Here is a 57,671-nt window from a genome sequence, read left to right as displayed (position 1 = left end):
TGCCAGCTTTGACGCTAAGCTTGTGACAACATCGTTTGATGAATCGTTCGCCAACTGCATTGCCTGATTGTAGCTGAGTTGTCCTCCAGCACCGACCTGACGAATAGAGGAATCATCACTGCGGATATAGCCATCAATAATGGATTCGGGCAATAACCACGCATCTTTATAAAGCTCCTGAATGATCATATCCCAATCTCTTTTCGCCAGAGTCATGACGATATCCAGAGGGAGATTTTCACGTAGCGCAAGATTCAACGGACCGACACCATCAGGTAGATGACTCATTCGCGTCATTATTTCGACAGAGAGCGGTTCACGGTCGAGCAACCCCAGAACAACAGGCTGGTAACCCAATTGCTGATCGGTCAACTCCAGAATCTCATTGTCAGGCATATATCTCGCCATACTTTCAATCGTTTGTTCATCATTGCTATTAATAAGTTGTTTGCGTAGGTTAGCTGAAATTCCTTTAAGCCTTGGGAGAGTTCGCATTATGGCAAGATCAAATGTCGCAATGTCTCGCCCTTCAAATGCAGCAACTTTGCCTTCATCCAGCATTTGCAATTCCTGCACTAATTCAGGTGAAGGCTTAGGGCGAAACAGCGCTTCTTTTTTCATCTGATTACAGACATTCCCTGCTATGCGAATATTGCTTCGCTTAAAAATTTCTTTCAGAGCATCTTCATCATTTATTAGGCCCCAATAATATGCATCAGGATTTATTATCGTCAGCGCTTTTTTGACATTTTCAGTGTCATTTTTGTCTCCCGCACGGACCATGAATTCACTATTTGTCGAAGACACAACAACAGGTGCAATTATGTCATTGATAAATATCCCGCGCGCATTAATACTTCCCTTAATCGTAGACGGATTATCGTAATATGAGTCGATAAATACCAGTCCACTTGCATTTATCGAACCGGTAATTAACAGTGGTGAATCCGTAACTATATTCGTTGCCGTCACGTTACCGAGAATAACCCATGGATTAGAAAGAGAGAAAGTGGAAATATTACCTTTGACTGTCAAATTGCCAAGAACAATCAATTTTTGATTACTCTCTATATTACCTTCTACCACTAAATCGCCACGATGCACTTTCCAGTCCGATGCAGATAAACCGAAGGGGACAAGATTCACGCTACTGTTGATAGCTTGTTCAACTTGTTGTTTATCTTCAGCGGTAGCCGCAGAAAAAAATGGTTCAATATCAACTGCATTTGCAACACATCGAAGTTCCGCCTGTACTGGAAGACTCAGCATAAACAGGGGAAGTAAACCTATCCAGCTGCAAATCCTGGGCTTAAACATATGCACTCCATGCCATTAAAAAAGAAACAAAAGGGAAATGCATCTTTCCCTTTTGTATATTCGTTATTCTCGCGATATACCATCCAACGTAGACAACACTTCCTCAGAAAGATGCAATTTTTCAGCAGCCATATTCTCCCGTAAATGCGCAACAGAAGACGTCCCTGGGATCAGCAAAATATTCGGTGAACGTTGTAACAGCCACGCCAGCGCCACCTGCATGGGTGTTGCACCCAGGCTCGCAGCAACATCCGACAGCGTAGAGGATTGCAGCGGTGTAAAGCCCCCGAGCGGGAAGAACGGCACGTAAGCAATGCCATCGTGGGCCAAAGCATCAATCATTGCATCATCAGCACGGTGCGCGATGTTGTATTCGTTTTGCACACAGACAATTTCGGCAATCTTGCGCGCCTCTGCAACCTGCGTCGGTGTGACGTTGCTCAGGCCAATATGTTTTACCAGGCCTTGTTGTTGCATCTCTGCCAGCACGGTCAGGCTGGCCTCAATCGATCCTTCCGCTGGGCCATGACCATCCCCCATCATAACGCGCAGGTTAACCACATCCAGTACGTCCAGGCCGAGATTACGTAGATTATCGTGCACCGCTTTTTGCAACTCTGCCGGAGAAAAGGCGGGCAACCAGGAAGCGTCCTCTCCACGCCGCGCACCAATTTTAGTGACAATTGTCAGGTCGTCAGAGTAAGGATAAAGCGCTTCGCGGATAATCTGATTGGTGACGTGCGGACCATAAAAGTCGCTGGTATCAATGTGATTGACGCCCAATGCCAGCGCCTCGCGCAGTACAGTTATAGCGACGTGGCGATCTCTTGGGGGGCCAAAAACCCCAGGACCTGCCAGTTGCATCGCGCCATAACCAAGACGGTTAACGGATTTTGTACCGAGAGTAAATGTGTTGCTGCTCATCGCACCCTGCCCTGTAATAAAACGGATTAAGAAAAATCAGTATAGAAACGAAAAGAGATAAATAATGCGAAGGCGTAAACAAGATTACTGGATGAGTTGCTCTATTGTCCTTGAAGACACCAAAACAAAACGCCTAAAGCATCGCATCCGGCAATAAAAAACCGCAACCTGTATCAGCATTGCGGTTTAGGTATCACATGCTAAAAATTAGAACGTTTTCTTGAAGTTCAGCATCACGCCTTTATCGCTGATGCCGTCCTCTTTCCAGTGGTAAGCATCCAGATTCAGCGAACTTTCTTTGCTGCTGTACTTCACGCCGACGCTTGCCAGGCTGTTGATGCCGCCGCCCTTCTGACCGTCATCGACATTAAAGTGCTGACTGCCTGCGCCTGCCAGGCTTGCCGTACGCTGGCTCTTCGCGTAGCTCAGGTTCGGCCCGCCTTCCAGCGTAGCGCTAGCGCTCCAGCCGTCTTTACCTGCGTAATCCAGTTTCAACCCGACGATGCTGTCCACCGCCGTTTCGCTGCCACTGTTCATATTCAGGTTAAAGTCTCCGGCATTGCGCTCTTGATAGCCACCTTCCAGTGTGTGACGCAGTTTAACACCCGCATATGGCGTAACCTTCAGTCCTTCGCTCGGTTCGAAAGTCTTCGCCCCTTCGCTGCGGAACTCCAGGTACTGCTGCTTCACGTCGGTATCAGCCGTTTTGTTTGTGTTGCTAAATGCAATCGAACGGCTGCTGTCAAGGTTGTGAACGTCATAACGCAATGCGTTATTCCAGTTCATGCCGTTGTCGAAGGACATCTGATGTTTCAGGCCAAAGAACTGGCTATAACCGCCTGTAACGCCATTATCACCCGCTTTCTGCGCACCGTCGCCATCGAGGCGCGCGATACCGTACTCCAGACTCATCGTCTGGCTTTCGCTCAGGTCGATGGTTTTACGCAATGCCAGCATGTCGTACTCGGTATTGTTCCCCAGCTCCGCGCGCGGATCGCCTTTCGCAACAACGTTGAACGCCAGACCGTTACCCACTTTCGGTGCGGCATCCGCCAGCATGCTAAAGCGGTTGCTTAGCACGCGCGCTTCGCGGAATACCGTGGTCGCCTGGCTACCGCTGACCTGTTTCAGGGCACTGTTCAGTTCGGCAGTCGTGCCGACGTTCAGGCTGGTATACAGCTCGTTGTTGGTGTAACCCGCATCCAGTGCTTTCGCGACGTCATTCACCGAAGCATCGGTCGCCACATCGGTATAAGCATTTTTGCTCATAGTGACGTCAACGTTACCGTTGGCATCGGTGCTGCCTTTGGCGTTCCATACCACGGTCGTTGAGGTGATAGCATCCGCGTCGGTCAGGTTGCTGCCCTCCACCACGTTATCAAAACTAACGGTGGTGTCTGCCGTACCGGCGGTAAACCCGGTGTTGATCCCTACGCCGTTCATGCTGGCATTGTTGACCTTGAGCTTACCGGCGCTGCCATCGGCACTCGTACCCACCACGTAACCGTTGAGATTGTTCATGCCGCCATCAGTTGCATCACTTCCCGGCGTTACGCTAACCGTATTGGGACTCGGCACATCCGGCAATGTATAGTCGCCATAATGCACTTCCGTGTTATTACCGTTGTTACCGTTCACGCCTTCAACATTAATGCTGTCACCCTGCTTGATCAGGCCAGAACCCGTAACCCCATCGGCGATCACCACCGTGCCGTTGTTAACCACGTGACCTTCTGTACCCAGCACGCTGAATGCAAACGAGTCATTGGCGAAGATATTGATGGTGCCGTTGTTCTCGATCACCGCATCCGCCGTGGCGTTGGCATCGAGTTGCATACCGATCATGCCCGTATCGGTAGTGCCCTCTGTGCCGAGGTTGATGGTGCCGTTGTTAACCAGTTGCGCGTTCTTATCACCTTCCATAGCCACAGCACCGGTACCGCTGATATTCATAGTGCCGTCATTCTGCGCGATGAAGTTACTGTGGGTTAATTTCACAGCGCTGGCGCTGTCGTGGTCAAAGTTGATGACCCCGTTATCCTGGTTCCAGAAGAAAGCATTCTGATCCCCAGCATTACTGGCGCTAACCACCAGCGACTTAGCAGAGACATCAATCGTTCCATCGTTGATAAAGCGACCATTCCCACCCCACATATTGACAGCACCGTTGTGGGAGGAATTACTGATGTCCATGTGACCAGTGTTATAAAGCGTACCGGACTGATCAATATGTACAGCATTCTTGTTGTTATCGAGGATAAACTCACCGCTGTTATTGAAGACGGCGTTGTTATTAACTTCCAGCATACCTGCGTTATTGCCGCCACTGCTACTACCGAGGCGCCAGGTTCCTTCGTTATTGACCCAGGCATCACCGGTTAATGCAGAACCATTGTCCACTTTGCCATCTTGTAAGTTATTAAAGATGCCACTGGTCTGAATAATACGTTTACTCACTGTACCACTGTTATTAAAGACGCCGGATTTTTGCACAACATTGCTAATAGTACCGGAGTTGTTCACCAGATTAGTGCTAGCCCCAGCATACATTGTCACATTACCGTTGATGGTACCCTCATTATTGAGGGTACCTCCCTGAGCATCAATATTGCCCATCGAACCCGCATTATCTATTACAGCATCTGGTGCCAATTTCACCAGGGTGTTAATAATGCCCGTGGAGGTATTTTCGAGCGTACCGCTTTGAACGTTGATATTGCTACCAGATACCGTTCCTGCATTAATCGTGCTTCCTGGCGTTGCATCAGTTATCAGGACTGGGTTAATGAAGTTTGTCGACTCTCCTTCAGCCACCAGAATATCACCCCCGGTGTACTGTACTGACACATAACTATCAGTCGGGTTATATTGTTCCGGGCTCTGACAAATGCCAAAAGAACAGATTGTGCCATAGTTAACGATCGTCCCCGTTCCATCGCCGTAAAATGCTTGGCCGATGTCAGTATCGATATTAATAACGCCCGTTACGTCATTAATTGCTGTACCACTACGGATAGCTCCCATCGCGAACAACTGACCTTCATGTTGCTGCGTCAGTCCCTCATCTGAGAGCAGATTTATTTCGCCCTGGTTGATGACCGTGCCACCCTCCATCGCCAGCATGCCAAAGCCCTGGTTCTTAACATTAATAATCCCAGTATTGACTATATCGGCATCGCCATGACCCGCATCGGTCGAACCCGCTAACGCGCCGCCAGCCATCAGGAAGTAAGCGTTAAAATCCCAATAGGCTTCATCAGTAATATCACCATTTTCATCTACTGAAGGAATAAAACCATCAACATTGATCACACCTGCGTTAGTCGCAGTACCACGAGAAGCGGCAACACCATAGACCCCAGGACCATGAATATTAATTGTTGCGCCGGACTCATTCGTCACATCACCGTAATTGCTGGCTAACAGCGCAAAGTTGGTGCCGTGATACCATACAACAGGGAACTCATACGAACCGGAGGAACCCGTTGGTACTGTTGTTGATACCAGATTAATAATACCACCAGCCCCATTGACTGCACGAGAGCCCTCATCTATAGCGCGCATAACGCCAGCTCTTGCGTACGCTTCAGTGCCAGGTTTCACGTTAATGGTGCCCGTATTTTTTATCTCTGCACCAGCACGCGCCATCATCAAGTCCTGCGCATCGGTAGTATTGATAATGCCGTGGTTTTCTATTTCAGAGCCGATACCCGTTGCGGTAATTAGGGCATCATCCAGATACCAATTGGTATCTCTCGCCCTGACGTCAAAATCAGTGACTGAATTTTCATCAAAAATGGCATGTCCGCCATCCGCTACGCTCACTAATGTGAAGGCTCCTCTGACTTGCCGCGAGTTCATTTGTGAATGACCACTGATATTCATCACGTTGTTTCCGGTAACAGAAACTCCCTTGATTGAATGACCACCGCTATCACCAGTGATATTTATACCGCCCTCTAAATTGATTGTGTTATTTTCACCTGTAACATCCACTCCAACCAGCACAGCTTGGTCATTCAAATAGCCAGAACCAACATTGATATTAATGTTACCACTCAAATCGACCGTATTGTTATCACCGCCAACGGATAACCCAGTTAAACTATCCCCAGATATTGTCGGAGAGTCTCCCATAAGGGATACAAGATTGATATTACCATCCAATGAGATATGACTATCGTCCCCGGACATATCAACGCCGGTTCCTCCTACAAAAACCCCATTACTGTCACGTTGCTGAGTTACATTAATATCCCCGCTCAAACTGACGTCTTCACGGTCGCCTGAAATCGCTGCTCCCTGGCCATCAAGTGAAACATTGATTTCCCCAGTAGACTTAAATACTGCATCATCACCTTCAATAATAATGCCTACAGAGTTAGCATCTTCTACCGTGATTTTACCAGTATTACCGAGTGTAACCCGGTCACCACTGATATCAATACCACGTCCGGCATCACTAACAAAAAGGTCACCTTTCTGACTTACTTTTCCGCCATTCCCGGTAACAAGTGTCCCAACGGAATCACCATCAACGACCATCGAACCCGTAATTTCGAGATTGTTATTATCGCCAGATACAATAACCCCCGCTGACTGTTCACCGATAACATTCAGCGCATATGTTGACATCGTCAGGGTATTATTGTCACCGGTGATTTCCAGTCCGGTCGAAAAACCACCGGTTTCAACAAGCCCGGCAAGGGCGATACTGGAATTATCACCAACAATTTTAATTGCAGTTGCCGCATTTTGCGCACTCACATCGCCCACGTTAATTAACGTTGAGCCATCACCCTCGATGAGTACGCCGATTGCGTTTTCACTGGCTGAGCCATCACTGACGCTGATGTCCCCCATATTGATGAATGCGCTATCGTTACCGTCCAACGGTATACCAATGGATTTTTCATCAACTACGGTAATATTACCTTTATTGCTGATAATGGTACTATTACCAGTGACATCAATACCCTTCGCACCACCGCTGACAAAGAGGTCACCCTCTTGTTTCACCAGTGCATCATTACCATTAATTTTCGAGCCAGTCGAATTTTCACCATCAACGTTCATTGTACCTTTATTATCGACTTTGGCGTCATCGCCATTAATCAGACTACCGGTACCGCCATTGGTGAATGTCGAATCACCTGCGACATTCAATGTCGTACGATCGCCATTGACAATAACGGCCGTCCCACCATCAACTTCCGTCTCACCATTATTAGTAATGGTGATATCATCACCGGTAAGAATACCTACCACCGAACCTTCACCAATCGCGGTAGTTTTGCCGTCGTTGTTCAGGGTGATGTCGTTACCGTCAACGTTTATCACAACGCCGCCATTCAGGGCGATGTTGCCGCCATGGTCGGTAATAGTGGCATCGTTAATATGGAAATGTTCGCCAGTTGTACCGTCTGCGGTGGTGAGTGACTCTATGATTATTTCGATTTTTCCCGCTTCGTCATAGCGCCAGGTGGAGGTTCCGCCAGGATTGACGCCATTGAACGAAGCCGTGTTAGCAGCCTCGTCGACTAACCAATCCTTCACGATTGTGGTAGTGCCGCCAGGTCCGGTAAGCGTATAGCTGCCATCGTCATTTTTGGCGTAGGTAAAGGTGGTATCACGTAATTTTAGGGTCTTCGCGTCCTGATCCCAGGTGACATCGTTTTTATAGACCACAGGATCGTGTTTGACTGGCGTGTCATCGCCACCGTCGTCCGGGGTATCATCGCCGCCATCATCTGGCGTGTCACCGCCGTCGTCTGGCGGGACTGGTGTATCGCCGCCATCATCCGGCGGGACGGGTGTATCGCCGCCATCATCCGGCGGGACAGGTGTGTCGCCGCCATCATCTGGCGGGACGGGTGTATCACCGCCATCATCCGGCGGGACGGGTGTATCGCCGCCATCGTCCGGCGGGACTGGCGTGTCACCGCCATCATCCGGCGGGACGGGTGTATCACCGCCATCATCCGGCACCGGAGACGGATCGTCATGATGATTATTATTATCGTGGAGTGCATATACTGCGACGCCTGTGACTGCCGCTGCCAGCCCCACTGCAGCCCAGGGTAATAACTCATTATCTTCAACTGATTTACACTCTGCCGGCAGCTTTTCTAGCTGTTCTTTACTTAGTGATTTAATATTAGCCGGGCAGCTAATCTTGCTGGATTTACGAGATTCATCCGATGTTTCCGCTATCGACGTATCTGCCGCCCATGTCTGACTGCTTAACGCCATTGCAACACAGACACTGAGCAATTTTTTCCTTTGCATATGAAATTCCTCATAAATAGATGATTACGCAGCCCAGATAAACTGCACAGGGTTAAATAGTTACAAATATTCGAAATCTGGATATTGTTTTTAACAGAATAAATATATTGATTTAGCGAATATATTTATTCATTAAGTCAATGCATCTTTTCTTTAATTTATATTTTTAACGCATTTATTTCAACTTAAAATATGGCGCAATTGAGATTGAATCCGATAACACCGATGAATTAAATAATGCAATTAATTCATGAAATAAATTATCATGTGAATGAAGCATTCATCATCGGCATCTATATGAAATTAAATGAAAAATAATTCTCAATAGCATTGCAGTTAATATTGAATATTTCAGGAGGTACAACCAGGGAGATTTTTTTCGACGAATACCGACTTATTATTTTTGCAACCACATCCCGTTTATCCCGCGAATGTATTCTCCAGGCTTAGCTTTTGCTACCAGTTTCTGCCCCGCCAATTTTTCCACTTCCGCAACCGGCAGATTATTTTTCATGGCGAGTTGTTGATAGCTCTTATTACGCGATTCATTAATCCTTTTGACTAACATCTGTGTTTCGGTATCCGCCTTTAATGCAACCAGATAACCATTATACGTTTCGCCAACACGCCCCTGAGTTCGAGCGTCATTCAGCGTCAGAGCCATCGCACTGGTGCTAAATAAGGCATTAATGACAAAACACAGCATTAAATTTCTCTTCATCATCGCCTCAGAAAAGATCGCTACGAGTCTCAAGCAGCTCTTCGACATCTTTGTCTGCCTTGATGATGATCTCATGCTCAATTTTAACGTTCATATTGATAGTGATCGGTTCCTTAGGCGCAGCGACTTCAATGCGAGGCGTACAGCCAACCAGCATAAAAGATGACGTCAACGCAGCCAGTAAAATTTTCATTGTTTTTCCTCACACTCTTTTCCTTGCGGACAGTCATTTCCCGGCAGACGTGCGTTCTGCTCCAACCATGCCTGGAGATTATCGCCAAAGCGTAAACTGCGCCACAGCGTAAAAATATTCTCTTCATGATGGTAATTAAGGTTTACCGTACCGCTTTTACCATCAACGCGACTGGTACCTGTAATGTTGGCCTGCATGGTTAATAAACCGAGATTATCTAAATTAATATTTGTCGATGAACGGCTAATTTCCATATAGCGCAACCAGTTAATTGCTGAACCCGCAGTCATATTGTCTTTCACCACCGCATCTGCGGTGTCTTTATCCAGCCGCAAGGTCATTGGCCCGCTATTTGCCAGCCAACCATCTTTCACTATCCATTTTTCGTTGTTTAGCCATAACGGCAATGCACCAATAAATGCCCCGGACATGGCGAATTGTTTCGGATTGACGGCGCTAACCAGTTCGCTGGATGAGAGATTATTCAGCCGCAACAGCGCCGGGTCATGTTGCGGCATACGTAATTGTTTCATCAGCACGTTACCGCCTAACACATCGACGCTAACATCAGTCAACAGCAATGGTTCTTCTTCAGTCCACGGATAGCGCCCTTGCAAATCAGCCGTAATATTTTTCGCTGTCACCAGATTAATCACTTCGGCAATTCGCAACGTAACGGGGCCGCGAGTCCCCAGATGCCAGGCTCCATCGGCAAAACGGAAAGGCAGGACAAAATCGACACCGTTAACCTGATTATCTGGCATCCAGGCACTACCGCCTTTCAACACGCCGTGCCCTCCCGCGCGGAATCCTTGTTCAGGCGCAGCAGAAAATGCAACCTGAGCATACAGTTCACCATCGCGTAAGTTCATCTTCCAGTCGGGTGGCACCAGCGGCTGGAATACAGTCAGTGATTGTTTAGGCCACCAGGCGTTACCGCGCAGACGAATACCGTCCCAGCGACCATTTACCCGAACCGGGCCAATCTCACCAGCATGTAAATCGCCTTTAAAGAGGAAATACGTCGGATCGCGCCCATCGACGCTAAATTTTAAGGTTGATGGCGGTAACACACTGCCGCCAGTGAACAGCGTTTGCCCGGCGTCCAGTGACAGCGCGCCACTGAAGGAGGGATGCTGTGCGTCACGTACCCAGACGACGGGCTTGTCGAGAATTAATCGCGGCTTTTCTACCGTCATCGTACCGTATTGTAACTGGTCGAAACCGGTGGAGAGATCGGTCAGCGTAATCGTGCTGTCATGCCACTCACCCTTTCCTGCGACATCCCAGGTGGCATTCATCGGTGTAAAACTGCCTTTTCCCCAGTAGCGCCACTGCCAGCGGCCAGCGTCAGGGAGAAAATCATTCGCCAGTCCATCCATATGCAGCACGAAATCGCCCAGTTCATTTTCATGCGCCTGCAAAATGGCCTGCAAACGTCCGTCAATACCACGTTGGGTGACTTTTACACCCGCTAAAGGCCAGCGGATTTCATCGATGTCCAGCGAATCAATGACTCTTCCCTTTGAACGAAGTAACGCGCCAGGCTCAAAGGCCAGCGTTGGGTCAGTCAGACTTCCGCTTAGCTGCGCAGGTAAACGGGCATATAAAATGAGGTCCGCCTGTTTCGCTTCACCGGTCAGTTGCATAGGCAGCTGGTTGTTATCCATGCTTAATTTTCCTGGGCCAAAATTAAGCACCGCGTTGCCTTTACCCGCTTGCCCCTGGGTCAGCACACTCAGTCGTCCGCTGACCAGAGCGTTCTCGAGCCCTGCCTGCCAGTTGTCGACTTTGACACCCAGTCGGCCACTCAAAGGAAAACCTGCATACGGCCAACTCCAGCGACCATCGCTTACGGTCAATTGTTGACGAGTAATTTGCCACGGCAAATCGAGCAACGGATCGCCGTTATCCCGTGCCAGCACAATCAATTGCCCGCTATTTTCCAACCAGTCCAGCTCGGCATCCACCAGTGACGGTTCCTGCGGCAAGTTTAACGTCGCAGTAGCATGACCACTTACAGGAAGTCCATCCGGCACTAGCGGCATAGTAAATTCCCCCACCAGTTTTACCGGCGGCTGATTTTCAAACGCGACGACATCCAGTTCGCTGACTGTAAGTTGTTGCCCTTTCAGCTGGCCTTGAAATTTAACTTTTTCGCCCTGATAACGCAGTTGCTGGATATCGGAGTTTAATGCGAGAGAGAGTTTTCCCTGCCATTCCTGCCAGGGAGAAAAAATTAGTTTATCGATATTGATCCAGGTGTTAGGCAACATGGCCTGCCACTGCGCGAGGGTTTTTGGAGCGGCAGGCGATTGCTCCGTCTGCGGCAATTTCGCCAGACAAGCAGAATCAAGTTCTACCGTGCCGACGTTCAATAACCAGCGGCTCGGATGTGAAAGGCTGGCGTTGGTGATATGCGCAAGCTGACAATCTCCCACCAGATAACGGAGATCGGGAATGATTAAACCTTTACGCGTAATGCGTGGGCTTTCATCTAATGCAATACGTGTCCCGAGCGGTAGCCAGATGCCCGCCAGTGTGGGAACCCACAAGCCGAGCGTCATCAGCAGCGTCAACGGCACAAGAATAATCAGTAATAACAGCGCGAGAACGGCTTTATATTTACCCAGCATGGGTAGTTAATATCCTGATTTAGCGAAAAATTAAGCATTCAATACGGGTATTGTGGCATGTTTAACCGTTCAGTTGAAGGTTGCGCCTACACTAAGCATAGTTGTTGATGAATTTTTCAATATCGCCATAGCTTTCAATTATATTTGAAATTTTGTAAAATATTTTTAGTAGCTTAAATGTGATTCAACATCACTGGAGAAAGTCTTATGAAACTCGCCGTTTATAGCACAAAACAGTACGACAAGAAGTACCTGCAACAGGTGAACGAGTCCTTTGGCTTTGAGCTGGAATTTTTTGACTTTCTGCTGACGGAAAAAACCGCTAAAACCGCCAATGGCTGCGAAGCGGTATGTATTTTCGTAAACGATGACGGCAGCCGCCCGGTGCTGGAAGAGCTGAAAAAGCACGGCGTTAAATATATCGCCCTGCGCTGTGCCGGTTTCAATAACGTCGACCTTGACGCGGCAAAAGAACTGGGGCTGAAAGTAGTCCGTGTTCCAGCCTATGATCCAGAAGCCGTTGCTGAACACGCCATCGGTATGATGATGACGCTGAACCGCCGTATTCATCGAGCGTATCAGCGTACTCGTGACGCCAACTTCTCTCTGGAAGGTCTGACCGGCTTTACTATGTATGGCAAAACGGCAGGCGTTATCGGTACCGGTAAAATCGGTGTGGCGATGCTGCGCATTCTGAAAGGTTTTGGTATGCGTCTGCTGGCGTTCGATCCGTATCCAAGTGCGGCGGCACTGGAACTCGGTGTGGAGTATGTCGATCTGCCAACCCTGTTCTCTGAATCAGACGTTATCTCTCTGCACTGCCCGCTGACACCGGAAAACTACCATCTGTTGAACGAAGCCGCCTTCGATCAGATGAAAAATGGCGTGATGATCGTCAATACCAGTCGCGGTGCATTGATTGATTCTCAGGCGGCAATTGAAGCGCTGAAAAATCAGAAAATTGGTTCGTTGGGTATGGACGTGTATGAGAACGAACGCGATCTGTTCTTTGAAGACAAATCCAACGACGTGATCCAGGATGACGTGTTCCGTCGTCTGTCTGCCTGCCACAACGTGCTGTTTACCGGGCACCAGGCATTCCTGACAGCAGAAGCACTGACCAGTATTTCTCAGACTACGCTGCAAAACTTAAGCAATCTGGAAAAAGGCGAAACCTGCCCGAACGAACTGGTTTAATCTTGCCGCTCCCCTGCATTCCAGGGGAGCTGATTCAGATAATCCCCAATGACCTTTCATCCTCTATTCTTAAAATAGTCCTGAGTCAGAAACTGTAATTGAGAACCACAATGAAGAAAGTAGCCGCGTTTGTTGCGCTAAGCCTGCTGATGGCGGGATGTGTAAGTAATGACAAAATTGCTGTAACCCCAGAACAGCTACAGCATCATCGCTTTGTGCTGGAAAGCGTAAACGGTAAGCCCGTGACCAGCGATAAAAATCCGCCAGAAATCAGCTTTGGTGAAAAAATGATGATTTCCGGCAGCATGTGTAACCGCTTTAGCGGTGAAGGCAAACTGTCTAATGGTAAACTGACAGCCAAAGGGCTGGCAATGACCCGTATGATGTGCGCTAACCCGCAGCTTAATGAACTCGATAACACCATTAGCGAAATGCTGAAAGAAGGTGCACAAGTGGATCTGACCGCGAACCAGTTAACGCTGGCGACCGCGAAACAGACATTAACTTATAAGCTAGCGGATTTAATGAATTAATAGCTGCCACAGCTCCCGGCGGCAAGTGACTGTTCGCTACAGCGTTTGCCGTTGGGTAATGCACACATCCCAATCGCCGTACCATCCAGTTGACGGGCAACAGAAAGCGAACCGCCGATCATTGCACAATTTGCTTCTCCACTACTGGACATCGACGCTTTTAAACCTGGCGCTACGTGCGCCGCAGTCGCCTGCTGAACAGGTTCACTACTACACGCCGACAACAATAAAGCGGCACACCCTACCCAAAACGCTGCTCGCATCTTTTCTTCCTCTGATCTTCAAGCCAAACGACACCGCCATAAATAATAGGCAGCACAGAGGGCGGCGTCGAGAGCTGTCCTGCGCGTTGCCCCGCATTTTTACTTTTTTATGGCTATTTTTTTGCCCTCTGTTTGATCAAAACATTCATTACGCTGATGAGGGGGACACAAAAGCGAAAATGCAGAAGAAAGCCATTTGCTAAAATTGAAGGATTACTACTGGGCGCGCAGCAATTTCGTGCGCCCCTCATTTGCGCAATGTAAGGGTGTCATATGATTACTATTGACGGTAATGGCGCGGTTGCTTCGGTGGCGTTTCGCACCAGTGAAGTTATCGCCATCTACCCTATTACCCCCAGTTCCACGATGGCAGAACAGGCTGATGCATGGGCCGGAAACGGCTTGAAGAACGTTTGGGGAGACACACCACGCGTGGTTGAAATGCAGTCGGAAGCGGGGGCTATCGCTACCGTGCATGGCGCTTTGCAGACGGGTGCCCTTTCAACATCGTTTACGTCATCGCAGGGTTTGCTGCTGATGATCCCGACGCTGTACAAACTGGCAGGCGAACTGACGCCATTTGTCCTGCATGTAGCGGCACGTACCGTTGCCACACATGCACTCTCTATTTTTGGCGATCATTCCGACGTTATGGCGGTGCGCCAGACGGGTTGCGCGATGTTGTGTGCGGCAAACGTCCAGGAAGCGCAAGACTTTGCTCTTATTTCGCACATCGCGACGCTGAAGAGTCGCGTGCCATTTATTCATTTCTTTGATGGTTTCCGCACGTCCCACGAAATCAATAAAATTGTCCCGCTGGCCGATGACACGATTCTTGAACTGATACCGCAGGCCGAAATTGATGCCCACCGCGCCCGCGCGCTGAATCCGGAGCATCCGGTGATTCGTGGTACCTCGGCTAACCCGGACACCTATTTCCAGTCACGTGAAGCCACCAACCCGTGGTACAACGCAGTTTACGACCATGTTGAACAGGCGATGAATGATTTCTCTGCCGCGACAGGTCGTCAGTATCAGCCGTTTGAGTATTACGGGCATCCGCAAGCGGAACGGGTGATTATCCTGATGGGCTCTGCCATTGGCACCTGTGAAGAAGTGGTTGATGAATTGCTAACCCGTGGCGAAAAAGTCGGCGTGCTGAAAGTTCGCCTGTACCGTCCCTTCTCCGCCAAACACTTGCTACAAGCTCTGCCGGGATCCGTACGCAGCGTGGCGGTACTGGACAGAACCAAAGAACCCGGTGCCCAGGCTGAACCGCTCTATCTGGATGTGATGACCGCACTGGCAGAAGCCTTTAATAATGGCGAGCGCGAAACCCTGCCCCGTGTCATTGGTGGGCGCTATGGTCTTTCATCCAAAGAATTTGGCCCGGACTGTGTACTGGCGGTATTTGCCGAGCTCAACGCGGCTAAACCGAAAGCGCGCTTTACGGTTGGTATTTACGATGATGTGACCAATCTGTCACTGCCGTTGCCGGAAAACACCCTGCCAAACTCGGCGAAACTTGAAGCCTTGTTTTATGGCCTTGGTAGCGATGGCAGCGTTTCCGCGACCAAAAACAATATCAAGATTATCGGTAATTCCACGCCGTGGTACGCACAGGGCTATTTTGTTTACGACTCCAAAAAGGCGGGCGGCCTGACGGTTTCTCACCTTCGCGTGAGCGAACAGCCGATTCGTTCCGCTTATCTCATTTCCCAGGCTGATTTTGTTGGCTGCCACCAGTTGCAGTTTATCGATAAATATCAGATGGCTGAGCGTTTAAAACCTTGCGGCATTTTCCTGCTCAACACGCCGTACAGCGCAGATGAAGTGTGGTCGCGCTTGCCGCAAGAAGTTCAGGCCGTGTTAAACCAGAAAAAAGCGCGCTTCTATGTGATTAACGCGGCGAAAATCGCCCGCGAATGTGGCCTGGCGGCCCGTATTAATACCGTCATGCAGATGGCTTTTTTCCATCTTACGCAAATTCTGCCTGGCGATAGCGCCCTCGCAGAATTGCAGGGTGCGATTGCCAAAAGTTACAGTAGCAAAGGTCAGGATCTGGTGGAACGCAACTGGCAGGCTCTGGCGCTGGCACGTGAATCCGTAGAAGAAGTTCCGCTGCAGCCGGTTAATCCGCACAGCGCCAATCGACCGCCAGTGGTTTCCGATGCCGCCCCTGATTTCGTGAAAACCGTAACCGCGGCGATGCTCGCCGGGCTTGGTGATGCCCTCCCCGTTTCGGCGCTGCCGCCAGACGGCACCTGGCCGATGGGCACCACGCGCTGGGAAAAACGCAATATCGCCGAAGAGATCCCCATCTGGAAAGAGGAACTCTGTACCCAATGTAACCACTGCGTCGCCGCTTGCCCACACTCAGCTATTCGCGCAAAAGTGGTGCCGCCTGAAGCGATGGAAAACGCCCCTGCCAGCCTGCATTCGCTGGATGTGAAATCGCGTGATATGCGCGGGCAGAAATATGTCTTGCAGGTGGCTCCGGAAGATTGCACCGGTTGTAACCTGTGCGTCGAAGTTTGCCCGGCGAAAGACCGTCAGAATCCAGAGATTAAAGCCATCAATATGATGTCGCGGCTGGAACATGTCGAAGAAGAGAAAATCAATTACGATTTCTTCCTCAACCTGCCAGAAATCGACCGTAGCAAACTGGAACGTATTGATATTCGTACATCGCAGCTGATTACACCGCTGTTTGAATATTCCGGTGCTTGCTCCGGTTGTGGCGAGACGCCGTATATTAAATTGCTGACTCAGCTCTATGGCGACCGGATGTTGATCGCTAACGCCACCGGCTGTTCTTCAATTTATGGCGGTAACCTGCCCTCTACACCGTATACCACCGATACCAACGGTCGCGGGCCGGCATGGGCGAACTCTCTATTTGAAGATAATGCCGAATTTGGCCTTGGTTTCCGCCTGACGGTCGATCAACACCGTGTCCGCGTGCTGCGTCTGCTGGATCAATTTGCCGATAAAATCCCGGCGGAATTACTGACTGCGTTGAAATCAGACGCCACGCCAGAGGTTCGTCGAGAACAGGTCGCAGCTTTACGCCAGCAACTCAACGATGTTGCCGAAGCACATGAACTGCTACGTGACGCAGATGCACTGGTGGAAAAATCAATCTGGCTGATTGGTGGCGACGGCTGGGCTTACGATATCGGCTTTGGCGGTCTGGATCATGTATTGAGTTTGACGGAAAACGTCAACATTCTGGTGCTGGATACGCAATGCTATTCCAATACCGGTGGTCAGGCGTCAAAAGCCACGCCGCTTGGCGCGGTGACTAAGTTTGGCGAGCACGGCAAACGTAAAGCGCGTAAAGATCTTGGCGTCAGTATGATGATGTACGGTCATGTTTATGTGGCGCAGATTTCTCTCGGCGCGCAGCTGAACCAGACGGTGAAAGCGATTCAGGAAGCGGAAGCGTATCCGGGGCCATCGCTGATCATTGCTTATAGCCCGTGTGAAGAGCATGGTTACGATCTGGCACTCAGCCACGACCAGATGCGCCAACTCACTGCCACCGGCTTCTGGCCGCTATATCGCTTCGATCCACGTCGAGCCGATGAAGGCAAACTGCCGCTGGCACTGGATTCACGCCCGCCGTCAGAAGCACTGGAAGAAACGTTACTTCACGAGCAGCGTTTCCGTCGTCTGAATTCGCAGCAGCCAGAAGTGGCAGAACAGTTATGGAAAGATGCTGCAGCTGATTTGCAAAAACGCTATGACTTCCTGGCACAAATGGCCGGAAAAGCGGAAAAAAGCAACACCGATTAAATGCACTGGATAAGGATTATCCAATTCTAAAAAAAAGCCCGGACGACTGTTCGGGCTTGTCTCATTATTTGTTGGAAAATCAGTAGCAACGCAATGGCCCAACAGAAAATAAAATCTGTGACAATAAAGGCATATAACCCGCGCAGAATAACGTATAGCAAATTAAAAGTATAATTTTTATTTTGTATGTATTATCTTCAATACATTCACCAGACTTATTATCATTTCAGAAGAATTATTTGATTAAGGTTTTACTTAAGGCGTAACAAATGATATTTATCGGCTAACTGAACTTCTCCTTTAGGATGCTTTCACTCCCCAAAATGGGGATGAAAAGGCAAATAAAATAACTAAAGGATTTATTCAATGAAAAGCAAAGTACTGGCACTTTTAATTCCTGCCCTGCTCGCCGCAGGTGCTGCACATGCAGCCGAAGTTTATAATAAAGACGGCAACAAATTAGATCTGTATGGCAAAGTTGATGGCCTGCATTATTTTTCTGATAATTCAGCGAAAGATGGCGACCAGAGCTATGCGCGTCTGGGTTTTAAAGGCGAAACCCAAATTAACGATCAACTTACTGGCTACGGTCAATGGGAATACAATATTCAGGCAAACAACACTGAATCTTCAAAAAACCAGTCATGGACCCGTCTAGCATTTGCCGGACTGAAATTTGCAGATTACGGTTCTTTCGATTACGGACGTAATTATGGCGTTATGTACGACATCGAAGGCTGGACCGATATGCTGCCTGAATTTGGCGGTGACTCTTATACCAATGCAGACAACTTTATGACTGGTCGAGCCAATGGCGTCGCGACTTATCGTAATACTGATTTCTTCGGTCTGGTAAATGGTCTGAACTTCGCGGTGCAGTATCAAGGTAACAACGAAGGTGCCAGTAATGGTCAGGAAGGCACCAACAACGGACGTGATGTTCGCCATGAAAACGGTGACGGCTGGGGTCTTTCCACAACATATGATTTAGGCATGGGCTTTAGCGCTGGTGCGGCATACACCTCTTCTGACCGCACCAATGACCAGGTTAACCATACTGCGGCGGGTGGTGATAAAGCAGACGCGTGGACTGCTGGGCTAAAATACGATGCTAACAATATTTACCTGGCAACCATGTATTCAGAAACGCGTAATATGACCCCGTTTGGCGACAGCGATTATGCTGTTGCAAACAAAACCCAGAACTTTGAAGTTACTGCACAGTACCAGTTTGATTTTGGTCTGCGTCCGGCAGTCTCTTTCCTGATGTCTAAAGGCCGTGACCTGCACGCTGCCGGTGGTGCAGACAACCCAGCAGGTGTTGATGATAAAGATCTGGTTAAATACGCCGATGTTGGCGCGACTTACTATTTCAACAAAAATATGTCCACCTACGTTGACTATAAAATCAACCTGTTGGATGAAGATGACAGCTTCTACGCTGCCAACGGCATCTCTACCGATGATATTGTCGCTTTAGGTCTGGTTTATCAGTTCTAAATCCTCCTGCCCGCTGTTATGGCGGGCTTTTTCTGCTTATTCTTCCTCCTTTGATCTAAATTAAAAATGTGAACTCCGTCATTACACAAAAAGTGTCATCTGGCGTTACACTTTATGCGGATACTAAAACAGGAGGTTTTATGAACAGAACGATTCTTGTCCCTATCGATATTTCCGATTCAGAATTAACTCAACGCGTGATTAGCCACGTTGAGGCAGAGGCAAAGATTGATGATGCAGAGGTTCATTTCCTGACGGTAATACCTTCACTGCCCTACTATGCCTCTCTGGGTTTAGCGTATTCCGCAGAATTACCGGCAATGGATGACCTGAAAGCGGAAGCCAAATCGCAACTGGAAGAGATCATTAAAAAATTTAAACTGCCAACCGACAGAGTGCATGTCCATGTTGAGGAAGGCTCGCCCAAAGACCGCATTCTGGAATTGGCGAAGAAGATCCCCGCTCATATGATCATCATTGCTTCCCATCGACCGGATATCACCACTTATCTGCTCGGTTCCAACGCCGCAGCTGTCGTGCGTCACGCAGAGTGCTCCGTGCTGGTTGTGCGCTGACACTAACGCCCGCACATTGCTGCGGGCTTTTTGATTCATTTCGCAAATGTGCTGACATTTTCCCCTCTAATCCGTACCATACACGCCACAGTTTTTATATCAGATTTCTTATGCTGGGCGTTCCGGCATGACGCATACTCTTCTGATGCCATATAACGAATTGAGTCGCTTTTAAATGTCGCAAAATCAAGAAATTAGTAAGAAAGAACAATACAACCTGAACAAGTAAGGGCAAAAATCACAACTATCTGACTCATAAGTGTTTTACTTATTTTTCAATGTGTTAAACATCATCAGCGAGAACAATAAACTACGATAATCCACTCTTTTTTTGCCCCTTTTTTGCCCCTTTTGCAGCGCTTTGCCCCATTTTTGCCATCAACAATTCTCCTCATAAAGTCATTTCAAAGCCTAATAGCTGCCCTAATTTTTTCCTCAATACCACATCGCCAGCAGGAAACAACCTAATCCCTGTGTTGGGCCCACAACCGCTAATGATAATCATTTTCATTTTGCATGGCTTATGCTATAAAACATAGCTGTTGCTATGTTTGTTCTAATTTTGCTCACTATAGGTACTAAATTATGCACTCAATAAAAAAAGTAACCATGCTCTTGGGGTGCCTCGCCCTCACCTGCTCGATCGCATTTCAGGCAAGTGCAACTGAAAAATTCAAGGTCATTACAACATTTACCATCATCGCGGATATGGCCAAAAACGTGGCTGGAGATGCTGCAGAAGTCTCATCCATAACCAAGCCTGGTGCAGAAATTCATGAGTATCAGCCTACCCCTGGAGATATTAAACGTGCGCAGGGGGCACAACTGATTCTCGCCAATGGTATGAATCTGGAATTGTGGTTCCAACGCTTTTACCAACATCTCAATGGGGTTCCAGAAGTAATTGTCTCTTCGGGTGTGACGCCAGTAGGGATCACCGAAGGACCCTATGAGGGCAAACCTAACCCCCATGCCTGGATGTCGCCAGATAATGCTCTGATTTATGTCGATAATATTCGTGATGCGTTGATAAAATACGATCCGGCAAATGCACAAACCTACCAACGTAATGCCGATACTTATAAAGCCAAGATTACCCAAACCCTTGCCCCCCTGCGTAAGCAGATTGCTGAACTCCCTGAGAATCAGCGATGGATGGTCACCAGTGAAGGGGCTTTTTCTTATCTCGCACGCGATTTGGGGCTAAAAGAGCTTTATCTGTGGCCGATTAATGCCGATCAACAAGGCACGCCGCAGCAGGTACGTAAGGTTGTTGATATGGTGAAGAAAAATCATATCCCGGCAGTCTTTAGCGAGAGTACGATTTCCGATAAACCAGCGCGTCAGGTTGCGCGTGAAACCGGCGCGCACTACGGCGGTGTACTCTATGTCGATTCCCTGAGCACAGAAAACGGCCCGGTACCTACGTATATCGACCTTCTGAAGGTTACTACCAGTACGCTGGTACAGGGAATTAAAGCCGGGAAAAGGGAGAAATAATGATGCAATCTGCGGGCATTGTCGTTAATGATGTTACTGTCACCTGGCGTAACGGGCACACAGCACTGCGCGATGCATCCTTCACAGTACCAAGTGGATCTATTGCCGCTCTGGTTGGGGTAAACGGTTCCGGAAAATCGACGTTGTTTAAAGCGATTATGGGATTTGTGCGTCTGACCAGCGGAAAGATATCTGTTCTGGGTATTCCCACGCGACAGGCGCTACAGAAAAACCTGGTTGCCTACGTCCCTCAGTCAGAAGAGGTTGACTGGTCATTTCCTGTACTAGTGGAAGATGTGGTGATGATGGGCCGCTATGGGCACATGGGTATGTTGCGTATAGCCAAAAAGAGGGATCGTCAGATTGTCACCGATGCGCTGGAACGTGTCGATATGGTGGATTTTCGCCATCGACAAATCGGCGAGCTTTCCGGTGGACAAAAGAAACGCGTCTTTCTGGCGAGAGCGATTGCACAGCAGGGTGATGTGATCCTGCTGGATGAACCTTTTACCGGCGTTGATGTGAAAACCGAAGCGAAAATCATCAGCCTGTTGAGGGAGTTACGCGCGGAAGGCAAGACGATGCTTGTCTCAACGCACAATCTCGGCTCAGTCACGACATTTTGCGATTATACGGTCATGGTCAAAGGCACCGTCCTGGCAAGCGGGCCGACAGACACCACTTTTACAGCCGAGAACCTGGAGCTGGCTTTTAGCGGCGTACTGCGCCATGTCACACTTAACGGCTCGGAAGAAAGCATTATTACTGACGATGAACACCCTTTTGTGGCACATCGACCGTCAGCGGTGCAGGGGGAAGCAAGATGAACGTGCTACTGGAACCCTTCAGCTATGAATATATGCTCAATGCGATGTGGGTCTCGGCGATGGTCGGCGGTCTCTGCGCTTTCCTGTCATGCTATCTGATGCTAAAAGGCTGGTCGCTGATTGGCGATGCGCTGTCGCACTCTATTGTCCCGGGTGTTGCGGGGGCATATATGCTGGGGCTTCCGTTTTCTCTGGGAGCCTTCTTTTCCGGCGGACTGGCAGCGGGCAGCATGCTGTTTCTTAACCAACGCACTCGCTTAAAAGAAGATGCCATCATCGGCCTGATCTTCTCCTCCTTTTTTGGCCTGGGGCTGTTTATGGTGTCATTGAACCCGACATCCGTGAACATTCAGACCATCGTCCTGGGCAATATTCTGGCAATCGATCCGGCGGATATCCTGCAACTCACTATCATTGGCATTCTCTCGATCATCGTGCTTTTTTTCAAATGGAAAGATCTTATGGTGACCTTTTTCGACGAGAATCACGCTCGTGCTATTGGATTGCATCCGGGCAGATTAAAAATCCTCTTCTTCACCCTGCTGTCGGTTTCGACCGTTGCGGCGCTGCAAACGGTTGGTGCCTTTCTGGTGATCTGTCTGGTGGTGACTCCCGGTGCAACAGCATGGTTGTTAACCGATCGTTTTCCCCGCCTGCTCATAATTGCTGTAACTATTGGCAGTGTAACCAGTTTCCTCGGCGCGTGGGTCAGTTACTTTCTGGACGGCGCGACAGGTGGAATCATCGTGGTGGCGCAGACACTGCTGTTTCTTTTAGCATTTGTATTTGCGCCCACCCATGGGCTTTTGGCAAATCGTCGGCGTGCGCATAAAGCGCTGGAGGATCGCTCATGATGGCATTATTACTGGAGCCACTGCAGTTCACCTTTATGAGTCACGCACTGCTGATTTCACTGGTAGTTTCCATACCCTGTGCGCTGCTGTCGGTCTTTCTGGTCCTGAAAGGTTGGGCACTGATGGGTGACGCGATGAGTCATGCGGTTTTTCCTGGCATCGTGCTTGCCTGGATTCTGGGGTTACCTCTGGCTACAGGGGCATTCATCGCCGGAGTATTCTGCGCGGTGGCGACGGGATACCTGAAAGACAACAGCCGAATCAAGCAAGATACAGTGATGGGGATTGTTTTTTCTGGCATGTTTGCCGCAGGTCTGATCTTGTATATTGCAGTCAAACCAGACGTACATCTTGACCATATTCTTTTCGGCGACATGCTCGGGGTAACCATCGGCGATATAATCCAGACGGTGATTATTGCCGGGCTGGTTACACTTGTTATTAGCGTAAAATGGCGGGATTTTTTGCTGTTCAGCTTTGATTATCAACAGGCGCAGGTAAGCGGTTTGCATACGAGATGTCTGCATTATGGGCTGCTGTGCATGGTCTCTCTGACCATTGTGGCGACGCTGAAAGCGGTAGGTATCATTCTCTCCATTTCTCTGCTCATTGCGCCTGGCGCCATTGCGGTACTCCTGACACAACGCTTTCATATTGCGCTCCTACTGGCGATTGGCATATCGGTAATAGTGTCAATGACTGGTGTCTGGTTGTCCTTTTTTATCGACAGTGCACCAGCTCCGACGATTGTCGTCTTATTCGCGGTTGTGTTCATCATGACGTTCACCGTTACCAGCATCAACGCACGCACAAAGGGAAACACCCATACACAGGATTTGTCATCACCCAATTAGCACAACATCCGAGGGCAGCATCGTCCGCTGGCCCACAGAAGTCCGGAAAGTCATGGAAGGTCGTTGTTGGGAGGAGGTACAAATTCTCTCATGCAAAAAATACGTAAAATCGATAATAGCTGGAAATAATTCAATACATGCACTCTCGAAAGTGCATCAGCCAACCGCAGAACGTTATTGCATACAACGTTTCTGCGGCATAATCCCAATGATTACTCCCTGACAGGGTTCGTAGGCCACTCAATATCAGGTGCAGTTGATGTATCAACACGGTTCAGCAGCATCCGATACTTTTTCCAGGCTTCCAGCAACGGGGTTTCTTCCTCCGTTGCATATACAGCTCACCTTTTTTCACCCACGATTAACCAACAGCCAGACCAGCAGACACGCCACCACCGGCACAGCAAAATCCATCAGGCTTGCCACATCCCATGCACGTGTATCAAAACCGCCCCACCACGGCATATTCATTCGCTTGCCATGCCCGAACATTTCGATCCAGCGATATTCTGCCTGGGTGTGTTCACGCGCAATGAAGAACGTACAACCGGCTATCGCCCCGTAAGCCCAGTTCCCGGTAAAAAGACCAATCAGTAGCTGCGCAGCCACAGCACAAAGCGCATGAAGGAAAGGTGTTATATCCATTTTCATCCTACCCAATAAAACGGGGCGCTCGGCCCCTTAATATTATTTAGACGCAAGCGCCGCCTCAATTGCAGATAATCTTTGTCTTAATTCTGCGTTTTCTTCTTCCAGTGCTGTTATTCTGTCGTCTGACTCTCTGGCTACCTGAACAAGCAAGCCAGTAACACCAGAATAATCTACTGTGTAATAACGTTCACCTTCTTCACCTTCCGATCCGCTCGCACCGTCCTGATATTTCATTGCGGAACCTACAACTTCTGGGATTGCTTCCAGAGCTTCCTGTGCAATGACACCAGCATAGGGCATACCGTTTTCTTTAAGCGTGTATGTATAGCCGTTCATTTTACGGATGCGGTCGGTTGCATTATCGATCACCTGAATGTTGTCTTTCAGATCCCGGTCGGAATGCTGGTTAAATGCGGTGGCATGACATGCACCATTAACGCTTAACATATAGGTGTTATCGGTATTTTTCTGCGCATAGAACATATAAGCGCCACCATCAACACCGACTTCATAAACAACAGGACGGCTGGAGTTGCCCCACAATTGAGCAGTAACACCAGCATAAGCGGTTCCCTGTGTGTTTAATGTCATGGTTGACCCATGATTGGCATATTTGATCTGTAATGTGTCGGTGTAATCAAATTTAATAAGCGCGTTACTTCCACGCTTGCTGTATGACATAAGGCAGTTACCCATTTTGAGGTATCCGCTGTCACCGGGAAAAATCATCGTACCGCCATAAAGGTTGGTAAAGTCCCAGCAAATGTTTGTCCCGTTATCGTTCAGGTTAAGGCGCGCCATTGCGTTACCTGGACTGTCTATCCATTTTTTGAGGTATAGTTCGCAATACGCATCCTCAACACCTGCCGTCCTGTGAGTTGAGCGGAGTTTTCTCCCAAATATAGCTCCGCTAGTTGGCAATACCTGCTGATACCATGAAGCAGACCAGTCACCAACGATTTCATCTTTGCTGTCTACATATAATTTTGTTGCGTAGCTTCCTTGATCGTTTTTTAATTTGCTAACGTCGGATTTTAGCGTTTTGATGTCATCAGGAATTACTGTCGATGTAGCCATTTTTCTTCCTCACATCCAGCCACGAAGTTGATGCTCAACAGCAACCACGTATTCATCGAATAATGACGATATTTGCGAATCATTAATGATGCGCACGTTTACAAAATATCCGTCTTCCTTAACACATACCGGTTCGCCATCTTCAGTCAGTTCTCCGGTTTCTTTGTACACGTTACCTATCACGTCGATAAGAATATCATCCTGCATCGACTCGTCATCATAATAGCCAATACTCTCCATAAAGGCCGAAAAGTCGGCACTGTCTTCAAATTTGAGTGTTAAATCTTTCATTAGATTGACTCCCCCACCTGAGCATCAGTCAATGCCTTGTGCCATATTCTGAAATTCCTGACATGACCAAATAAATGACGTAACCCGGCTGTAGTCTGGCCTCCAATACGGATAATTGCGGTGTTCTGAATACAGGACCATGTGGTTTTTGTTTCGCTGGATATATGCCCGTTACTTACTGAGCACGTAGACTGCTCTGACTTTACACGCATCCCCATAACCATTTTTTCAAGCGATGCGTTTTCGTTTACCCGTCTGTTAGCTCCTCCAATATCGCAATAAGGAAATCCGTCGTAATCTGTTGAACGACCGAAGCCAAGAATAATAGCCGCTCCGGTTTGATGACCGCCGGTATCAAAAACACGTGGCGCTGCATTTGGCGTTTTATACCAGTTCTTATGTACCTCACAAAGAACCGTAAAAGGAAGATTATAAAGATTATTCTTAATTGGAACTGTAACTATATCGCTTGCGCGGGTCGCCGCCGTCGCTCCTGATATAATAAAAGATGATACACAAGGCCCATCTTCTACTTGTGGGGTGGCCAGATAAATATAGTCACCAGATACGGTTGCCCCGCTCTGCTTAGGAGAATACTGTATCTGAGAGCCTATTTTTAACTCCCCATCAATTGCCTGAATTGTTGCCTCTGCAAAAATCCATCCGGTAGCTTCGTCCTTTCTGACTCTCGCTGTAATCCTTGAGGCAGCACCGCCTGTCATATTAATTTCAAGCGTTTGTGTATCAATATACGCATCACCAAGAAAAGTTGTTGCGCTACCGTCATATTTATCAAACCGGATACGCAACCTTACCTGCAGTTCTGTTTTAAAACGACATGAGGTTGTCACGTGTTTATTATCGCCTGAGACATCAACTGACTTTGTTGCAGCAATTGATGCCATATTAATGGCTGAGGTTTGCCCAATCAGAGAATCGTTGCAGACAAACTTTCCATAGGTAAAACCAAAATTATCCGTCCCTGTTTCGGGCACATCCATATTTGACGATCGCCCCCAACTGGCAGGGCTTTCCGAATTGAGCATGTAGTTTGTTCTTTGCCCCTCAATAAGCAGGCCATCACGTTCAAATCGTGGCTCGTCAATGGCAGCCTCTGTCAGCACACCAGATTTGTTAATATAGGTTGCTTTCGATGCACGTTTAAACTTAACAATCTTGTCGCCAGGCATCGTTATTTCATCGTCACCAATAACAATTTTTTTATATGATGGCGAAAAGCCCGTAATCATATCCAGCGAATCGTTAAATGGTATCCACACATCAGGCAGCGGCTGTAAGACATATTTATACGGCTCCGCAGCCTGGCTTGCGTACTCTCTGGCTGCATCTTCGCTTGCTTTAGCTGCCGTCTGGCTTGCTGCCGATGCTTTCGCTGAGTTCGCAGCCGCTGTTTCGCTCACCTTTGCGTTGGTTTCACTGGTTTTTGCTGCTTTTTGACTGTTAGCTGATGCAGTGGCAGAAGCAGCCGCCGCGCTTGCAGAACTGGCTGCGGCACTCTCGCTTTGGGCCGCTGCATCCTGACTGCTTTTCGCCGCAGTTTCACTGGCTTTGGCATTCGTTTCGCTGGTCTTCGCTGCCGTCTGGCTGGACTTTGCGTTAGTTTCACTCGTCTTCGCAGCTTTCTGGCTGTTAGCCGCAGCAGTTGCTGATCCAGCTGCTGAAGTCGCAGAACCGGCTGCCGCGCTCTCGCTTTGGGCTGCTGCAACCTGGCTGTTTTTTGCCGCAGTTTCACTGGCTTTAGCATTCGTTTCGCTGGTTTTCGCTGCCGTCTGGCTGGACTTTGCGTTGGTTTCGCTCGTCTTTGCGGCTGTCTCACTGTTTTTCGCGTTGGTTTCTGATTTTTTGGCTGCTGTCGCGGAGTTTGCCGATGCAGTCTGTGAGGTCGCTGCCGCCTGTGCGCTGTTAGCTGCATTCGTTTCTGAGGTTTTCGCCGCGTTCTTCGATGATGCCGCTGCAGTTTCGGATTTCTTTGCCGCCGCTGCGCTCTGAGAGGCGGCTTCAGCGTTGCGTGCCGCTTCTTCCACCATTTCCTCAAAACGACGCAATGCCTCCGGCATGACATCATCTTCCGTCATGGCACCGAGAAAATCATTCAGCGTACCTGGTCTGGAACCTTCATAGACGGTAATGGTCCCGGCATGTGAAGGCGGAAAACCTTCAACCAGCAGGGTGACGCTGTACTGGCCATACTCAACATCCATGCTGTAACGCCCGGCTTCATCCGGATTTTCAGAGGCCACCGTGTTCACCAGTACCGTGGTGCTGTTACGCTTTGCCTTCAGTTGAATAGTGCAGTTCTGTATTGGTTTTCCCGCACCATCTTTCAGCACACCTGAGATTTTTACTGCTGCCATATCCACTCCACAAAAAAGCCCGCCTGAACCGGCGGGCTGTCATAACACTGTGTTACCTGGCTAATCAGAACTTATAACCGACACCCACGATGAAACCGTCAGTGCGCCAGTCACCACTGCCAGAACCTTCATAAGCAATATCAATGGCCACGGATTCGGTCGGGTTAAACTGCACGCCAGCCCCCCACGCCAGAGACGTGTTGCTGTGGCGACCGTCATCACTTCCGGTCAGCACATCGTGCGTTTTCCCCTTGTTGTCAGTTACGCGGAGGTAATCCCCGGAAAAAGTCGAAACACGGCTGTAAGCCATACCCGCCATCGCATACGCGCTGAACCATTCATTCACGCGCACAGACGGCCCCGCCATCACGCTGGACCAGCGGTTACGCACGGAATCTTTATGCCAGCGGGTATCGCTGTAACGGGTCAGCTGACGATTCTTGTATCCTGCATAACTGAATGACGTCACCAGCCCCAGCGTGTCCGTAAATTCATAACGGTATTTCACGTTAATGCCCTTCAGGTCATCACTGCCTGGCATATCAGTATGGGTCTGAAGATACCCGGCGCTTAGTGTGGACTGATGCTCTGCTGCGCTCGCTGGCGTACCAGCGGCAACCAGCCAGACTACTGCGGACAGAATAACAGCACATAATTTACGCATAATTACCTCTCGCTTTTCTGCAATAAAAAAGGCGTCATTTCTGACGCCCGTATTGGGGTTATAAAATTCAGCTGATACTGATGCCTGCAGTGGCTTTCTTCATCACAACAACCAGCAAATCGCTGATACTTGCTGTGGGATACCAACCATTTACCCACCATGCTGATACAGAAAACTCCAGTGTCATTACACCACTGCCTGCAGGCATATCAATAACACCCGTGTAAATCAGAGTATTATCCAGAGCCGTTCGGTTATAAATTTCAGCCCCGTTTTTCTTCACTATCAGGCGGCATGACGAATAAGTATCGCTATTCTCCCGCTCATGTCTGGCACCGCAGAAAGCCACCGCTGGAATAACAATTTGCCGGTCAAACGACTGATCGTCATAAACCCTGACGGTAATAGTCCCTGATGGCCACCGCTCCGGTGCACGGGAGTCCCGGGGGAAAGCTTTGCCCACTGTTTTAACGAGATCGCCTTCAATCTGGTTCGCGGACAGTTTTCCCAGAACCCGACAGTTCTCGTTAATCGTGACATTATTGAGCGTCCCGGAGTTCGCATTCACGTTACCGCTGATATCGGCATTTTTCGCCGTCAGCCGCCCGTCCGGTGTCAGGGAAAATACCGGAGGATTGCCGCCACTGGTAATGGTGGGAGCCGTCAGATACTTCAGGAACACTTCGTTCATGAATATCTGGTTGCCCTGCGCCACAAACATCGGCGTTTCATTCCCGTTTGCCGGGTCAATAAACGCGATACGGTTAGCGGCAACCAGGAACTGGCTCAGTTTGCCTTCCTCCGTATCCTCCATACTAAGGCCAAGCCCCGCGACATAATGCCTGCCGTCTTCGGTCTGCTCAATTTTGACGCCCCACATGGCATTCCATTTATCGTTGGCGTCCTTCCACTCTTTCGAAAACTCCTCCAGTTTGCTGGCGTTATCCTCCGTCAGCTCGACTTTTTCCAGCAGCTCCTTGCCGAGATGGGATTCGGTTATCTGGCCTTTGAAAAAATCCAGGTAACCTTCCGCATCATCGCTCGCCCGACCGACAGCCTCCACGAATGTCGATTTGCCGACGGTGTTCACACTGCGAACGTAAAAATAATAATCATGGCCCGGTTTGATATTGATACTGGCGGCTATCCAGTACAGCGCCGTGCCAAGATAACGCGCGCTGGTTTCAACCTGCCTGATATCCGCAATCCGATTTTCCGAGAACCAGAACTCAAACTGTACAGTCGGATCATAAACCGCAAGATGCGGCGTGGCGGTTATCTGAAAATAGCCCGGCGTCAGCTCAATCCGCGATGGTGCTGCCGGTGCGGCAATCCGGAACGATACCGACGCCGGATCGCCCTGCTGCCCCCACGCATTTACCGCCCGGACTGTCAGACTGTAATTTCCCAGAGCCAGCTGCCTGAAGCGGTATGTGGTTTCCGTCGTCCGGGCCGTGCTGACCAGCCGCTCACTGCCGTCATCCGCTGCCACGGTCAGGCGAAGCATAAAGCTCACGCCCTTCACCACCTTCGGCGTATCCCAGCGCGCCAGCACCTGGTATTCCCCGCTGTCTGCGGTGACTTCGGCGGTCAGGTGCTGCACCGCTGGCGGCGTGACACCATTCACCGTGCCGCTCTGGTCGCCGTCAAAGTGCGCCCCGTTATCCACGATGGCTTCTTTTTCCGGTACATGCTGCACGGCAGTGATGGCATACGTGCCGTCATCGTTCTCACGGATACTCACACAGCGGAACAGGCGCTGACGCAACGTCGGCAACTTCAGCCCCCACACACTGTATTCTGCAACGCCGTCAGGAACCCGATTCACTTTCACCTTAAGTCCGTCGGTGACGGACTGAACCTCCACGCTGACCGGATTACCACTTCCGTCAACCAGGCTTATCAGCGTGGTACCGGAGGATGGCAGCGTGATTTCACGGTCGAGCGTCAGCGTCCGGGTCTGGCTGTTCACCGCCAGCACGCGACCACCGGTGCTGATACCGGCATAGTCATCATCGCAGATTTCAATGACATCGCCCGGTACATGGCGAAGCCCTTCAGCACCCACGCTGAAATCCACGGTCTGCGTCTCCAGCAGTTCCGTTTTAATCAGCCACAGCCCGGCGCGGTGTGCCTGCCCCCGGCTGGTACAGCCAAAGGCATCCATCTTCGTGACATTACGACCGTAACGGGCAATGGCCTGCGTATCTTCAACAAGCTCTGTCGCCGTCTCCCAGCCGTTGTTCGGGTCAATCCAGTTCACCTCAACGGCATTATGGCGGTCCTTCAGGGCGCTGAAGCTGTAGCGGAACGGCGCGCCATCATCCGGCATCACCACATTACTGCGGTTATAGGTCCACACCTTATCTGATGGTCGGTCCTGCACGAACGTCAGCGTCTGCCCGTTCCATACCGGCATACAGCGCATCGCCGAGCAGAAATCACTGAGCACATCCCACGCCTTACGCTGCGTGGTCAGCCAGGCATTACAGGTGATGCGCGGCTCCGTGCCGCCAAAGCCGTCCGGCACCGACTGGTCGCAGTACTGGCCGATGACATACAGCGCCCATTTATCCACATCCGACGCACCAAGACGTTTTCCCATGCCGTAGCGCGGATGGGTCAGCATATCCCACAGACACCAGGCCATGTTGTTGCTGTATGCTGGCTTAAACGTTCCGTCCCAGATACCGCTGTATTGTCGCGTCTGCGGGTTATAGTTCGACGGCACCTGCAGAATGCGCCCGCGAAGATGATAATTACGACTCACCTGCTGGCTGCCGAACTGCTCCGAGTCCACCTGTACGCCGACCAGTGCCGTGTTCGGGTAGCACTGTTTCACATCGATGATTTCGGTGTATGACGACCAGAGCGTTTTGTTCTGCAGCTGGTCTGTGGTGCTGTCCGGCGTCATCCTGCGCATCCGGATATTAAACGGGCGCGGCGGCAGGTTATCCACCACCACCGAGGCCAGATACTGCGAGGTGGTTTTGCCTTTAATGGTGATGTCTTTTTCCGTCACCCAGCCACCGTTACGCTGTATCTGAACCAGCAGGCGGACTTCCGACGGATTCCGGTCCCCCTTTGAGGTGGTTTCCACCAGTGCCTGCACACCGAAGGTAAAGCGCAGACGGTCGATGTTTGCAGACGTGATGGTCCGGGTAATCGGCGTGTCGTACTTCACTTCCGTACCCAGCACCGTCTCGGAGCCGGAGGATTCAAATCCCTCCGGCGGTGTCTGCTCCTGCTCACCTGCCCGGAACACCACCGTGACACCGGAGATATTGGTATTCCCCTCACTGTCCAGCACCGGCGTACTGTTCAGCAGCACACTTTTTAATCCGTCCACCGGACCTTCAATCGGCCCTTCACTGATGGCGTCTATCACGCTCAGCATCTGGGATGATTTCAGGTTGTCCTTCGCTTCGCGCGGGGTATGCCCCTTACTGCTGCCTTTACCCATTCCTCACGCTCCAGAAACGACAAAACCGCCCTGAGGCGGTTTCACACAAAACATTCTGCATCAACGACCAATCACCACAACCTGACCACCATCTCCTTCATCTGCCGTGCTGATCTCCTGCGAAATCACCCGTGACCCCACGCGCATTTCACCGTACAGAACCGGCAGAACATTGCCCTGGGCAACCATGTTATCCAGTGAGGAGAAATAGGTGTTCTGTTTGCCGTTATCCGTTGTCTGTGTACGGGGAGTTCTGGCTTTCGGTGCCAGCATCTGCGCCACACCACCGAGCACCATACTGGCCCCCGCACCATACATTCCTGTAATTGCGGCAGCCCCCAACCAACCTGCAGGGTTCCACCATGCCACCGCAATCAGCGCCGCCCCCAGCACAGCCTGAAAAAGACCGCCACTTTTGGCTCCCGCCAGACGCGGCACAATGTGGATCACGGCACCATTTGCCAGCGGTTCATTAAGACGGGCTGATAATTCAGTTTCACCTGCATCACGCCCGGCAATGCGTACCTGATACCAGCCGTCGCTCAGTTTCTGACGAAACGCCGGAAGCTGTGTGGTCAGCGCCCGGACTGCTTCGGCCCCCGTTTTCACACGCAGGTCGATGCGGCGGCCAAATCGTTGTAAATCCCCGTAAAGGCAGATTCGCGCCATGCCCGGTGACGCCAGAGGGAGTGTGTGCGTCGCTGCCATTTGTCGGTATACCTCTCTCGTTTACTCAGTTGTTCAGGAATATGGTGCAGCAGCTCGCCGTCACCACAGTAAATGGCGGCATGATTCGGCACCGATGAACCAAAACAGCACAGCAGCACATCACCCGGTTGTGCTGATGACAACGGCACCTGATACAGCCCTGTGGCCTCCAGATTATCCAGATAGAGATTCTGGCCGTTACGCCACCAGTCATCCTCACGATGAAAATCCGGCATCTCAATCCCCGCCAGATGGTAAGCGTCCCGGAACAGCGTGTAACAATCCGTCACCCCGTGCTCAAAGCGCCGCCCGGTAAGATGCGGCACACAGCGGAATTTATGAATCGCCCCCCGGCAGACCAGCCACCATGGCAAATCACTCTGCACCTGCAGCCGCCGGTCAGCCTCACTCAGCCAGGGCAGGCCACCGGGGTGGCTGTGGACCAGCGCCACAATCTCACCCTGCATCTCTGCCCGCAGCCAGTCCTCCGGCGACATCCGGAAATAATCCTCCGGCTCACCGGAGATATTCACGCAGGGAAAATATCTTTCCCCTTCCGACGTTCTCACCACGAAGCCGCACGACTCCGCTGGCGCACATCGCCGGGCGTGCGCCAGAATCGCTGATTCTGTCTCTGTCATGGGATTTACTGCGAAAGTTTGTTAATGGAAAGGAAGCCGCCAAAGTTGCCGACATTATTGCGGAACTTACAGCCACTCAGGCATTTGCTGCATTTATCCTTCGTGATTTCGGATGTCGGCTGGTCATATTCATCCGCGACCGCCGGACCGTGATAACCGCACTCATCACCGCGATAGGTCCAGGTGCAGGTATTAGCAAGCATGATGCGCCCCGGAAAAACAGCGCCGTCCGTTTCCGTCGGCGTGGACAGTACAAAGGAGGCACTGACCGCGCTCAGTTCGCTGCACTGCTCAATACGCCAGCGGCTGATCACCTCCTGCTCCGGATCGGCGTCACTGTTTCCGTTGACGAAGTTCACCGCATCCAGAAAACGGGCGTAAACCTTACGCCTGACCACCGTTCCGCCGACCAGACTCTGCAGGTCTTCCGCCATCCCGGTGACCATGCCGTGCAGATTAGAGACTTTCAGCGTTGGCCTTGCACTGGCACCTTTGCCGTTCATCTCAAATCCACTCCCCTGAATGGGATAGGCCTGATACTGCCGACTCTGCCAGGTGACAGACTCTCCTTTCTCGTTCTGCTCATTGCAGAAAAAGTAGCGATCCCCGCCTACCTCGGTCAGGTCGATTTCCCAGAGCACCACGCTGGCCGACTGCTCCGCACGAATGCATTCATTCAGCGTTTCCTGTTGTATGTCCTGCATCAGATCACCACTTCGTCAAACTGACACGAAAAATCGGTATAGGTGATATGTTCTGTCGCTGACCACGTTCGACACACCACTCTGATTTTTCTGTTAATACCAGGCGGGCGCCAAAAAAAAGATTTATAGCCTTCATGCCGGGCTAAAAATTTTTCAAATGAATCACGTTCATTCGCCTCAACTTTGAAATCACAGGTGAAAACGCGCAGAGAATGATTAAGTCCATTTGGACTTCGTTGCTCATAACCATCGCCAAATCTTACAGTTTTTATCGATGGTTTATTTTCTGTTTTCATTCCATCCTCTGGTAACCAGTGAAATTCTTCCGTATTAGCCACTTAACATTCCCCCATCACGTCGCATATTTAACAGATTGCCCTGCACCCGCTGATCAACCATCCCCATAAGTGCTTTTATTGCCTGAGGGCCAATCTCTCCATTCTGGCCGTCATTTTGAATAGTGATTTGGTATACAGGGGCATAGGTAATATCTCCGCCTCCATTACCACTTTTACTATTAATAGCTCTGACACCAAGAGAACCATCGGATGTTCGTGTTAATGGCATAATGGCTTCCGGACCAGCCTCACCAAAAACACCAGCCCCTTTTGCAAAAGCAAAAAATTGCGGGGAATCATAAATACCGTTCGAATACGTGTTCAATGACGGAGACTCATAAACACCGCCCTTTGCATTCGGAATAAATTTACTAATAGCACTCCCGATAGTTCCTAAAATCCCCCCCGAAGAACTGTTACTAATGCTGTCGAAAATCCCAGTAATTGAAGCCTTTAATGCTATTCGACTAAGATCCGAAATCACGGAAGTAGCGAAAGAACGAAAATTTGCCTTGCCTGTCGTGACAAAATCACCCAGCGCATCGGTCATTCCATCAAACATCTGAGTCGTGGTTGATTTTATCTGCTCACTGATATCCTTAGTGTCATCCAGCCAGTTATTGAATCCCTGGGAGGCACCACTAACCCAGTCTCCTACCTGAATATCGAGCTGCTCGTTTTTCTGTCTGACAATTTCTTTTTCTCGTTCCAGAGCATCATTCAGAGCCTGCATTTTCTCCTGAAAAACATGATTTGACATCCCACGGGATTTATCTGCATAGTCACGTTCAAGTTGCAGACGCTGATTGTTATATTCACGTTCAATCCGCAGTAATTCCTGCTGGCGCTGCTGATTTTTATCGCCAACCCCATAACCAGCAATCTGAATATCATACCCCTGTTGACGATTATCAATCGAAGCCTGCAATGAATCACGCCATGCAGCTATTTCGGCGGATTCCTTGATTAGCCTGTTATTTTTTTCAATCGCAACATTTTTCTCCATCAACGCGGTTATTTCTTCCCGGTGTAAGAGAAGCGATTTCTGATCCTTGGTTAATTTCGATGACGGTCGTGACTCCAGGTCGGCAATCTGCTGACGCCACTTAACCAGTTCCTGTTCAGAGGAACTTAATTTAACGGTTAATTCAGTTTGTGAACTTAGTAACGCATTCTGTTGATTCAGATGATCAATCATTCGTTGGGCAGCATCATCCGAATAACCTTTCGCCTTTGGTTGCTTTGGATCTTTATAACGCTCATTTATTTGAGCGATAAGATTATTATATTCTTCCTTTGAATACTGACTCTTTAGTTTTTCCAGTTTTGCAAGTTCACTAGCTCTCTGCTGCTCCCAGGTCTGATATTGTTTTGAAAAGGCATCTGCTCTCTGTCTGAGTTCAATTCCTTCCTGTTGTCGCTTGTTGTAATCGTTTATTGATGAATTTAGTACGTCCTGAGCAATTTTTTCTGCTTGAAGTACGCCCAATTGCTGCTTTAATCGTGCCAGCCTTTTATTTTGAGCTCCGCCATCTCCAATGCCACCTAACCCGAAAACTCCGGGTCGGGTATTTTTTTCTATTTCATCAATTTGACGGAGAACATCTGAGATTTTTTGATCAAGGGAGGCCTCACAGCCAATATCCAGCATGGAATCCCATGCCCATTTTGCGGAGTCTGCGACAGCTTTCCATGCAGTCTCAAGATAACCAAGATTTTCTTTAATCTGGTTGGTGCGCTGGATCATTGAGGATGAGTATGCTTCTGTCGCAATGCGGGCGGCCTCCTGCTGGTTCCCTTCATCCTGTAGCGCCTTAATATGGTTATAAGTCGCAATTGTCAGAAAATGGTACTGATCATTAAGTTTTGATATGGCACTGACAGGATCCTTTGCAATTTCATTGAAGTCATTAACCAGTTGTTCGGTTGATATTCCTGTTACTTCGCTCGTTTTTACTATCGCTGTCGTCACTTGCTCCAGCGAACTGCTCGCTACCTTTCCCGAACGCACAAGCTGGTTTAATACTGCCGCCGCAGCGCCAGTTGTCGAATCAGCCGCATTCCCGGCACGTTGAACTATATCGGCCAATTGCCCGCTGGTTGTCCCCAACTGATTTCCGGTAAGAATAAGAGATTTATTAAATTCGTCCTGCTCCTGAGAGCCTTTATAGTAAGCCAGCCCTAAGACGCCAACGGCTGCTGCGGCCAGGGTAAAAGGATTAATTAATCCCAGCACATAAGAACCAACACCTTTGATCGCCGGGCCAATCCCACCGAACATATCTTTTAGCTGGCCGCCCTGCTGCATTAACACCATAAAAGGCGACTGACCAGTGGACAACCCAACAACAATATCCGTCATTTGTGCAGGCAACATGCGCATAGCAAAAGCCGTTTGTTTTGCCGACATTCCGGTTTTGCTTAATTGAGATTGAGTAACCTCAAGCTCACTCCGCATAGCACGAAGTTTTCCAGAAAGCTCCTCATACATTTCAGGAGAAAGCATCCCCTTGGCTTTTGCTTCGCTGAGTTGCTTTTGCTGCTCTGTCAGGCGGTTAAAAGCAGTTCCGACAGGGTCAAGTTGAGCAATCAGACGTTGCAAAGCAACAACCTGTTCATCATGCGCTTTTGCTGCTTCTCGCTCTGCCTGAGCCTCTCCGGTAAGCTCTCGCCGTGTTTCCTGTATTTTTCGGCTATAATTCTCAAACTGAGAACCATTTATTTTCCCGGATGCAAACGCAGCATTAAGTTCATCCTGCTGTTGTTCAAGATTTCTTAGCGCCGCAGCCAGAGGGTCGATCTTGTCCAGCATTCTTTGAAAGGCCTGAGCCTGCGCTTCCTGCTGGGCGGCAGCAAGTTTTCCGGCCTTCTCGGCTTCTCTCTGCGCTTGCGCAACCCCGCTCAATTCCTCTGTGGTTTCATTAAGTTTACGGACAAGAAATTCATATTCTTCTTTATCAATAAGCCCTTTATCGAAAAATTTCTTTAATTCAGAATAGCGTCGACCGACAGTATCAATTGCGGCACCAACTGGATCAATAGCTGCTTTTAATTTTGCGAGCGCGTTCTTCTCATCTTCTGTTGCCTTAGTCACTTTCCCTGCGCTATTTGCAGCAGTTTTCCCAGCCTGCGTCATTTTGACTAATGAGGAGGTCAGATTGTCAGCATTATTTTTCGCTCCAGTGCTATCAATAATTATTGCGAGACGCGAGGTTTGCTCTGCCATTTATTAAAACTCCTGACAACAAAAAACCCACCGAAGTGGGTTTCAGGCGACATAATAGTAGATATAGCGATTACGAGGTCACGCAATGCTTTTCTCCAGGAGCATCATCGATTTAATTAAAGACACCATCACATCTCTGTAACAGAGTGTACGTAATTAACAACTACACACACTGCTCCTGAAAATACTGGTCATCCAGTGCAAAGATCACTGCTTCAAATTCATCGCGCTCAATCAATACCGGATGAGTGGCTAAATATTCATTTATCTCTGTCAGAGATAAAGGCAAAGGCACCCCAGTCATTCCAGCATAACGTCGGGCACGGGATATTACCGAATAGGCGTACAACAATTCCTTAAGCACCGGGTCTATTTCTGGTTCCGGTATCGGTGGCAACCTGAGTTTTTCTCGCTTCCATCTTGCCTTTTCCCCCCTTTCTCCCCCGAACTCCGATAACCACCGTTGGGCGGCTATGGCTTTTTTATCGTATCCTGCTTCTGCTGCTCTTTACCCTGGGCGATGCTGGCTGCTTCTGCAAGGATCTGCCAGTACAACTCTGGATTCTGCCTAAGCAGCGCGATCCCTCGTTCTGGCGTATATTCCAGTGCAACCTCAACACCATTAACCAGTTCACCAACCCCTTTCCAGTCTTTCAGCAGATAACGAGCGGCATTATCAATGAGTAAATCATCAACAGAATCCACCTCGGAAACCTTTGAAATATCAAACTCCTTCGTTCCGACGTGCAAACTGGCATCCATTTTCTCAATGTGGCGACGGATTAATGCATTACGGGAGCGATACTGATCGTTATCGCTGCTTGCCACCAACAGTTTTAACCCGTCTACAGGTTTTAAGTCCTTCATTGGCGTAAACCAGCGTTCTCCACCGATGATAATTTTCTGATTAAGAATAAACATCCATAACCTCATTCAATGCGTCCCCCTGTAGTGCAGTACCACAGGGGGAATAACGGAAAATCAACTAATCGCCTCAGCACTGGCTTTTGCGATCACGGCAGCCGGAGAGTTTTTTTTTCTGGTTATCGTAGGTGCTTCATCTGCTGCGGTAATGCTCAATTGAACCTGGATAATGTCGGTATTACCCCCATCAGGCCATTCACCTGACACCTGAACCTTCGGGAAACTGAAAGTGTATGCCCCCTCTCCATTCGAAAGCGTGAAGCTGAACGGAACTGTTTCTCCAGTCAGTGTTTTACTCCAGATTTCCCATGCAGCTTTAGACCATGAAAGCGTCACCGTACCGGACGGTGTAAAAGTAGTCGGAATATTTGCTCCTGCATAAGGCGAGCCAGTCCCGATACAACGCTGTGTCTGGAGTTTGTTATCGAACTGAATATCAAAACTGTCGATACAAAAACCGTTACCTCCGGCAACACCATTCAGGCTTACTGCTGAAACCTCCTTAAACGAATAACGTAGCTTTCCTGCACTATCCACAGGTTCGCCTTTGATAAAATTCGTATCATCGGCCTTTGATTCCCAGTCCAGTCCGGCAAAGGTTACGGTCGCTGTAATATCGCCGTCGTTAGGGATCTGCATTTTCCATGAGCCAACCTGCGCTCCTCTGACGACAGAGGCAATTCCGACATCGGACGCATAGGTCGCCAGAGAAAATGTTATTCGCTCATTCCCCATTGTCAGAGAATCGCCTGACCATTCCGCGCCGAAACAGGATGCAAGAAAATCATCATGTTGACCCCAGCGAAATTTGGTACCAACATCACCGCCGACATCCACAGTGCCAGGCGTCGCCCCCTGAGCCATCCGGGAGCCACCAATCTCATTATTTTCGCCTTTATTCTGGGTGGGTTTTACTCCCCAGCTTGTGCGTTTTAATAAACTCCAGTCACCACTTGCTGGCGTAGTGCCTGCAACCGTCTCCCGGATAAATGCCGAGATAACCTTTGCACCTGAACTCACAGGAGCCTCCTATGTCATTAATTGCGCTAGAGCGCGCGATATGGAATTTGAAGATTAAGCTGGAACCAGCCATTCTTTTCACCAACGGCTATTGAGGAAACAGCCTGGTAACTGAGACGATCGTCATCCTGAAACTCAAACAGTCCCCGCAATTTATCGGCTGTCTCAGTAATGAGTTTTGAACCAGAACCTGCGGGGACAAATAACTGAATAATGATTATCCCCGTGCGATAAACAATCGGCCCCGCGCCAATTTCATTAACTCCAGCCTGCCCGGGAATATTACTTAACCGCGCCCAGATTAACTTACCGGAAGGATCGAACGTTGGCGCGTTCGGATACAATACGTCTTTTCCATCAATAATCGTCTGTGCCGTCATTCTGGAAATAACCGTATTTCTGATTTCAGTAAATGTCATTTGTAAGCCTGTAAAACACCATGAAAAGCGTTGGCATACACGCCAGTTGGCGCTTGTTGTGAATGACCGTTTTCAAGAGCCTCTGCATAAGGAAGGTTATTCTGGATATAAATAACTCCGTAATTTGCAGCTTTCGAAATAACCCCGATCCCACGCTGAACCGCAATCGTACCGTTCGGATCCACGTTATCAGATATACCAAAATCGGGATGCTGTAACGACACCAGGTTGTTATTTCTGAAACGTCCGGTATCAACCGGAGCAGCAATATCAATAGCAGTAAGAATCTGCATAGCGATGTAGCGAATCTTCAGCCCCACATCTTCCTCAATCATCCCGGCAAATATTGACGGTTCTATATCCCATGCCTTTGCCATTTACGCTCTCCTTAACTGGATAGAGTAAACTGATGCGGAAGGATCTACACTCGCTGTAATTACCTCGTATCGTTGTAACTGCCTTGATACAGGATCATAAATCTCAATAATATGGTCGACAGCGGGTTTATCCGTAACCTCGCATACCAGAGCGGTTAATTTAAGGTCACCATGCAAAATATTAATCCCATCAATTCTGCCCAGCTTATAACGTGTCAACACGCCTCGCCCGGTATAGATTGCGGTGGATTCGCCGCCAGTTTCCGTCACAGGATCCCAGTGCCGGTGCGTAACGTAAGAACCAGAAAAATCACTCACGGCGTCCGCTAAATCCTCATCAAAAGCAGCGGCAACCTCTGACTGAATCTCTTCACGAAGCCCCATTATCCCCCCCTCACAACCCTGACTTGTGAGCGACTAAGTCCGTACGGTTTCAGCAGTGCTATCGCAAGCTGTAAATCGGGTTCAAGCAATGCAGTGCTGTTTGCTGGCAACTCAGCAAATGATTTCGATACACTGACCCCGTCAGCCGACACGGCTTTACTGATAACAACGCCAGAATCATTTTTCTGCTGAAACAACTTACCGAATGAGGCAATTCTGGCTGCATATGCTCCCGCAAGTTTTACCTCTTCCGGAATACGGGATGGGTTAATTTTCAGGTTGAAGCCATTAAGCCAGGCATTAGCCATTAAAACAGCTTTATTTTTAGCGTTCTCACTCGTCCAGGCGTTCCCAAACGCATTATCAACGTCATCACAGGTCACGTAAGTGATCATGTGTTACTCCTGAGTTTTCCAGCCCATAGCCTTCCAGTTGTCAACTTCATCAGGATGAACATTAGCGATAGTTGGTGCGCCGGGAAACATCTGATAATCGGTCACCATAACCACTAACTCAATTTGCGTTTTTTGTGCGGCTTCACGCTGTGCTCTTTGCTCTTTAGTTAATCCGGCCATATGCCCTCCATTAAAAATGGGGCCGAAGCCCCGTTTGAATGTTTAACCAAGAATCAGACAACCATGTGCCGGCTTCACTGATGAAACACCCCATGCCAGTCCAACTTCATAGCGCACCTGGCGATACTGACGATACAGTGCAATCTGGAACGTAATCCCTGAAATCGGGTCCGTAACATTCATTACATCATCAGCATTATCGCCACCTTCCGGCATTGCCGGAGTACGGGATGCCAGCAGAAACGCGTTGCGATCAAACGCCATATTTGCAGTAAAGGAGCCAACAACTGTGATTGCAGTATCATCGGCCAGATCCTGACGCAGTCCGGGCGCTGCAAGAGTAATCAGATTGCTGGTCGCTGCTGCCACAACATACTGATTCGGATCGCCAGCGAACGTAACAATCTGACCTGCAGAAATACTCCCCGAACCAGTATCAATGGAAATAAGAACATCGCCTTCTTTTTTCTCGCCATTCACGAGATAACCAGTTGCAGCAACCTTTGGCGCTCGTTTTACACCTGCCGAACTGTGAATATTGAATCCCTCCAGACGCCCCAACACGCCCTCACGCAGTAGCTGTTCAGTGCCGGATTCATTCACTTTAAACAGTACAGACTGTTTTCCGCGCAAATTAGCAATGGCAGTGGAGCCAAGCACCATCTGCAGATCGGTTGTCGGTGCGCCGTTATCCTCCAGAACCTGACGAGCCAGAGCAGCATCAGAAAGATCATCTTTAACACCAAACGGCGTTGTCCCTGCGGTTCCCACGGCGCGGGAAGCACCGAAATACAACGCACCAAGATCAGCCTCAACCTCGTTTGCAAGGGCGCGAAAAGCCTGCTTGAACTGATCAGCCAGAATGGTGTTGTAAGTCCCTGAAGGGCCAAGAGCCAGTTGTTCTTCACCATTCCATTTAACCGGTGCCATTTTGGATTTAGTAATTTTCACATCAACAGTGCCAATATTTTGATCACCGGTATTCGGAGCTGACGGCCCCGGTACGATATCTTCGGTTTTCGCCTCAGGCGCAACTGGCGCGGTTACCGTCTGATCTTTTGCTGCGGCGTCAGCTTTTGCGTTTTTTGCTACCGCAGGGATAAAACCTACCTGCTCACGGGATACAACATCCAGGGCGGTATAAATAGTCGGGATCAACCCGGTCAGGGTATTTCCAGCCATAATTAAATATTCCTTAAAAATTTGCGTAATTGTGAATAGATGGAGTAATGAGCTATCCAGCCCTGACACCAGCTCCCATCCGGAAGCTGACAAATGTGTTAATCAACAATTGTGATACCGTCTTTCAATGCGTTTTGCTTACCTGCAACATCCAGTGCATCAAAAGCAGAGCGTTTCATCGTTTTCTGACCAATATCATGCTGTGTCGGACGGGAGCCGCCGCCATTGTTGCCACTGGCTTTCAGGATGTAGTCTTTCTGAGGGTAATTTTCGACGAGGAACTCCAGCGCCTCATCAAACTGCGCCAGTTCGCCAGGCTTCGCGCGGGAATAAATTTTGTTGCCGGAAGCGTCATAAGCAACGATCTTCCCTTCTTCCACTTTGAATGCCTGCCCGAAGCGGGCTTGTAATAAATCTGCCGGGATCGCAATTTTATCGACAATATATTTTGAACCCGCAAAACTACCGCCAATCATAGAATCGTAAAGCTGCTTCTCCAGCATCTGAGAGCGTTGCTTTTCTTCATCTAATTGCTGCTGAAAATTTTTCGTAATTTCAGCCTTAACCTGGTCAACCTGTCCCGCATCGATCAGCTTTTTCTGGTCGATTTTTGACAGCATTTCCAGTGCCTCGATCGCCTTCTTCGGGTCTTCGATAGCGGCAAACTTAGCCAGTTTTTCCTCTGCAGCTTCTTTAGCCAGGCGATGATTTTTTGCCTCGCCATTAAGTTCTGTAATTTTTTTTGTCGCCAGCGGTGCATCGAAGCCGATTTCTTTACCATCGTCGTGCACATAAACTGGCAGGCCAGCAGTATCAATTTCTGCGTATTGTTTTCCGTTAATCTCGACCGTTTTCAGTTTCATATTAGTACCTGGTTTAAGTCTTCCGACAGTTACGCTGCTCACCATCCGGATAGCAGCAATAAAAAAGGCCACCCGAAGGTAGCCTGTTGTAATAAATGATTTATTTAAATCCCTGCTTTTCTGAATACCTGTGCATCACGCTCACGGAGTTGCTTCAGCGTCAGCCATTCGCCTTTATCGGTGTAAAATTCATCTGGCGACATACCACCATCCCGAATCAGCTTTGCCCGGGTTTCCCCCACAATCTGTTTTTGTCTGGTGTAAGGCTGACGCAAAAACCATTCCCTGTAGGTTGTATCTCCGGCCACCACGCCATCCATGCTGGCCCGCTCAGCCGGGGAAATATCACGAACATCAATACCCAGTTCCTTCGCTGATTTCAGAATGAACGTTTCCGTTGAGCGGCAGCAGAAATGAATTTTTCCCGGCCCCTGCAAATAAGGCACGCTGTGACCTACAGGTTTATTATCCAGCGTATATTTGAGGCGATCCCTGATTCGACATTGTGGCGTAGTACGATTATCAAGCGTTGATAACCATTGCTTACCCTTAATCAAATCATTATTCGCGCGTGCAAAACTCTCACGAGCAGTAGCAGCAAGATGTCCAACCGCTGTTTTTGCAATGCTGGCCGCATTAGCCCGGCTCATCTGCAATGCACCATCCTGAAATCCCTTACTGACATGTCCCCGAATTTTTCTTGCGATCTGCTCATTGGTATCCCCCAGCAAAAAACCCTGACGCACCGTATTTGTTATGCGTCTGAGCCGATCCGCCTCAAGATCTGAGGCCCACTCACTGAGCAGTCGTCCCTGGAATGGTCGCGCCATTGCAGCGGCGTAAAGTGCATCAGAAGAGATACCAACCAGAGGGTGAACATCAGCAACAAAATCAGGTAGCAGAGAATCAAACAGACTTAACTGATAACCAACCTCATAAATTGCCAGCTCGTTCAGCTCTCCGGAGAGACTGGTAAACATGCTGTTAATAGCAGTGCGGTTAACCTCTCTGACACTCGCCAGAAGTGACTCCAGGCGCGTAACGGTAAAACTACTAGGATCGAGGCTGTCCAGTGCTACCAGCAGGCGAGCTGTAAGCTCCGCATCGCTGTCATTCAGTATTTTCACCATTCTGGCAGCCACACCAGTGCTATAGCGGGATATCCAGACTGCATGAGCAATTGATTCATCACGCAGCCGTTCATTCACGGTTTGCATCATTGATTTCCATCAGCATTACACTCTGATTTTTTAATTCATCGATCACTTCCTCTGGACGGGAATCCTGATCGATAAATTTCAACGCCTGCAACACCCGAACCGCATCAATCTGACGTATATCACCGCCCTGACGCAATGACTGAACAGCCAGCGCGGAGGATGAGTCAAACACCTGGGCAGATACATCCAGTTCAGTGCGCACATCCACATTGCCACCGCAACTCTCTCCGCTCCATTCCGCCATTATCTGGAGAATATTATCGAGGGCATCTTCGAGGGAGTTCGCCATTGTATAAAGCGGCGAGTGTTCCTGCATCCGCTCTTCATTAGTCTGATCAACAGATTTGGGGGATGTATTTTCAGCCCGCAGAAGTTTAGCGCCGGCATGACGCATCTGATTTTCCAGCTTCTCAAGTGATGTTTCGCCAGATTCTATCGCTGCGCCACTATGTTCAACATATTCGAGGCCATTTTTTGTTCTGTCCTCAAAAATCGTAGCGGTGGATGCACCAACCGTCAGTTCTTCATTCCTGTCCAGCCCGTAGGCCACCAGCAATGGAACGCGGGCAACATGAAGAATATTGTCCTGCTCGCTCTGGCTTTGCCAGTGCTTGATATTCAGCAAGCCAAGATTAAGCAATGGCGGTGTACCACGCATAAACCCTGTTTTCTTCGTATACAGTGTTACCAGAGGAATATCATCACGGCTGGTATTCCATGACTCATGAAGCGTCCAGACAGATTCGCCATTAGTACCTTCGCTGCGTCGATAAATTTCAACTCGACGGGGCATAATATGGCGGATCTGCTCCACCTTCTTCTGCCCGAAATCATCACCATCAATAATGATGACCTCTTTTATACGCAAATCAGTGAGAACAACTTTCCCTTTTTCAACTTTCGATTTCCATCCAATAACCTGGCGTGGATTCAGCATCGTAACGTACGGGCGACCACCGGCCGCGTTTTCATCGGCTTTTGTCCGAATCTCTTTCATATCCGTTCGTGGATAGTCCACCAGCGCATGTGCCACACCATACTGAAATGCGAGACTGAAAAATTGCTGCGCCCACACATCCAGTCGGCTCCCCTCCATGTCGATATTTTCTGCATATTCCCTGATTTTTTCCGGCGTTTCCTCACTCAATACTGTCGGCTCTGCAAATATGCGCCCAATATTTTGTTTGATGCTTTCTTCATACACAGGAAGTAGCGTAGCCACAGACAGGCGTTTTTTATAAGCGTCTTCATCTTCATTAGGCCATTTGGGGAGATAATTTTCCCCCTGCCTGCGCATTTCAAGCGTACCGCCCATCAATGCGTCGTTAATATCCCACGCCTCCAGCATATCGTTATAGTCGAGGTTGGGTGTTGATATATCAGCCATAATTAAATCCGAAGTGATGTGACTCTTCCGGTCGGTTTGACAATAGGGAATTGCTTAACGATGAAATAACCTCCGGCATCATTCGGGTGATCATTGCCAGATTTTTTATCAGGCTCCCCCTTATCATCCCAGACCTGTTGCTCCAGAGATTCGGCATATACCGGACAACGCTTCACATTAACTTTATAGCGACGCTCACCATTGGCATTGCAGAACATTGCATTCATTGAGTTAACGCGATCTTTTACTGGCGGGTTCGAGCTGTTCACCACAACGTTAAAACCAGCCTGCTTAAGCTGGGCTATATCCGTCGTACTTGCGTTACTTGATTTTCTGGAATCTCCGGAAGCATCTGGATAAATATAAATCTCCCTCACTTTCCGGTAATCATTCCCGTCATACAGCCAGAAGCGTTCTTTAATGATGCGGATCATATCCGGCGTATCGTAGGCATTGATGATTTCAGTTACCGCACATGGAAGCCCCAAACGCAGCACATGGACGATCCCCGCCATCTTTCCAACGTTAAAATCCATCCCAATATAAATCGGCTCCCCTGGCTGCTCCACTTCTTCGCAATTATTCAGTTTCCGGTCAAACTGATGGTAAACAGTACCACTTGTCAGGTTAGTAAACTGTCCTCGAAGATAGGCTTTAATCAGCTCTGGAGGGTATGATTCAAGAAGCGAAGGAATGTAATCTGCTGGCAGGTTCTTTTCATTATCGAAAGTAGATGCCTGCACCAGACCATACAGTGAGGCCAGCTCTGTTTTTTCACGCACGGCTTTAACAAACTGCTCGTAGACAAATTTGAATCCTTCCGGCGTGGTTGTAACGTCAATACCGTTGCGAAGTCCATCAATCTTATAACGCATACGCGCAATTATCTTGCGCCACGCCGTTCTGGCTTTTTCCTTCGGCAAAATGTCCAGTTCATCCACCAGCGCATTACCAATTTTGAAACCGACGATCGTTTGTGGCTTCTCCATCGATCTGCAGATAGTGGTTCCCCGATACTGGCGTCCGTAATAAAAGTGAACCTCTTTATTTCCCTCATTAATTTTTACGTTCAATCCCCAGTCAGCAGCAACTTCTTCCACTGTAGGGTAAAAAATATCGCGAATTTGGGGATACGTTGGCGCAAAATATCCCTGATTTATACCTGGATGCTCCCAAATCCCCTTGCATATGCCGCCACACCCAACCCATGTTTTGCCCGAGCCAAAACCAGCAATATAGGCTTTAAATTTATGGGGCATTGAAAGAAATCGCGCCTGAGGCACATTAAGCGTCGGAGAGATCATCTTCATCACTCCTTACTCTGGCATCAACCACATTAATATTGATCGCCACAGGCTGGGGATGTTCATTATCTTCCACCGTTTCGATCTCTTTGCGCAGCTTCTGGTTTTCCATTCTGCGTCGTTCAATTTCCAGTTCCTGTAGCCGCTTATCTGCACATAAAGCCCCGCCAGCAGAAAGCAAACGCAACAATTCACGCCGGGCGGCAGCCTTATCCTCCAGCAGGATCTCAACGCCGAATTTTCCGAGTTTTGCCCCTGCATATAATTGCCGCGCATCCCCATCAAGCAGAGTGGTATCAGCCATATAAAGCTGTCCCGTTCCCTCACCGCAGCACTTCGGGCAGTCCGGATTGGGTATGGCGTTATCAACAAAGCCGAGGCCTCCATATTCCGGTTCGGGTTTGCCATCTCTGGAAGCCTGCGCCGCTGCCTTGTCGAATTCTGCTATATCGCGCCACTGGTAGAGATGATTCTCGCCCCAGCAATAACGGCAGTTAACACGGCGAAATTGTGCAAGCTGATTGGGGTCGGCCAGGACAATGGCCATCAACTGACTCACCAGTAAATCCAGGTCTGCGGTATAGCGTTTCTGGTACTGATTGCGGAAGTAGCTGATAGCGCGAAAAACCCTGGCATTTCTAAGCATACGACTGGCGTTGCTGTTAGCTGTCGCACCTTGCCCCTCATAACCGGCTAGTCGGTACGCCTCTGTCGGCTTTTTCCCCTGAGCAACAAGCATCGCAAACTTAGCCTGCTGGTCAGAAATGCCGAATTCATCGGGACAGAACGAAAATTCCTCCGCGTCGCCCTCATTCAGGCCCGCATCGAATACTGGCTTTTTTTCCTGAGATTTTTCGTTCCGCTTTTGTGCAGTCTGCGCAGATTTTTTCTGCGCACTTTTTTGCGCAGTTTTGCGCATTTCTGTCTGCGCATTTTTCGGAGGTTTTTTGATGTAACGACGGGCTGTTGCGTAATTCAGTCCCCTTGCTTCACACCATGCCACCGGAGATATACCGGAGCGGGTGTATTCAGCAATATACTCCTGCTGCAACGCCCCCCAGTCCGGTCTGCTCATCAGTTAGTCCTGATTTTTATCCACCCTGAGTAGTTCGCGCAGAGCAAAGGCATCCCCTTTTCTGGCAAGCTTAAACAATGCCGCTCGTAACTCGGCTTCACCTTTCGCTCTGCCCTTACGGATGGCCGCATAAAAATCTGTCATTGCTTCCCGATTTTCTTTCAGTCGGTTCAGATCAACATCCAGAACGTCAGCGATTTGTTGTGCAGTCATCCGGCACGCTGCCAGAGACTCGACTTTCGAATACGGAATCATTTGTCACCCCTATTGATATGCAGGGTGTCTTCTTCCTGTATTTTTCGTGAAGGATTTTTACTGCAGCGTTGTTCCAGGTGACCTGATGGTGAATGCGTTTATGGCTGGCACCCATCAGTGAGATTTTTACGCACGACGGCGCATACATGACGGAGTAAAAACTTTTAACGTAGGTTCCGGAATCCAGATACAGCTCGGTCATTCCGCCGCTGTTTTTCTGCGTCTGTTTCTGCCCTAACTGGACAGCACCGATCGTCATAAACAATTCACCACAGCGACCGAGATTCGTGTACGTATTCACATCCTCGTTAATGCGCCCCATGAATGAGAACGGTCGATCAACCGAACAGATAAAGCTGTTCATTGCCTTGCGTTTCACCCACGAAGCATGGCCGCCATTGTCACCAAGAAAATCCCCGCCCTGCGACATAGCGATGGAAAGAGCAGGTATTGATTCGTAGTACGCCAGCATTTCAGAAAGGATCGCATCCAGTTTCCTTATCGGAAAATAGGCCTGGTCATAGTTGCGATCCACCCGAAACTGGAACTCGTGATAATCATCATCGAGCTGAATGAAGTATTTACACCCGACCAGTTTTGCCAGGTCGAAACAGGCATTACGGGCGTAAAAAATTGAGCGGCGGTCACCGAAATTATCGGCTTCGTCAAAACGACTGGCGATATCGGCTTTGGAAAACACCAGCACCTGTTCACCAAATTCAGCCATGTACTGATGCCGTGTCTTATCTTCATCATCAACAACGATAAAAATTTTCCCGGTATAGCCAGCACGACGCAACGTCCGGTAAGTCAGAACTTTGTCCGGTCGCCCGTGAGTCAGAATAAAGGCGCAAAAATCATCACGCATATTCCTCCTCCTCACCACCATGCATGATCTCCACCATGCGCTGCGTCATCCGGACAAATCCATTTTCAATAGCCTGCTGATAATCAATGATCACCAGCGCCGACTCCTCGAAAAAACACTGAATTTCAGCGGGGGCGTGAGCGTAATAGTCCGCAATTCTGCTGAAATTAAACACCGTGTGACGTTCTGCCGCACACAGGAGGAATTTCTCAATATCAGGCTCAAGGGAAGCCAAACGTATCCGGCTGATCAGCTCCTGCGTTTTCGTATCGTCGTACAGTTCACTGATATCCGGTTTACCGCCCGACGGCTCATAAACAGGCGTATCAATTTTCGTCGTATACGGCTCCTCCTCATTTCCTGTACCGGGCAAAACATCCGTCAACAGTTCATCAATTTCTGTCGGGATGAAGCCTGTCAGGGAGACATCAAAATCAGCATTGATTAGGTCCGACAGCTCCATCCGCAACAGATCTTCATCCCAGCCAGCATTCATCGGCAGGCGATTATCTGCCAGGCGGTACGCCTTTTTCTGCTCATCCGTCAGGCCAGACAGAACAATGACCGGAACAGAATCCATTTTGAGCATTTCAGCCGCCATAACACGACCGTGACCCGCAATAATTTCGCCCTTTTCGTCAATCAGCACCGGATTAGTCCAGCCGAATTGCTTAATACTTTCTACCAGTTGTGCCACCTGCTCAGGGCTGTGCGTCCTGGCGTTGTGCGCATACGGTGACAATTCTTGTAATGGGCGATAGACTATCTTTAATTTCTCGCTCATACATCCTTGCTTTATGAATAAAACGCACCCCAGCAGCCAGTGCTACTGGGGGCGGAGGTGTTGCTGGTAAAGTTAGGTATTGGATCAATGAGTGAGTCAACATAATATTAAACTCACAATTATAAATCAGCCATATATTAGGAGCGCCAAAAAAAACCTGAAAACAATATAATAACAGGATAAATTTCAAGGCGACCAAGAATCATAGCTATGCACATTAAATATTTTGCAATGTCATTAAGCACTCCGAATGACGATGCAGTAGCCCCAAAACCTAATCCCATATTATTAATACATGCAGCCACTGTTGCAAATGATGTAAGAAAATCATATCCCATACCATTTAACACCAGTATAAAAAACACCGTGAAGAGAGTATAAAGAAAAAAGAAACTCCATACAGACCTCATTACACGATCTGTAACTATCTTCCCTCCTACATTTACACTCAACAACGCTCTGGGATGAGAAAGCTGATTTATCTCGTGTTTGCTTTGTTTGAAAAGTATAAGAAATCGAAGTGACTTAATTCCACCACAAGTTGAACCTATACATCCCCCAAAGAAACTTGACAACAGCAAAAACACTATCGTGTGCGTGGGCCAGCTTGCATAATCCTGCGTAGCTAAACCATTATCAGTGAGCATGGAGCTGGCAAGAAAAAACGAATGAATAAAACTTCCATGCAAGTCATACATACCTATATGCCAGACCTGGAAAGAGGTAACAATGATCACCCCTAAGGCTATTAACAGAAAGAAACGAAGTTCAATATCTCTGATTAAAGGTTTTATCGTTTTCCTGCTAATAACAATATACCAAAGAGTGAAGTTGAAAGCCGATAGCAGGGAAAAAGAACCAGCCACCAGCTCAACCAAATAGTTATTAAAATATCCGATACTCTCGCTATGAGTTGAGAAACCACCAAGCGAAACTGTGGAAATCCCGTGACAAATAGCATCAAACAAAGGCATTCCTGCAAGTCTATAACAGACAATACAAGCAATACCTAATAAAGAATAAGTTATCCACAGTGTCCGTGACGTATCGGCCAGGCGGGGAGTGAGTTTGTCATCCTTAAATGGCCCCGGCATTTCTGACTGATAAAGCTTTGCACCACCAATACCCAATAATGGCAATACAGCAACCGCCAGAACAATAACTCCTAAACCACCTATAAAATTTAACTGTGACCGATAGTACAAATATGCCCGAGGTAATGAACTAACATCATCAATTACAGTTGCTCCTGTTGTTGTTATTCCAGAAACCCCTTCAAACAGAGCATCAATGAACGTTAAATTAAGTTCTGAGTCAATCCATAAAGGGAATGCACTAATAACAGAAAACAAAATCCAAAACATTACAATTATAATAAACCCATCACGGGTACGTAATTGAATGCCAGATTTCTTAGTTGTATACCACGCTCCGCCACCAATGCAAAAAAATATAACGAAAGTTATAAAGAAAACGAATAGGCTTTTTTCTTTATAAAACAATGCTACAACCATTGGTGGCAACATTGAAAGACTATAGAGCCAAACCAGGAACCCACACATATGAGTAACAACTCTTACATGAGATGTATTCATATCTAAATATTCTTTCAATTATAACCACCTTGCTGCAATATTATGATTATACTGTATAAAATTTAACTCCTCTTAGATCTTACTTCACTGTTCCTTATGAAACAATCATCAAAATGAATCATATTGTAGTTAAGATTTTACTTTAAACACTGTTCGGTTATGTATTGCTGAGCACCTTCAAGTTGGGCCTGCATCATTACCAGTCGTTCCCGGAGGGTGAAATAATCCCGTTCAGCGGTGTCTGCCAGTCGGGGGGAGGCTGCATTATCCACGCCGGAGGCGGTGGTGGCTTCACGCACTGACTGACAGACTGCTTTGATGTGCAACCGACGACGACCAGCGGCAACATCATCACGCAGAGCATCATTTTCAGCTTTCGCATCAGCTAACTCCTTCGTGTATTTTGCATCGAGCGCAGCAACATCACGCTGACGCATCTGCATGTCAGTAATTGCCGCGTTCGCCAGCTTCAGTTCTCTGGCATTTTTGTCGCGCTGCTCTTTGTAGGCGGTGGCGTTATCACGGTAATGATTAACAGCCCATGACAGGCAGACGATGATGCAGATAACCAGAGCATAAATAATCGCGGCGACTCTGCTCACTGATCTATCCCCCAACAGGCTAATGCGCTTTCCTGGTCACGACGAATAACCTGTCCATAGCAGTTATTTGAACGTATGCGGCAATCGCGCCCACCATCTTTTATCCACCAGCGAATCGCCTCGCATGCACCCTTACGATCACCGGCATTCAGCCGCTTATAAAACGTCGACGGGAAACACTTACCGGGGCCAATGTTATAGGGACAAAATGACGCTATACCCGCTTTCTGTGGTTCGGTCAGTGGTACTTTAATATTGCGCTCCACCCATGCCAGCGCCTTATCACGTTCAATAGCGTTAACCTGGTCGCATTTTTCCTTCGACAGCCTCATTCCCGGTATGACGGGCTTACCATCCACCATTGTGGCACCACGACAGATGGTCCATATACCGGAACCATCGCGGTATGCCGTTGTGTGGTTACCTTCTTTTTCATCCAGAAACTGGTCGAGAATATCAGGCGCAGGCGCACCGACGGCAATCAGTGCCAGAACGGCAGCCGACAGGCCGTATCTGATTTTTGCGTTCATGGATATTTATCAGGATTTATCGGTTTCTGAACCCTGGATATGTTTATCTGTCCCGGCCTGTTGAATCAGGCAAGGAATAGTTAAATACAATAGAGAGGATTGTTTATGGACAATAGCACCATTTCTCTACAGGAGTTGCTCGACTGCATTTCCAAGCTTCGGGATGATGTAAATGCCCTTACTGTCGCATTTTCATATCTGGCATTCTCAATTCCCAAGGAACAAATGCAACCAACACTGGCATCGCTCCAGCTTGAATCACTCAACCCCAAATGGTCCCAGCAACAACAAAATTCTTTCAAGTGGCTGGCGGTATTACTGGAAGAAAAATATGCTGGTGAAATTACCATTTCGGCGGAGTCTTCAGTGAACCAGTAATTCTTCCCGGCAGTTTTCCTTTGTAGGTTATCCACACACCCTGCGCCTCTAAAATTATGGGGCGCTTTTCCGGTGACTGCTCATCCCCTTCACATAACCCGGCAGCAACATCCAGGAAGACCTGTCTGATGCTCCTTCTGGCTGCTGCCTCATAAAACTCCAGCGCGGCACCTTCAACACGGTCCAGCGAGATGTCCAGGTCTAAAATTTCACCGTCAAAGCGTTTTTTGTCCCGTAACGCTAAAGTTACCGTAACTTTATTCTCAAAATTGCGGATCCCTTTCACAATCAGTTCATAGTTTTGAGTCATTGAATTACTCTCCCCGTGCAGCCTTACGCTTATCTTCTTTAATCTTGAAATAAAGATTTGTCAGATACGTCAACAGGCCAAACACCAGACTACCCAGCACACCTATTGCTGCCCACTGTGAGGGCGTGACTCTATCGAGCAACTGTAAAAACCAGTAGCCAGCACTGCCTGCGGAGGTGCCATAGGCGACACCTGTTGTTAACTTATCCATGGATTTCATAACCCCCACCTCGCAGATGCGGGCGCTGTGTAATGGAAACAAAAAATGGCCACCAGCGGCCCGTAAAAAACACCCCGTCAAAAGCACCGGCATCCGCAGATGCCCTTTGCGTGGCGTTATTTGATGCGCGCCAGGTGTGGCGCAAAGAAATGAAATAAGACTTATCGAAAATTAAGGTTAATTTGATGATTTAAACCACTTCTGAAGCTTAGTAGTATGAACATGTCCCCAGAAGGGGCCAATACTTATTATTCTTCATGGACTTTGTCCCGCGGTCTTAATCCGACGACCGCGCTACTCTTCACCCTCTCGCAAATTGCTATCTAAAGGACGTTGTCCCACGAGTATTCCTGTATGCTCGTGTCTTTTTTTGTCCTGAGAAAGGAATAAAAAAAACCGCCAGATATGGCGGTTGGTCAATGCAAGGGATGAATTTTTTAATTGTTATTAAACCGAGGCGTCGGGTGCCTCCCGAAGTATTCCGTGCTGCATGGATACTGTGGTTTCCCGCTAAACCGACTCTTTAAACCACCCTCTCACTGAGGAGCGCCTCTGTGGTGCTTTTACAACACCAAAATGATGCATCACCGACCCTGCCAGGAAATACAAAATCTCCACCGATAATGCACCATTCTGCTGCCGTAAAAAATTAGCACTGAGGCTACACCCGGCCTCAAATCATAGCCAGAGAACAGAATGCTTTTTCAAAACAACCTGCTCCCACGTAATAAAAAAATACGCCAGTGCCGTAATACAATAAGGCTTGTTTTAAATGCTGGAGCGGGTAGCGGGAATCGAACCCGCATCATCAGCTTGGAAGGCTGAGGTAATAGCCATTATACGATACCCGCATATGGTGCCGACTACCGGAATCGAACTGGTGACCTACTGATTACAAGTCAGTTGCTCTACCTACTGAGCTAAGTCGGCATTGGTTCTTCAGGGGAGCGATATCACCGAGCGATATCACCGAGCAAAGAAGAGTTCCCCCTCAGAACCGTTTTCGATGATACGATTTAATATTCCAATCGCAACAACACTTTGCGTCAAGCTATGTAAATTTATTTATGTATTTTTATTTTATGTGAACATTTCACCTTCACTTAAAATATACGCGACAATATATAAACAAATTTATTTTGAAGGCAATATTAAATGTCGTTTCTTATATCACACCACAATAACAACAAAACCCGCTTGATGGCGGGTTCTATTAAAGTTTAATTGCGCTTGATTCGCCTCGCGATACAGCTTTGCGAAGCGTAGCAAAATTGAAGCAGTTTACGCGTAAAAAATCAAGCCGTTTTTTGAGCGAATGATTCTCGCATGGGAATGTATAGCGCATACTCAGCAACGGCCAACCAATTAGCAATTCGCTTTTCGCATGTGCTAAAACACCACTCTGGGTGTGCATCATTTAGCAATTCAGCCATTTTGCGTTTGGTCATCCCCCGCCCCTCATACCGTTGCCGAAGGACGCTAATCAATCCTGGATGCTCTGCCAGCACCTCACTTATGACCCGATCAATACATAACGCCTCTGCATCAGTACAATGCGCCAGCCAGCTCTTTTGCTTACCGTTAATCATATCCCGCAAAAAAGCCTCAAGTTCAGACTTGTTCAGACCTGCTTTTTTCATCCTCCGGAGCGCCTCGTTAATTGCCGTTTTTGTCAGCTTTTTAGAGGCCAACAACTGGTTGAACATATTCCCCGTCTTACCGCCGCCAATATACGACCAGCGCCCCCACATGCGCAGTTTTCCCTGAATCCAGACACTTTCCAGCGTGGTGAGACGAAGGTGTTCCCCGCTTTTGCCTGTATTTGTTGGGTAAATCATAAATAACCTTCCTTTCTCCAGATTTCTTGCGTGCGAAAAACACCTTCTGCATGCATCAGGCGTAAATCTTCTTTGGTGTAATCGCTTGTTTTTACCCGCCCGTCGATTAAATCGTGGCATGAGCTACAGGCAATCGCCGCCTGCATATCGTGTGGTTTTGTCGCTGTTCCGCACGTTCCCGCCAGTCGGTAATGCGCCAGCACAGACGTTTCCGGATCGTGATTGCAGTAGCCAAGAATTCTGACGGTGCACATCCGCCCCCGCGCCGCTTTACGTAAATCCACCATTACGCAAACTCCAGCAGCTGCGCGGCCACATTTTCGACTTGTTCCGGAGAGGAAAATTTACGGAACAGAATCCAGTTCCACAGCACATTCAGAACAGATTTATAAACCTGCTGAAACTCGGTTTCGTCCATATTCGCAAAAGCGATAGATTTTGCCCGACGCCCGCGGCTACCGTCCGGATAAAAATGTTCGGTGTAAAATCCAGCCTGAATGGTTACCCACTCGCGAAAAGCCTCAAACGACTTTAGCAATGCCGTATCCCGGGTTCTGCGTGTCGCAACTGTATTCAGATATTGCTCTGCGGCATCACTCAGGGCTGGCGTGTGTTCCCGACCAACTGATTCGCACAGGTAATCAACGAAACCAGACAGCAGTTCTCGTTCGCGAGGCGTGATCGCCCCACCGACCGGAGTCCAGTAATCGAATCCCAGTTGCAGGAGTTTGAAAAAACGCTTGTGGAATGCGTAGTTACGCACACGCTTAAAGTCTGCGTGTATCCACTCGCCTATTTTGATTTGATGCAGAAAATCACAACTCTCCGGCGTCGCCGGGAGAAGTAATCCGGAAGAGGTTTGTTTGACCAGTTGTATATGCGCCATTTCTTAATCTCTCGATGGCGCAGCGCAGCAGATGCCAGTTGTTCAGGCTGACGTATGAAGTATAAATAAACTGGCTCCAGTGTAAAGCCCCACCTTAATGGAATAAAAACCAAACAACAGATTGCTGGGATACAAACAACGCTTATTATTAAAAGCGGTTAAACAAATTAAATTTTAATGTTATGCAAATCTGCCAGATCACCATAATATCTCATTTGAAAACCGCTGAAATAACAACCCTATCAGGGTTAATCATATTAAGGTGAGTAAATATGGAAAACAACAAATCTGCACATTACGTTCCTTTTTTATCTGTAATACTTTTTGTTTTATGCTGTGCGTGGGCATTATTTTTATAAATATATTTACAGATGAAATAAACCCGCCAATCAGGTTAACTGTGGCTGCGTTGAGGATGCATAATACATCAGAGGTTGCGGGGATTTCTCCCATAAGCGCTAACTTAAGGGTTGAACCATCTGAAGAATGCGACGCCTCGGTGCCTCGTTAAGACGATGCCTCGCGTTCTTCAATTGCGTTTTGTAGGCTGTCAGGGA

The 57,671-nt window shown here is 48.6% G+C and carries 53 protein-coding genes, 2 tRNA genes and 1 pseudogene (1 of these 56 running past the window's edge); 11 read left to right on the top strand and 45 right to left on the bottom strand.

The window, feature by feature from the left end; genetic code table 11:
• The 6 genes from ACJHWK_RS19465 to ACJHWK_RS19440 all read right to left on the bottom strand — a co-directional run.
• Positions 1–1,317, bottom strand: partial view of a DUF2773 domain-containing bactofilin gene (locus ACJHWK_RS19465; protein WP_001523206.1) — the 5' portion only. The gene continues 990 nt to the left of window position 1, outside the view; the window shows 1,317 of its 2,307 coding nt (coding positions 1–1,317); it begins with the start codon at positions 1,315–1,317; its stop codon lies beyond the left edge, outside the window.
• A gap of 63 nt (positions 1,318–1,380) precedes the next feature.
• Entirely contained in the window at positions 1,381–2,241 is an 861-nt protein-coding gene (pdxI, locus tag ACJHWK_RS19460) for a pyridoxine 4-dehydrogenase (protein ID WP_000097801.1), read from the bottom strand.
• A gap of 207 nt (positions 2,242–2,448) precedes the next feature.
• A complete protein-coding gene (locus ACJHWK_RS19455; RefSeq protein WP_410234901.1) occupies positions 2,449–8,529 on the bottom strand; it encodes an autotransporter domain-containing protein in 6,081 nt (2,026 codons plus the stop codon).
• Between the two features lie 397 nt (positions 8,530–8,926).
• Positions 8,927–9,250: a YdbL family protein gene (locus tag ACJHWK_RS19450; protein ID WP_001523200.1), complete on the bottom strand. Its 324-nt coding sequence runs from the start codon at positions 9,248–9,250 to the stop codon at positions 8,927–8,929.
• A 7-nt stretch (positions 9,251–9,257) separates the two neighbouring features.
• Positions 9,258–9,443 (bottom strand): YnbE family lipoprotein, encoded by a 186-nt coding sequence (locus tag ACJHWK_RS19445; RefSeq protein ID WP_000698145.1) that lies wholly within the window; start codon positions 9,441–9,443, stop codon positions 9,258–9,260.
• A complete protein-coding gene (locus tag ACJHWK_RS19440) occupies positions 9,440–12,079 on the bottom strand; it encodes a YdbH family protein (RefSeq protein ID WP_170886240.1) in 2,640 nt (879 codons plus the stop codon). The genes ACJHWK_RS19445 and ACJHWK_RS19440 overlap by 4 nt, the downstream gene beginning before the upstream one ends.
• Before the next feature lie 207 nt (positions 12,080–12,286).
• Here ACJHWK_RS19440 and ldhA point away from each other — a divergent pair, with 207 nt between their 5' ends.
• The gene (gene ldhA / locus ACJHWK_RS19435; protein WP_000762229.1) at positions 12,287–13,276 is read left to right on the top strand and encodes a D-lactate dehydrogenase; all 990 of its coding nucleotides are present in this window, start codon (positions 12,287–12,289) and stop codon (positions 13,274–13,276) included.
• A 110-nt stretch (positions 13,277–13,386) separates the two neighbouring features.
• The gene (hslJ, locus tag ACJHWK_RS19430; protein WP_001523197.1) at positions 13,387–13,809 is read left to right on the top strand and encodes a heat shock protein HslJ; all 423 of its coding nucleotides are present in this window, start codon (positions 13,387–13,389) and stop codon (positions 13,807–13,809) included.
• On the opposite strand, the gene ACJHWK_RS19425 is transcribed toward hslJ, so the two are convergent.
• Positions 13,806–14,072, bottom strand: coding sequence for a DUF333 domain-containing protein (locus ACJHWK_RS19425; protein WP_001295715.1), 267 nt, complete (start codon positions 14,070–14,072; stop codon positions 13,806–13,808). The two genes, hslJ and ACJHWK_RS19425, sit on opposite strands and share 4 nt — an antisense overlap.
• A 273-nt stretch (positions 14,073–14,345) precedes the next feature.
• Between ACJHWK_RS19425 and nifJ the strand changes: the two genes are divergently transcribed.
• From nifJ to sitD, 7 genes are all read left to right on the top strand, one after another.
• Positions 14,346–17,870, top strand: a complete 3,525-nt coding sequence (gene nifJ / locus ACJHWK_RS19420) for a pyruvate:ferredoxin (flavodoxin) oxidoreductase (RefSeq protein ID WP_021517097.1) — start codon at positions 14,346–14,348, stop codon at positions 17,868–17,870.
• A 366-nt stretch (positions 17,871–18,236) separates the two neighbouring features.
• On the top strand, positions 18,237–19,370 hold the full coding sequence (gene ompN, locus ACJHWK_RS19415) for a porin OmpN (protein ID WP_000837924.1): 1,134 nt from the start codon (positions 18,237–18,239) through the stop codon (positions 19,368–19,370).
• Between the two features lie 140 nt (positions 19,371–19,510).
• Positions 19,511–19,945 (top strand): universal stress protein UspF, encoded by a 435-nt coding sequence (uspF, locus tag ACJHWK_RS19410; protein ID WP_001295593.1) that lies wholly within the window; start codon positions 19,511–19,513, stop codon positions 19,943–19,945.
• Positions 19,946–20,530: 585 nt separating this feature from the next.
• Entirely contained in the window at positions 20,531–21,445 is a 915-nt protein-coding gene (sitA, locus tag ACJHWK_RS19405) for an iron/manganese ABC transporter substrate-binding protein SitA (protein WP_000555618.1), read from the top strand.
• The gene (sitB, locus tag ACJHWK_RS19400; protein ID WP_000983720.1) at positions 21,445–22,272 is read left to right on the top strand and encodes an iron/manganese ABC transporter ATP-binding protein SitB; all 828 of its coding nucleotides are present in this window, start codon (positions 21,445–21,447) and stop codon (positions 22,270–22,272) included. Before sitA ends, sitB begins: the two co-directional genes overlap by 1 nt.
• On the top strand, positions 22,269–23,126 hold the full coding sequence (gene sitC / locus ACJHWK_RS19395; RefSeq protein ID WP_001101728.1) for an iron/manganese ABC transporter permease subunit SitC: 858 nt from the start codon (positions 22,269–22,271) through the stop codon (positions 23,124–23,126). Before sitB ends, sitC begins: the two co-directional genes overlap by 4 nt.
• Entirely contained in the window at positions 23,123–23,980 is an 858-nt protein-coding gene (gene sitD, locus ACJHWK_RS19390; RefSeq protein ID WP_109554284.1) for an iron/manganese ABC transporter permease subunit SitD, read from the top strand. Before sitC ends, sitD begins: the two co-directional genes overlap by 4 nt.
• A gap of 212 nt (positions 23,981–24,192) precedes the next feature.
• Here sitD and ACJHWK_RS19385 read toward each other — a convergent pair.
• From ACJHWK_RS19385 to ACJHWK_RS19235, 31 genes and pseudogenes are all read right to left on the bottom strand, one after another.
• A pseudogene (locus tag ACJHWK_RS19385) lies at positions 24,193–24,312 on the bottom strand (tail fiber assembly protein); the annotation flags it as partial.
• Positions 24,313–24,331: 19 nt separating this feature from the next.
• Complete coding sequence (locus ACJHWK_RS19380; RefSeq protein WP_000355602.1) at positions 24,332–24,625, bottom strand: hypothetical protein; 294 nt, start codon at positions 24,623–24,625, stop codon at positions 24,332–24,334.
• A gap of 42 nt (positions 24,626–24,667) precedes the next feature.
• Positions 24,668–25,708: a tail fiber domain-containing protein gene (locus ACJHWK_RS19375; RefSeq protein WP_001306186.1), complete on the bottom strand. Its 1,041-nt coding sequence runs from the start codon at positions 25,706–25,708 to the stop codon at positions 24,668–24,670.
• A gap of 9 nt (positions 25,709–25,717) precedes the next feature.
• On the bottom strand, positions 25,718–25,999 hold the full coding sequence (locus ACJHWK_RS19370; protein WP_170886239.1) for a hypothetical protein: 282 nt from the start codon (positions 25,997–25,999) through the stop codon (positions 25,718–25,720).
• Positions 25,999–28,374, bottom strand: coding sequence for a prophage tail fiber N-terminal domain-containing protein (locus ACJHWK_RS19365; RefSeq protein WP_000741769.1), 2,376 nt, complete (start codon positions 28,372–28,374; stop codon positions 25,999–26,001). The genes ACJHWK_RS19370 and ACJHWK_RS19365 overlap by 1 nt, the downstream gene beginning before the upstream one ends.
• A gap of 64 nt (positions 28,375–28,438) precedes the next feature.
• On the bottom strand, positions 28,439–29,038 hold the full coding sequence (locus ACJHWK_RS19360) for an Ail/Lom family outer membrane beta-barrel protein (protein WP_113837217.1): 600 nt from the start codon (positions 29,036–29,038) through the stop codon (positions 28,439–28,441).
• A 67-nt stretch (positions 29,039–29,105) separates the two neighbouring features.
• Positions 29,106–32,501: a phage tail tip protein gene (locus ACJHWK_RS19355; RefSeq protein WP_181205432.1), complete on the bottom strand. Its 3,396-nt coding sequence runs from the start codon at positions 32,499–32,501 to the stop codon at positions 29,106–29,108.
• A 60-nt stretch (positions 32,502–32,561) separates the two neighbouring features.
• Positions 32,562–33,110: a tail assembly protein gene (locus tag ACJHWK_RS19350; RefSeq protein ID WP_001578257.1), complete on the bottom strand. Its 549-nt coding sequence runs from the start codon at positions 33,108–33,110 to the stop codon at positions 32,562–32,564.
• A complete protein-coding gene (locus ACJHWK_RS19345) occupies positions 33,107–33,850 on the bottom strand; it encodes a C40 family peptidase (RefSeq protein ID WP_072837587.1) in 744 nt (247 codons plus the stop codon). Before ACJHWK_RS19345 ends, ACJHWK_RS19350 begins: the two co-directional genes overlap by 4 nt.
• Before the next feature lie 5 nt (positions 33,851–33,855).
• The gene (locus ACJHWK_RS19340) at positions 33,856–34,554 is read right to left on the bottom strand and encodes a phage minor tail protein L (RefSeq protein ID WP_001152425.1); all 699 of its coding nucleotides are present in this window, start codon (positions 34,552–34,554) and stop codon (positions 33,856–33,858) included.
• Positions 34,554–34,892, bottom strand: coding sequence for a phage tail protein (locus ACJHWK_RS19335; protein WP_000024051.1), 339 nt, complete (start codon positions 34,890–34,892; stop codon positions 34,554–34,556). Before ACJHWK_RS19335 ends, ACJHWK_RS19340 begins: the two co-directional genes overlap by 1 nt.
• Positions 34,885–38,118 (bottom strand): phage tail tape measure protein, encoded by a 3,234-nt coding sequence (locus ACJHWK_RS19330; RefSeq protein ID WP_410234900.1) that lies wholly within the window; start codon positions 38,116–38,118, stop codon positions 34,885–34,887. Before ACJHWK_RS19330 ends, ACJHWK_RS19335 begins: the two co-directional genes overlap by 8 nt.
• 471 nt (positions 38,119–38,589) lie before the next feature.
• A complete protein-coding gene (gene ydaY, locus ACJHWK_RS19325) occupies positions 38,590–38,949 on the bottom strand; it encodes a protein YdaY (protein ID WP_123057495.1) in 360 nt (119 codons plus the stop codon).
• A 150-nt stretch (positions 38,950–39,099) separates the two neighbouring features.
• A complete protein-coding gene (locus tag ACJHWK_RS19320; protein ID WP_052924055.1) occupies positions 39,100–40,062 on the bottom strand; it encodes a phage tail tube protein in 963 nt (320 codons plus the stop codon).
• Between the two features lie 26 nt (positions 40,063–40,088).
• Complete coding sequence (locus ACJHWK_RS19315; RefSeq protein WP_000144680.1) at positions 40,089–40,481, bottom strand: phage tail terminator-like protein; 393 nt, start codon at positions 40,479–40,481, stop codon at positions 40,089–40,091.
• Positions 40,478–40,858: a hypothetical protein gene (locus ACJHWK_RS19310; RefSeq protein WP_001029819.1), complete on the bottom strand. Its 381-nt coding sequence runs from the start codon at positions 40,856–40,858 to the stop codon at positions 40,478–40,480. The genes ACJHWK_RS19315 and ACJHWK_RS19310 overlap by 4 nt, the downstream gene beginning before the upstream one ends.
• Positions 40,859–41,242, bottom strand: coding sequence for a hypothetical protein (locus ACJHWK_RS19305; protein ID WP_000524260.1), 384 nt, complete (start codon positions 41,240–41,242; stop codon positions 40,859–40,861). It lies immediately after the preceding gene.
• Positions 41,242–41,637 (bottom strand): hypothetical protein, encoded by a 396-nt coding sequence (locus ACJHWK_RS19300; RefSeq protein ID WP_000634210.1) that lies wholly within the window; start codon positions 41,635–41,637, stop codon positions 41,242–41,244. Before ACJHWK_RS19300 ends, ACJHWK_RS19305 begins: the two co-directional genes overlap by 1 nt.
• 3 nt (positions 41,638–41,640) lie before the next feature.
• Positions 41,641–41,817, bottom strand: a complete 177-nt coding sequence (locus tag ACJHWK_RS19295; protein WP_000908084.1) for a hypothetical protein — start codon at positions 41,815–41,817, stop codon at positions 41,641–41,643.
• A gap of 42 nt (positions 41,818–41,859) precedes the next feature.
• Entirely contained in the window at positions 41,860–42,999 is a 1,140-nt protein-coding gene (locus tag ACJHWK_RS19290; RefSeq protein ID WP_001526967.1) for a P22 phage major capsid protein family protein, read from the bottom strand.
• Positions 43,000–43,097: 98 nt separating this feature from the next.
• A complete protein-coding gene (locus tag ACJHWK_RS19285; RefSeq protein WP_410234899.1) occupies positions 43,098–43,862 on the bottom strand; it encodes a DUF6651 domain-containing protein in 765 nt (254 codons plus the stop codon).
• A 104-nt stretch (positions 43,863–43,966) separates the two neighbouring features.
• The gene (locus tag ACJHWK_RS19280) at positions 43,967–45,079 is read right to left on the bottom strand and encodes a phage minor head protein (protein ID WP_096215917.1); all 1,113 of its coding nucleotides are present in this window, start codon (positions 45,077–45,079) and stop codon (positions 43,967–43,969) included.
• A complete protein-coding gene (locus ACJHWK_RS19275; RefSeq protein WP_410234898.1) occupies positions 45,063–46,469 on the bottom strand; it encodes a DUF4055 domain-containing protein in 1,407 nt (468 codons plus the stop codon). The genes ACJHWK_RS19280 and ACJHWK_RS19275 overlap by 17 nt, the downstream gene beginning before the upstream one ends.
• Positions 46,470–46,471: 2 nt before the next feature.
• Positions 46,472–47,773 (bottom strand): terminase large subunit domain-containing protein, encoded by a 1,302-nt coding sequence (locus ACJHWK_RS19270; protein WP_000625349.1) that lies wholly within the window; start codon positions 47,771–47,773, stop codon positions 46,472–46,474.
• Positions 47,754–48,848 carry a terminase small subunit gene (locus ACJHWK_RS19265; protein ID WP_000089437.1) on the bottom strand — a complete coding sequence of 365 codons (1,095 nt, stop codon included), beginning with the start codon at positions 48,846–48,848 and terminating at the stop codon, positions 47,754–47,756. Before ACJHWK_RS19265 ends, ACJHWK_RS19270 begins: the two co-directional genes overlap by 20 nt.
• 3 nt (positions 48,849–48,851) lie before the next feature.
• A complete protein-coding gene (locus ACJHWK_RS19260) occupies positions 48,852–49,061 on the bottom strand; it encodes a hypothetical protein (protein WP_000126788.1) in 210 nt (69 codons plus the stop codon).
• Positions 49,039–49,971: a hypothetical protein gene (locus ACJHWK_RS19255; RefSeq protein WP_001204031.1), complete on the bottom strand. Its 933-nt coding sequence runs from the start codon at positions 49,969–49,971 to the stop codon at positions 49,039–49,041. Before ACJHWK_RS19255 ends, ACJHWK_RS19260 begins: the two co-directional genes overlap by 23 nt.
• Positions 49,964–50,755 (bottom strand): ParB/Srx family N-terminal domain-containing protein, encoded by a 792-nt coding sequence (locus ACJHWK_RS19250; RefSeq protein WP_001291091.1) that lies wholly within the window; start codon positions 50,753–50,755, stop codon positions 49,964–49,966. Before ACJHWK_RS19250 ends, ACJHWK_RS19255 begins: the two co-directional genes overlap by 8 nt.
• 137 nt (positions 50,756–50,892) lie before the next feature.
• Positions 50,893–52,350, bottom strand: a complete 1,458-nt coding sequence (gene trkG, locus ACJHWK_RS19245) for a Trk system potassium transporter TrkG (RefSeq protein WP_024165216.1) — start codon at positions 52,348–52,350, stop codon at positions 50,893–50,895.
• Between the two features lie 137 nt (positions 52,351–52,487).
• Positions 52,488–52,952: a lysis protein gene (locus ACJHWK_RS19240; protein ID WP_000091919.1), complete on the bottom strand. Its 465-nt coding sequence runs from the start codon at positions 52,950–52,952 to the stop codon at positions 52,488–52,490.
• A complete protein-coding gene (locus ACJHWK_RS19235) occupies positions 52,949–53,482 on the bottom strand; it encodes a lysozyme (RefSeq protein WP_000992105.1) in 534 nt (177 codons plus the stop codon). The genes ACJHWK_RS19240 and ACJHWK_RS19235 overlap by 4 nt, the downstream gene beginning before the upstream one ends.
• A gap of 105 nt (positions 53,483–53,587) precedes the next feature.
• Here ACJHWK_RS19235 and ACJHWK_RS19230 point away from each other — a divergent pair, with 105 nt between their 5' ends.
• Complete coding sequence (locus tag ACJHWK_RS19230) at positions 53,588–53,860, top strand: hypothetical protein (RefSeq protein WP_000370546.1); 273 nt, start codon at positions 53,588–53,590, stop codon at positions 53,858–53,860.
• Here the strand turns inward: ACJHWK_RS19230 and ACJHWK_RS19225 are convergent.
• Both ACJHWK_RS19225 and essD read right to left on the bottom strand, forming a co-directional pair.
• Positions 53,826–54,170 carry a YdfR family protein gene (locus ACJHWK_RS19225; protein ID WP_000193293.1) on the bottom strand — a complete coding sequence of 115 codons (345 nt, stop codon included), beginning with the start codon at positions 54,168–54,170 and terminating at the stop codon, positions 53,826–53,828. The genes ACJHWK_RS19230 and ACJHWK_RS19225 overlap by 35 nt on opposite strands.
• Positions 54,171–54,174: 4 nt before the next feature.
• Entirely contained in the window at positions 54,175–54,390 is a 216-nt protein-coding gene (gene essD, locus ACJHWK_RS19220) for a phage lysis protein EssD (protein WP_000839599.1), read from the bottom strand.
• A gap of 32 nt (positions 54,391–54,422) precedes the next feature.
• Between essD and ACJHWK_RS19215 the strand changes: the two genes are divergently transcribed.
• The gene (locus ACJHWK_RS19215; protein WP_258056483.1) at positions 54,423–54,548 is read left to right on the top strand and encodes a hypothetical protein; all 126 of its coding nucleotides are present in this window, start codon (positions 54,423–54,425) and stop codon (positions 54,546–54,548) included.
• Between the two features lie 618 nt (positions 54,549–55,166).
• On the opposite strand, the gene ACJHWK_RS19210 is transcribed toward ACJHWK_RS19215, so the two are convergent.
• The 5 genes from ACJHWK_RS19210 to ACJHWK_RS19190 form a co-directional block, all read right to left on the bottom strand.
• Positions 55,167–55,241 (bottom strand) — tRNA-Gly (locus ACJHWK_RS19210).
• A 3-nt stretch (positions 55,242–55,244) separates the two neighbouring features.
• Positions 55,245–55,320 (bottom strand) — tRNA-Thr (locus tag ACJHWK_RS19205).
• 365 nt (positions 55,321–55,685) lie between these two features.
• Positions 55,686–56,228, bottom strand: coding sequence for a DUF1133 family protein (locus tag ACJHWK_RS19200; RefSeq protein WP_000640136.1), 543 nt, complete (start codon positions 56,226–56,228; stop codon positions 55,686–55,688).
• Positions 56,225–56,515, bottom strand: coding sequence for a DUF1364 domain-containing protein (locus ACJHWK_RS19195; RefSeq protein ID WP_001551052.1), 291 nt, complete (start codon positions 56,513–56,515; stop codon positions 56,225–56,227). Before ACJHWK_RS19195 ends, ACJHWK_RS19200 begins: the two co-directional genes overlap by 4 nt.
• The gene (locus ACJHWK_RS19190; protein ID WP_000940316.1) at positions 56,515–57,114 is read right to left on the bottom strand and encodes a DUF1367 family protein; all 600 of its coding nucleotides are present in this window, start codon (positions 57,112–57,114) and stop codon (positions 56,515–56,517) included. Before ACJHWK_RS19190 ends, ACJHWK_RS19195 begins: the two co-directional genes overlap by 1 nt.
• Between the last annotated feature and the right edge of the window lie 557 nt (positions 57,115–57,671).

Source organism: Escherichia sp. WS547 (assembly GCF_046486065.1).
Classification (GTDB): domain Bacteria; phylum Pseudomonadota; class Gammaproteobacteria; order Enterobacterales; family Enterobacteriaceae; genus Escherichia; species Escherichia coli.
The sequence above is the reverse complement of the archived record's forward strand: the minus strand, read 5'-3'. Positions and strand labels throughout refer to the sequence as shown.

Coding starts and splice junctions, on each gene's coding strand:
- pdxI (WP_000097801.1), bottom strand. CDS start 2,241: ATGAGCAGCAACACATTTACTCTCGGTACAAAATCCGTTAACCGTCTT.
- ACJHWK_RS19455 (WP_410234901.1), bottom strand. CDS start 8,529: ATGCAAAGGAAAAAATTGCTCAGTGTCTGTGTTGCAATGGCGTTAAGC.
- ACJHWK_RS19450 (WP_001523200.1), bottom strand. CDS start 9,250: ATGAAGAGAAATTTAATGCTGTGTTTTGTCATTAATGCCTTATTTAGC.
- ACJHWK_RS19445 (WP_000698145.1), bottom strand. CDS start 9,443: ATGAAAATTTTACTGGCTGCGTTGACGTCATCTTTTATGCTGGTTGGC.
- ACJHWK_RS19440 (WP_170886240.1), bottom strand. CDS start 12,079: ATGCTGGGTAAATATAAAGCCGTTCTCGCGCTGTTATTACTGATTATT.
- ldhA (WP_000762229.1), top strand. CDS start 12,287: ATGAAACTCGCCGTTTATAGCACAAAACAGTACGACAAGAAGTACCTG.
- hslJ (WP_001523197.1), top strand. CDS start 13,387: ATGAAGAAAGTAGCCGCGTTTGTTGCGCTAAGCCTGCTGATGGCGGGA.
- ACJHWK_RS19425 (WP_001295715.1), bottom strand. CDS start 14,072: ATGCGAGCAGCGTTTTGGGTAGGGTGTGCCGCTTTATTGTTGTCGGCG.
- nifJ (WP_021517097.1), top strand. CDS start 14,346: ATGATTACTATTGACGGTAATGGCGCGGTTGCTTCGGTGGCGTTTCGC.
- ompN (WP_000837924.1), top strand. CDS start 18,237: ATGAAAAGCAAAGTACTGGCACTTTTAATTCCTGCCCTGCTCGCCGCA.
- uspF (WP_001295593.1), top strand. CDS start 19,511: ATGAACAGAACGATTCTTGTCCCTATCGATATTTCCGATTCAGAATTA.
- sitA (WP_000555618.1), top strand. CDS start 20,531: ATGCACTCAATAAAAAAAGTAACCATGCTCTTGGGGTGCCTCGCCCTC.
- sitB (WP_000983720.1), top strand. CDS start 21,445: ATGATGCAATCTGCGGGCATTGTCGTTAATGATGTTACTGTCACCTGG.
- sitC (WP_001101728.1), top strand. CDS start 22,269: ATGAACGTGCTACTGGAACCCTTCAGCTATGAATATATGCTCAATGCG.
- sitD (WP_109554284.1), top strand. CDS start 23,123: ATGATGGCATTATTACTGGAGCCACTGCAGTTCACCTTTATGAGTCAC.
- ACJHWK_RS19380 (WP_000355602.1), bottom strand. CDS start 24,625: ATGGATATAACACCTTTCCTTCATGCGCTTTGTGCTGTGGCTGCGCAG.
- ACJHWK_RS19375 (WP_001306186.1), bottom strand. CDS start 25,708: ATGGCTACATCGACAGTAATTCCTGATGACATCAAAACGCTAAAATCC.
- ACJHWK_RS19370 (WP_170886239.1), bottom strand. CDS start 25,999: ATGAAAGATTTAACACTCAAATTTGAAGACAGTGCCGACTTTTCGGCC.
- ACJHWK_RS19365 (WP_000741769.1), bottom strand. CDS start 28,374: ATGGCAGCAGTAAAAATCTCAGGTGTGCTGAAAGATGGTGCGGGAAAA.
- ACJHWK_RS19360 (WP_113837217.1), bottom strand. CDS start 29,038: ATGCGTAAATTATGTGCTGTTATTCTGTCCGCAGTAGTCTGGCTGGTT.
- ACJHWK_RS19355 (WP_181205432.1), bottom strand. CDS start 32,501: ATGGGTAAAGGCAGCAGTAAGGGGCATACCCCGCGCGAAGCGAAGGAC.
- ACJHWK_RS19345 (WP_072837587.1), bottom strand. CDS start 33,850: ATGACAGAGACAGAATCAGCGATTCTGGCGCACGCCCGGCGATGTGCG.
- ACJHWK_RS19340 (WP_001152425.1), bottom strand. CDS start 34,554: ATGCAGGACATACAACAGGAAACGCTGAATGAATGCATTCGTGCGGAG.
- ACJHWK_RS19330 (WP_410234900.1), bottom strand. CDS start 38,118: ATGGCAGAGCAAACCTCGCGTCTCGCAATAATTATTGATAGCACTGGA.
- ACJHWK_RS19315 (WP_000144680.1), bottom strand. CDS start 40,481: ATGACATTTACTGAAATCAGAAATACGGTTATTTCCAGAATGACGGCA.
- ACJHWK_RS19310 (WP_001029819.1), bottom strand. CDS start 40,858: ATGGCAAAGGCATGGGATATAGAACCGTCAATATTTGCCGGGATGATT.
- ACJHWK_RS19305 (WP_000524260.1), bottom strand. CDS start 41,242: ATGGGGCTTCGTGAAGAGATTCAGTCAGAGGTTGCCGCTGCTTTTGAT.
- ACJHWK_RS19300 (WP_000634210.1), bottom strand. CDS start 41,637: ATGATCACTTACGTGACCTGTGATGACGTTGATAATGCGTTTGGGAAC.
- ACJHWK_RS19295 (WP_000908084.1), bottom strand. CDS start 41,817: ATGGCCGGATTAACTAAAGAGCAAAGAGCACAGCGTGAAGCCGCACAA.
- ACJHWK_RS19290 (WP_001526967.1), bottom strand. CDS start 42,999: ATGGCTGGAAATACCCTGACCGGGTTGATCCCGACTATTTATACCGCC.
- ACJHWK_RS19285 (WP_410234899.1), bottom strand. CDS start 43,862: ATGAAACTGAAAACGGTCGAGATTAACGGAAAACAATACGCAGAAATT.
- ACJHWK_RS19280 (WP_096215917.1), bottom strand. CDS start 45,079: ATGCAAACCGTGAATGAACGGCTGCGTGATGAATCAATTGCTCATGCA.
- ACJHWK_RS19275 (WP_410234898.1), bottom strand. CDS start 46,469: ATGGCTGATATATCAACACCCAACCTCGACTATAACGATATGCTGGAG.
- ACJHWK_RS19270 (WP_000625349.1), bottom strand. CDS start 47,773: ATGATCTCTCCGACGCTTAATGTGCCTCAGGCGCGATTTCTTTCAATG.
- ACJHWK_RS19265 (WP_000089437.1), bottom strand. CDS start 48,848: ATGAGCAGACCGGACTGGGGGGCGTTGCAGCAGGAGTATATTGCTGAA.
- ACJHWK_RS19260 (WP_000126788.1), bottom strand. CDS start 49,061: ATGACTGCACAACAAATCGCTGACGTTCTGGATGTTGATCTGAACCGA.
- ACJHWK_RS19255 (WP_001204031.1), bottom strand. CDS start 49,971: ATGCGTGATGATTTTTGCGCCTTTATTCTGACTCACGGGCGACCGGAC.
- ACJHWK_RS19250 (WP_001291091.1), bottom strand. CDS start 50,755: ATGAGCGAGAAATTAAAGATAGTCTATCGCCCATTACAAGAATTGTCA.
- trkG (WP_024165216.1), bottom strand. CDS start 52,350: ATGAATACATCTCATGTAAGAGTTGTTACTCATATGTGTGGGTTCCTG.
- ACJHWK_RS19235 (WP_000992105.1), bottom strand. CDS start 53,482: ATGAACGCAAAAATCAGATACGGCCTGTCGGCTGCCGTTCTGGCACTG.
- ACJHWK_RS19230 (WP_000370546.1), top strand. CDS start 53,588: ATGGACAATAGCACCATTTCTCTACAGGAGTTGCTCGACTGCATTTCC.
- ACJHWK_RS19225 (WP_000193293.1), bottom strand. CDS start 54,170: ATGACTCAAAACTATGAACTGATTGTGAAAGGGATCCGCAATTTTGAG.
- essD (WP_000839599.1), bottom strand. CDS start 54,390: ATGAAATCCATGGATAAGTTAACAACAGGTGTCGCCTATGGCACCTCC.
- ACJHWK_RS19215 (WP_258056483.1), top strand. CDS start 54,423: ATGGAAACAAAAAATGGCCACCAGCGGCCCGTAAAAAACACCCCGTCA.
- ACJHWK_RS19200 (WP_000640136.1), bottom strand. CDS start 56,228: ATGATTTACCCAACAAATACAGGCAAAAGCGGGGAACACCTTCGTCTC.
- ACJHWK_RS19195 (WP_001551052.1), bottom strand. CDS start 56,515: ATGGTGGATTTACGTAAAGCGGCGCGGGGGCGGATGTGCACCGTCAGA.
- ACJHWK_RS19190 (WP_000940316.1), bottom strand. CDS start 57,114: ATGGCGCATATACAACTGGTCAAACAAACCTCTTCCGGATTACTTCTC.